This window comes from Culturomica sp. (assembly GCF_003524185.1).
GTDB classification, from domain to species: Bacteria; Bacteroidota; Bacteroidia; order Bacteroidales; family Marinifilaceae; genus Culturomica; species Culturomica massiliensis.
This window is the reverse complement of sequence record NZ_DOED01000039.1, coordinates 54,436-97,884: the sequence shown is the minus strand read 5'-3', so window position 1 is coordinate 97,884 and position 43,449 is coordinate 54,436. Positions and strand designations below refer to the sequence as shown.

Annotated in this window: 35 protein-coding genes; 22 read left to right on the top strand and 13 right to left on the bottom strand. The window is 42.9% G+C overall.

The features are described from left to right. Positions 1–332: 332 nt before the first annotated feature. From DD657_RS13570 to DD657_RS13540, 7 genes are all read left to right on the top strand, one after another. A complete protein-coding gene (locus DD657_RS13570; protein WP_287050407.1) occupies positions 333–908 on the top strand; it encodes an ORF6N domain-containing protein in 576 nt (191 codons plus the stop codon). 908 nt (positions 909–1,816) lie between these two features. Continuing rightward, entirely contained in the window at positions 1,817–2,029 is a 213-nt protein-coding gene (locus tag DD657_RS13565; protein ID WP_068691050.1) for a hypothetical protein, read from the top strand. A gap of 176 nt (positions 2,030–2,205) precedes the next feature. Further along, entirely contained in the window at positions 2,206–2,676 is a 471-nt protein-coding gene (gene rnhA, locus DD657_RS13560; protein WP_021989284.1) for a ribonuclease HI, read from the top strand. Between the two features lie 132 nt (positions 2,677–2,808). Continuing rightward, a complete protein-coding gene (locus DD657_RS13555) occupies positions 2,809–3,777 on the top strand; it encodes an NAD-dependent epimerase/dehydratase family protein (RefSeq protein WP_021989283.1) in 969 nt (322 codons plus the stop codon). 360 nt (positions 3,778–4,137) lie between these two features. Beyond that, positions 4,138–6,363: a ribonuclease R gene (rnr, locus tag DD657_RS13550; protein ID WP_287050403.1), complete on the top strand. Its 2,226-nt coding sequence runs from the start codon at positions 4,138–4,140 to the stop codon at positions 6,361–6,363. Between the two features lie 23 nt (positions 6,364–6,386). Then, positions 6,387–7,853: a carbon starvation CstA family protein gene (locus tag DD657_RS13545; RefSeq protein ID WP_287050401.1), complete on the top strand. Its 1,467-nt coding sequence runs from the start codon at positions 6,387–6,389 to the stop codon at positions 7,851–7,853. Positions 7,854–7,874: 21 nt separating this feature from the next. Further along, complete coding sequence (locus tag DD657_RS13540; protein ID WP_021989280.1) at positions 7,875–9,119, top strand: M23 family metallopeptidase; 1,245 nt, start codon at positions 7,875–7,877, stop codon at positions 9,117–9,119. Here the strand turns inward: DD657_RS13540 and DD657_RS13535 are convergent, their stop codons facing one another. Then, positions 9,120–11,237, bottom strand: coding sequence for a DUF3352 domain-containing protein (locus tag DD657_RS13535; RefSeq protein ID WP_287050399.1), 2,118 nt, complete (start codon positions 11,235–11,237; stop codon positions 9,120–9,122). It abuts the gene before it with no gap. A gap of 339 nt (positions 11,238–11,576) precedes the next feature. On the opposite strand from DD657_RS13535, the gene DD657_RS13530 reads away from it, so the two are divergent. Continuing rightward, complete coding sequence (locus tag DD657_RS13530) at positions 11,577–12,122, top strand: chromate transporter (protein ID WP_287050397.1); 546 nt, start codon at positions 11,577–11,579, stop codon at positions 12,120–12,122. After that, a complete protein-coding gene (locus DD657_RS13525; protein ID WP_021989277.1) occupies positions 12,122–12,655 on the top strand; it encodes a chromate transporter in 534 nt (177 codons plus the stop codon). The genes DD657_RS13530 and DD657_RS13525 overlap by 1 nt, the downstream gene beginning before the upstream one ends. A 15-nt stretch (positions 12,656–12,670) precedes the next feature. Here the strand turns inward: DD657_RS13525 and DD657_RS13520 are convergent, their stop codons facing one another. Continuing rightward, positions 12,671–14,026 (bottom strand): DNA recombination protein RmuC, encoded by a 1,356-nt coding sequence (locus tag DD657_RS13520; protein WP_227461815.1) that lies wholly within the window; start codon positions 14,024–14,026, stop codon positions 12,671–12,673. Continuing rightward, on the bottom strand, positions 14,023–15,072 hold the full coding sequence (gene rlmN / locus DD657_RS13515) for a dual-specificity RNA methyltransferase RlmN (protein ID WP_287050393.1): 1,050 nt from the start codon (positions 15,070–15,072) through the stop codon (positions 14,023–14,025). Before rlmN ends, DD657_RS13520 begins: the two co-directional genes overlap by 4 nt. Positions 15,073–15,352: 280 nt before the next feature. Here rlmN and DD657_RS13510 point away from each other — a divergent pair, with 280 nt between their 5' ends. The 4 genes from DD657_RS13510 (at position 15,353) to DD657_RS13495 (ending at position 21,257) form a co-directional block, all read left to right on the top strand. Beyond that, positions 15,353–17,515, top strand: a complete 2,163-nt coding sequence (locus DD657_RS13510) for a S46 family peptidase (RefSeq protein WP_021989274.1) — start codon at positions 15,353–15,355, stop codon at positions 17,513–17,515. Between the two features lie 178 nt (positions 17,516–17,693). Beyond that, a complete protein-coding gene (locus tag DD657_RS13505; protein ID WP_021989273.1) occupies positions 17,694–18,713 on the top strand; it encodes a branched-chain amino acid aminotransferase in 1,020 nt (339 codons plus the stop codon). Positions 18,714–18,881: 168 nt separating this feature from the next. After that, positions 18,882–19,238 carry a BlaI/MecI/CopY family transcriptional regulator gene (locus DD657_RS13500; protein ID WP_021989272.1) on the top strand — a complete coding sequence of 119 codons (357 nt, stop codon included), beginning with the start codon at positions 18,882–18,884 and terminating at the stop codon, positions 19,236–19,238. A 180-nt stretch (positions 19,239–19,418) separates the two neighbouring features. Then, positions 19,419–21,257, top strand: coding sequence for a M56 family metallopeptidase (locus DD657_RS13495; RefSeq protein WP_287050389.1), 1,839 nt, complete (start codon positions 19,419–19,421; stop codon positions 21,255–21,257). Positions 21,258–21,442: 185 nt separating this feature from the next. Here the strand turns inward: DD657_RS13495 and DD657_RS13490 are convergent, their stop codons facing one another. The 4 genes from DD657_RS13490 to DD657_RS13475 form a co-directional block, all read right to left on the bottom strand. Continuing rightward, positions 21,443–22,096, bottom strand: a complete 654-nt coding sequence (locus DD657_RS13490) for a DUF6624 domain-containing protein (protein WP_287050386.1) — start codon at positions 22,094–22,096, stop codon at positions 21,443–21,445. A gap of 167 nt (positions 22,097–22,263) precedes the next feature. Next, positions 22,264–23,529 carry a DUF4252 domain-containing protein gene (locus tag DD657_RS13485; RefSeq protein ID WP_118773529.1) on the bottom strand — a complete coding sequence of 422 codons (1,266 nt, stop codon included), beginning with the start codon at positions 23,527–23,529 and terminating at the stop codon, positions 22,264–22,266. A 23-nt stretch (positions 23,530–23,552) separates the two neighbouring features. Then, entirely contained in the window at positions 23,553–23,984 is a 432-nt protein-coding gene (locus DD657_RS13480) for a hypothetical protein (RefSeq protein WP_287050382.1), read from the bottom strand. Between the two features lie 2 nt (positions 23,985–23,986). Continuing rightward, a complete protein-coding gene (locus DD657_RS13475; protein WP_021989267.1) occupies positions 23,987–24,499 on the bottom strand; it encodes a GFO_1088 family ECF-type sigma factor in 513 nt (170 codons plus the stop codon). 751 nt (positions 24,500–25,250) lie between these two features. Here DD657_RS13475 and DD657_RS13470 point away from each other — a divergent pair. Both DD657_RS13470 and DD657_RS13465 read left to right on the top strand, forming a co-directional pair. After that, entirely contained in the window at positions 25,251–26,183 is a 933-nt protein-coding gene (locus tag DD657_RS13470; RefSeq protein ID WP_227461818.1) for an alpha/beta hydrolase family protein, read from the top strand. A gap of 17 nt (positions 26,184–26,200) precedes the next feature. Further along, positions 26,201–26,404, top strand: a complete 204-nt coding sequence (locus tag DD657_RS13465; RefSeq protein ID WP_418500696.1) for a tetratricopeptide repeat protein — start codon at positions 26,201–26,203, stop codon at positions 26,402–26,404. A 105-nt stretch (positions 26,405–26,509) separates the two neighbouring features. On the opposite strand, the gene DD657_RS13460 is transcribed toward DD657_RS13465, so the two are convergent. Continuing rightward, positions 26,510–27,004: a CPBP family intramembrane glutamic endopeptidase gene (locus tag DD657_RS13460; RefSeq protein ID WP_287050376.1), complete on the bottom strand. Its 495-nt coding sequence runs from the start codon at positions 27,002–27,004 to the stop codon at positions 26,510–26,512. Between the two features lie 143 nt (positions 27,005–27,147). Continuing rightward, positions 27,148–27,696, bottom strand: a complete 549-nt coding sequence (locus tag DD657_RS13455) for a CPBP family intramembrane glutamic endopeptidase (RefSeq protein WP_082989263.1) — start codon at positions 27,694–27,696, stop codon at positions 27,148–27,150. Between the two features lie 1,214 nt (positions 27,697–28,910). Here DD657_RS13455 and DD657_RS13450 point away from each other — a divergent pair. Next, entirely contained in the window at positions 28,911–30,284 is a 1,374-nt protein-coding gene (locus tag DD657_RS13450) for a S41 family peptidase (RefSeq protein WP_287050373.1), read from the top strand. Between the two features lie 221 nt (positions 30,285–30,505). Here the strand turns inward: DD657_RS13450 and DD657_RS13445 are convergent, their stop codons facing one another. Further along, positions 30,506–33,652: an efflux RND transporter permease subunit gene (locus DD657_RS13445; RefSeq protein WP_287050370.1), complete on the bottom strand. Its 3,147-nt coding sequence runs from the start codon at positions 33,650–33,652 to the stop codon at positions 30,506–30,508. A gap of 158 nt (positions 33,653–33,810) precedes the next feature. After that, positions 33,811–34,920, bottom strand: a complete 1,110-nt coding sequence (locus DD657_RS13440) for an efflux RND transporter periplasmic adaptor subunit (RefSeq protein WP_287050369.1) — start codon at positions 34,918–34,920, stop codon at positions 33,811–33,813. A 184-nt stretch (positions 34,921–35,104) separates the two neighbouring features. On the opposite strand from DD657_RS13440, the gene DD657_RS13435 reads away from it, so the two are divergent. The 6 genes from DD657_RS13435 to DD657_RS13410 all read left to right on the top strand — a co-directional run bounded on the left by DD657_RS13435 (position 35,105) and on the right by DD657_RS13410 (position 39,730). Next, complete coding sequence (locus tag DD657_RS13435; protein ID WP_287050367.1) at positions 35,105–35,659, top strand: RNA polymerase sigma factor; 555 nt, start codon at positions 35,105–35,107, stop codon at positions 35,657–35,659. Positions 35,660–35,666: 7 nt separating this feature from the next. Then, a complete protein-coding gene (locus tag DD657_RS13430) occupies positions 35,667–36,092 on the top strand; it encodes a hypothetical protein (RefSeq protein WP_287050365.1) in 426 nt (141 codons plus the stop codon). Then, positions 36,082–37,158: a hypothetical protein gene (locus DD657_RS13425; protein WP_287050362.1), complete on the top strand. Its 1,077-nt coding sequence runs from the start codon at positions 36,082–36,084 to the stop codon at positions 37,156–37,158. The genes DD657_RS13430 and DD657_RS13425 overlap by 11 nt, the downstream gene beginning before the upstream one ends. 227 nt (positions 37,159–37,385) lie before the next feature. Further along, complete coding sequence (locus DD657_RS13420; protein WP_118774134.1) at positions 37,386–37,931, top strand: hypothetical protein; 546 nt, start codon at positions 37,386–37,388, stop codon at positions 37,929–37,931. A 41-nt stretch (positions 37,932–37,972) separates the two neighbouring features. Next, the gene (locus DD657_RS13415) at positions 37,973–38,974 is read left to right on the top strand and encodes a sensor histidine kinase (RefSeq protein WP_287050358.1); all 1,002 of its coding nucleotides are present in this window, start codon (positions 37,973–37,975) and stop codon (positions 38,972–38,974) included. A gap of 3 nt (positions 38,975–38,977) precedes the next feature. Continuing rightward, complete coding sequence (locus DD657_RS13410; RefSeq protein WP_068691019.1) at positions 38,978–39,730, top strand: LytR/AlgR family response regulator transcription factor; 753 nt, start codon at positions 38,978–38,980, stop codon at positions 39,728–39,730. Positions 39,731–39,894: 164 nt separating this feature from the next. On the opposite strand, the gene DD657_RS13405 is transcribed toward DD657_RS13410, so the two are convergent. Beyond that, complete coding sequence (locus DD657_RS13405; protein ID WP_021989252.1) at positions 39,895–41,244, bottom strand: efflux transporter outer membrane subunit; 1,350 nt, start codon at positions 41,242–41,244, stop codon at positions 39,895–39,897. A 397-nt stretch (positions 41,245–41,641) separates the two neighbouring features. Beyond that, positions 41,642–43,285: an ABC-F family ATP-binding cassette domain-containing protein gene (locus DD657_RS13400; RefSeq protein WP_021989251.1), complete on the bottom strand. Its 1,644-nt coding sequence runs from the start codon at positions 43,283–43,285 to the stop codon at positions 41,642–41,644. Positions 43,286–43,449 lie beyond the last annotated feature (164 nt).

Here is a 43,449-nt window from a genome sequence, read left to right as displayed (position 1 = left end):
TTTGCAAAGATGATGAAAAAGGGTATGCATACACACTTTTTGAAACACTATCTAAGCATAGGAATAGTATCAATTTAAGATGGGCAAAAGAAACGGCTCAGCTGACCCGTTTTGTCTGACAACACAAGGACGGGCGGGAGTATTGATTCTCCCAATGGGAGTACGGAACCGTTGTACATAAAGCGTGAAATATTTCAGATGCTCCGATCGACAGATGCTCGCAACACCTTCCACCCGCGGAACAGAATCCACATTCCACGCCCTGTAATTTTTGTAAATATACTGAATTTCAGTTAAATTTATCATATACAATCTGAATATACCTGAAAATTATGGATCAGTTACAGAGGATACAAAGCAAAATATATGAGATCAGAGGACAAAGGGTGATGCTGGACCGCGATCTGGCAGAAATGTATGGAGTAGAAACGCGGACTTTGAATCAGGCTGTGAAGCGTAATATTGAACGTTTCCCCGAAGATTTTATGTTTCAGCTTACGAAGGAGGAATGTTTAAGATCACAAATTGTGATCTTAAATGCAGAGCAGGGAAAGCATTTGAAATATATGCCCTATGCTTTTTCTGAAATGGGGGTGGCAATGCTCAGTAGCGTGCTTCGTTCAAGTACCGCAATACAGGTAAACATTAATATTATGCGTGCATTTGTTGCTGTCCGTCAGTTAATAGCCAATCCTCCGACGGATAAAAGCTCGCTGCTTCAAAGGGAAGTAAAGGAGTTGAAAGAATATATTGAAGAAATGTTTGCTGATCAGAACGATATTAACGAGGATACCCGGACACAACTTGAATTGATTAACCGGACACTTGCAGAATTGCAGGTGCAAAAGAAACTGTCCTCAACTCCCCGCAGGCCCATTGGGTTTATCAGGCCAGAAGAAAATGATTGATTGATCTGCTTTGGTTTTAATACACAGAAAAGATCAGCTATAAATAATTCAGAATATCATGTAGTCAGGGAAAGGCAGGAACCGGCGAAGCCAGGGAAGCAGAACTTGAAAAAGTAATCTGATATAACGCCATTCATAAACTGATTTATTCTATTGGGAAAATATGAAGTCTGAATTTTGAAATATTTTTTGCTTGTACATAAGAAATGTTCCAGGATCATGTATACCCCTGAAATAAATCATGTAGAATCTGAAGGCAGGATTATTTCTGTTTGTCCTCGAAAATTAACAAGCGTTTAGCATTTCTTTATTACCGATAATCGGCCGACTTTTTGGACTGTTCACGGATCATGCAGTTGGAGGGGGATGAGGAAAAGAAAAAGTTTTGAGGGGAAAAATAATTCATGAAATAGAAACGATTGAAAAATTGAAATGTTTGACGCATGATGAGACAGTTTTGCATACATTAGATCCGATGATTAAAAGAGCGGTGCAATTTGTTGCGGATGAAACTCATTCAGTGGTAATTTATCAATTTTTTGTGATATAATACACATGCTTATTGATGTGTATTGTTTAATCTTATACGAGTAAAAAGCGGGTGTCTGTATGATATTTTGTCGATGTATTATTTGAAGTCAAATATTTATGCTTTGAATTGATTTGGCAAATGTATTTGTATTTAATGCTGTTGTGTTTTATGTAAGATTTAACTGTGAATATGAAAAGCCCGTTAAAAAGACGGGAAAGAAAACCTTATAATGTTCAAAGAACCTGAATTATTTTGATACTGTTTCCTAAGTGTATATGAACCTTTTTTTCTATTTCTTGTAAAAGTCCGGTTCTAACTTTTTCCATTTCTCTGCGTACTATTTTTACGATAATGCTTTGTTTTAATGGTAAATACTATGAGCACGAAGAAAAAAACACAAAAGGTAAAGCCGGAGATGACAGATGCCGAGAGAATCCGGGAAGACGAGAGGTTACGCGAAGCGTATGAAGATACTTTGGGGGAGATATTGGAAAACGACGACGAAGATGCCAGGGATAACCTGGCCGATTATATGGATGAACTGAAAGAGGAATCGGAAAATGTCGGACGCCCTCCACAAACAGATTGATGTTACGATAAAAAACAGTAAACAAACGGTTTCGTTGGGCTATTTTCTTTACAGGGGAATAGCCTGTTTTTACTTTCAGCTATCCTGTCGCCTGGAATTGGAACTTATTAAAAGAAAATTTAATTTTGAAGGCTTGATGCGGAGGGTACAATATTATATAGTGGTGTGACAAATTTATGGGAAATCAGATAACGATATATACGGATGGCGCTGCCAGTGGAAATCCGGGGCCGGGAGGATTCGGCGTGGTATTGATGGCCGGACCTTACCGGAAAGAATTGATGGGTGGGTTTCGGCTGACGACAAACAACCGGATGGAATTGCTGGCTGTCATCGTCGGGCTGGAGGCTTTGAAAAACGAGGGTGAGGAGGTAACGATTTATTCCGATTCCCGTTATGTGGTAGATGCCGTTGAAAAAGGATGGGTATTCGGTTGGGAAAAAAAAGCATTCAACGGAAAGAAAAATCCCGATTTGTGGAAACGCTTCCTGTTAATTTACCGGAAACATAAGGTTCGTTTTGTTTGGGTGAAAGGACATGCCGATAATCCGGAGAACGAACGCTGCGACCAATTGGCTGTTTCTGCGTATAAACGTACTGATTTACAGATAGATTATTTTTATGAAGCTGAGAATAAGAATACCTGATAAATTTTTACTTAAATGCTAAAAAATATTTCATTTTTTAGCTTTGTAAAAAATTTTAATTATTACATTTGTAACGATTTCGACGGAGGTAGGTGCTGTTGAATTAAGAACAATTTAAAATTAAATTCTGCAATGAAAAAGATATTAATAGTCGGTGCAGGAGGACAGATCGGATCCGAACTGGTTCCTCATTTGAGATCTCTTTATGGGAATAATAATGTCGTGGCTGCTGATATCAGCGCTGAAAAATGTAAGGCACTGGCTGAGGCCGGACCGTTTGAGGAATTGAATGCCCTTGACGGGGAAAAATATACCGCTATTGTAAAGAAATACGGTATTGATACGATTTTTAACATGGTTGCTTTATTGTCGGCTACCGGAGAAAAAAATCCGAAATTGGCATGGGACATTAATATCGGAGCATTGACCAATTCATTGTACATTGCAAAGGATAATAATTGTGCCGTATTTACACCGAGCTCTATCGGTGCTTTCGGTAAGGATACGCCGAAAGATAAGACACCGCAGGACACGTTGCAGCGCTCCAATACGACGATTTACGGAGTATGTAAAGTGACCGGAGAATTGTTGAGCGATTACTATTACAACCGTTTCGGTGTGGATGCCCGGAGCGTACGTTTCCCGGGATTGATTTCCTATGTGACGCTGCCCGGTGGCGGTACAACCGATTATGCAGTAGAGATATATTATGATGCAATCCGTAAGGGTTCGTTTACCTGCAATGTAAAGGCTGGCACATATATGGACATGATGTATATGCCGGATGCTTTGCGGGCTGTCGTTGAGTTGATGGAAGCTGACCCGGCCAAATTGAAGCACCGGAACAGCTTTAACATTGCTGCGATGAGTTTCGAGCCGGAACAGATCGCTGCGGAAATTCGCAAACATATTCCGGATTTCAAAATGGATTATCAGGTAGATCCCGTAAAACAGGCAATTGCCGACAGTTGGCCGAACAGCATGGACGATTCATGTGCTCATGAAGAATGGGGATGGAAAGCTGAATACAACTTGCAGAATATGACGACGGATATGCTTGTTAAGGTAAAAGAAAAATTCGATGCAGGATTGATAAAATAAGACAAGTTACTTTTATAAGTAATTGTTCGAAATCAAGTATATAGTTCAGTGCTTTAAGTGTCTGTACACAAAGAGACTGCAAAACTATTGAATAAGTCAACAGACTTATATGAAAACCGTTTGGAAATTTTCCGGACGGTTTTTTTATGGCTTTAGGAATACTTCGGTGAAAAAAGGAAGATGTTCCGGGAGAGAATGGATTTTTTTCTTTTTTTGAGTACACTCTGTTTTTTAATCATTAAATTTAGGGCATCGAAATCCGAGAGTACGATCGGTTGTTGAGTCTGACCCTTTAGGAAATGCCGTATGTGCCATAGCCTGCTGACTTCCAGCCTTTGTCTTTCGGCAAAATTTATGAATATGTCGAAAAATAAGAAAAAGGGAGAAGCGATCATTGCTAAGCCCGAATTGAGGAAGAGATTGGGAGAATTGTTTGAACAACATCCCGGCTCATGCTATAATTACAAGCAGGTGGCAAAACACTTGGAAGTGAAGAATATGGAAACGAAGCGGTTGATCGTAGAAGTGTTGGAGGAGATGCGCGATGCCGGAGAGTTGTTGGAGGAAACACCGGGGAAATACAGGAGTAAAGCGATAGGTTCCTATGTCACCGGGATTGTTGATCTCACGGCGAAGGGTGCCGCCTATATCCTTTCGGAAGAGGGCAAAGACGACATATTTGTCGCATTTCCGAATTTACGCCATGCGCTGAATGGAGATAAGGTAAAAGTATGGGTATATGCCCGCAGGCGTAACAGCCGTCCGGAGGGAGAAGTGGTGGAGATTCTGGAGCGGAAACGGACGACGTTTGTCGGTATTATTCAGCGTTCGAAAAACTATGCTTTTCTGATGCCCAGCGGTAAGCAATTACCTTACGATGTCTTTGTACCGTTGGCTCAGTTGCATGGAGCCAAAGACGGGGATAAAGTGGTGGTGGAAATTACCGAATGGCCGGAAGCCCAGAAGAATCCTGTCGGAACGGTTATACAAGTATTGGGAAAACCGGGGGATAACGATACGGAAATGAATGCTATTATGGCGGAATATGAGTTACCGGTGGCCTTCCCGACAAAAGTGCTCAAAGCTTCCGAACGTATTCCGATGGAACTGCCGGCTGATGAAGTCGCCCGGCGTAAGGATTTCCGGAAAGCAGTGACCTTTACGATCGACCCGAAGGATGCAAAGGACTTCGACGACGCTTTGTCGGTCAGAAAAATCAAGAACGGGCTTTATGAAATCGGGGTGCATATTGCTGATGTCAGTTATTATGTAGCTCCGGATACGGCTTTGGACAAGGAAGCTTATAACCGTGCGACCTCTGTGTATCTCGTCGACCGTACGGTTCCGATGTTGCCGGAGAAATTGTCGAATGGCGTATGTTCGTTGCGTCCGGATGAAGAAAAACTCTGTTTTTCCGCCGTTTTCAAGATGAATGATAATGCCGAAGTGTTGGAGCAATGGTTCGGACGTACGGTAATCAAATCGAATCGCCGCTATACCTATGAAGAGGCGCAGGCAATCATCGAAGGGAATGCAGGCGACTATAAGGAAGAAATACTGCTGTTGAATGATCTGGCACAGAAATTACGGGCAGAACGGTTTAAAAACGGAGCTCTCGATTTTGATCATGTTGAAGTGAAATTCGATCTGGACGAAAAAGGAAAACCTTTAGGGGTGTATTTTAAAGAGTCCAAAGAAGCCAATAAGCTGATCGAGGAATTTATGCTGCTGGCCAATAAAAAGGTTGCGGAGAAGGTCGGAAAAATAAAAGGGAATCAGAAGGAAAAGACATTTGTATATCGTATTCACGATAAGCCTTTCGATGAGAAGCTGGAAGAATTTAATAAATTTATCGGCCGTTTCGGTTATGGATTGAAACTGGGAAGCCGGAAAGCGTTGACCTCTTCAATCAATGGCCTGATGCAGAAAGTGAAGGGACGTCCCGAACAGAATATGATTGAAACTCTGGCTGTACGTACCATGGCAAAAGCGGTTTACTCGACCATGAATATCGGACATTACGGTCTGGCTTTTGAGTATTACACCCATTTTACGTCGCCTATCCGCCGCTATCCGGATGTAATGGTGCATCGTTTGTTGCAACGTTATCTGGACGGAGGACGTTCGGCCAACCGGGACCGTTACGAAGAATGGTGCAAACATTCGTCGGAAATGGAGCAGTTGGCGGCAAATGCCGAACGGGCTTCCATAAAGTATAAGCAGGTTGAATACATGTCGGATAAAATCGGTCAGGATTTTATCGGTACGATTTCAGGAGTTACCCAATGGGGATTTTATGTGGAATTGGACGATTCGAAGTGTGAAGGTCTGGTGTCCATAACCGAACTGGAAGACGATTATTATGAATTCGACGAGAAAAATTATTGCATTGTCGGAAGGCATCACGGGAAGCGTTATCAGTTAGGAGATAAAGTGAAGGTAAGGGTAGCAAAGGCGAATCTGGTTGCCCGGCAGTTGGATTTTGTTTTGGCTGAGGTGGTGAAAAAACAGGAACGTCAGATGCGGGAAGAAAAGTGGGAAAAGAGAGAAAAAAGAGGGAAAAAGAAAAATAAAGGAAGAAAATAGTTGAATTGAAAATAGATTAAGTTGTGGTTTCTTTTAGTGTCTGTTTGCTGATATTGATTGTCGGCTATTTTGTGTATGGAAAATATGTAGAGCGGATGTTCGGACCTGATGCAAAGCGGCAGACTCCGGCTGTGACCAAAGCTGACGGAGTGGATTATATCCCGTTGCCGACCTGGAAGATTTTTATGATTCAGTTCTTGAATATTGCTGGTTTGGGACCTATTTTCGGTGCGATTATGGGAGCGAAATTCGGGACGGCGTCCTATTTGTGGATCGTTCTGGGCAGTGTTTTAGCTGGAGCCGTGCATGATTATTTTTCAGGGATGTTGTCTATGCGTCACGGAGGAGAGAGTTTGCCCGAGATAATCGGACGTTACCTGGGAATAACGACAAAGCAGGTGATGCGGGTGTTTACGGTGGTGTTGATGATACTGGTAGGAGCTGTTTTTGTGGCCGGGCCGGCCGGACTTTTGGCGAAACTGACACCCGATTCTTTGGACACGACATTCTGGATTATTGTTGTATTCCTTTATTATATTTTGGCTACACTTCTGCCGATAGATAAGATTATCGGTAAGATTTATCCGGTTTTTGCCATAGCTTTGTTGTTTATGGCCGTCGGTATTTTGGTCATGTTGTATGTCTATCATCCGGCTTTGCCCGAACTGTGGGACGGCGTCCAGAATACACATCCCAACGCTGCGGCTTTGCCGGTATTTCCGATTATGTTCGTGAGTATAGCCTGTGGTGCGATTTCGGGCTTTCATGCAACCCAATCGCCGATGATGGCCCGTTGTCTGAAAAATGAGACGTATGGCCGGCCGGTGTTTTACGGTGCGATGATTACAGAAGGTATTGTGGCTTTGATCTGGGCGGCAGCAGCAACCTATTTTTATCATGAAAACGGTATGGGGGAAAATAATGCCTCCGTCATTGTTGATGCGATTACGAAAAACTGGCTGGGGACCGTAGGCGGCGTTCTGGCGATTTTAGGCGTGATTGCAGCACCGATAACCTCGGGAGATACGGCTTTTCGTTCCGCCCGTTTGATTGTGGCGGATTTTATGCATATGGAACAGAAAAGTATCCGCCGGCGTTTGTATATTTGTATTCCCATGTTTTTGGCAGCGATTGCCCTGTTATTGTATAGCATGGAGGATGCCGCGGGCTTCGATATGATCTGGCGGTATTTTGCCTGGTCCAATCAGACACTTTCCGTGTTTACATTATGGGCCATAACGGTTTTTTTGGTCGTATCCGGAAAAAATTACTGGATTACACTCATTCCGGCATTGTTCATGACATGCGTATGTTCTACCTACCTTTGCATTGCGCCTGAAGGTTTCGGACTTCCGCATGCGCTGTCTTATTATGCGGGGCTGGGATGTGTTGTTGTTGCCATCATTTGGTTTGTAGCCTGGAAAACCAAGGAGAACAGAGGCAAGCGATGGTCGGAAAATCGTTTTTGGGATAACAAAACAGATAGCTGAATAGATAAATTTAATCGTAATATGACGAAAAAAAAGCAGATTATTTTTTCTTCTCTTTTGGGGATTATTTTATTGTTGGTGATTTTTATGCCGAAACGCTGGACACCTGTCGAATCGTTGGATGAGGTTGATATCGTCGATTCGTTGGAGGTGCAGAAGATCGTCTATAAATATGGTATTCCGTTGAATGATTATGAGGTGGATTACGGCGTTGTAAAACGCAATCAGAGTTTATCGGTTATTTTGGAGACACATGGATTGACGGGCCGTCAGGTGCATCAGCTTGCTCAAAACTCGAAGGGCGTGTTCGATGTCAGAAAAATCCGTGGCGGTCAGTCGTATGCTTTCTTTTCGACAAAAGACAGTATTCCCGAACCGGTTTATTTTGTGTATGAGGCCGATCCCCGTTCCTATGTCGTTTTCGATTTACGGGAAAACGGTAAAGTTACCATCGGGAAATATCCCGTAGAATGGGTTCCCAAATCTGTTAAAGGAAAAGTCGAATCGTCTTTGTGGAATGCCATGGTGAGTTGTAATGCAGACCCCTTATTGGCCGTCGAGCTATCCCGGATATTCGGCTGGACAATCGATTTTTTCGGCCTGCAAAAAGAAGATGAATTCCGGGTGCTCTACAAGCAGGAGAGTGTGGAAGGACAGGAGTTGTCTAATTTCAGTATTGTGGGTGCGGTATTCGTTCATGCCGACAGTGCGTATTATGCGATCCCTTTTTTGCAGGATGGGGAAGTGCTCTTTTTCAATGAGCACGGTAAAAGTCTGGAAGGGGCATTCCTCAAGGCTCCGCTCGATTTTTTCCGGATATCTTCCCGTTTCTCCAATAGCCGCTACCATCCGGTGTTGAAAATCTACCGGGCTCATCATGGGGTCGATTATGCCGCTCCGGTGGGCACTCCGGTGTATGCAATCGGTGCGGGAACGGTGATAGCCAAAGGCTATCAGGCTAAAGGAGGGGGAAACTATCTGAAAATCAAACACAATGGGACGTATGTGACGTGTTATATGCATTTGTCCCGTTTTGAAAAAGGAATCAAAGTCGGTTCGAAAGTGGCTCAAAAAGAAGTTATCGGTTATGTCGGTAGTACAGGATTGGCAACCGGACCGCATCTGGATTTCCGGGTGTATGAAAATGGGAAACCGATCAATCCGTTGACCATTAAATCACAGCCCAAGAGTCCGGTAAAACCGGAAAATCTCGCCCGTTTTACTATTTTGAAGGATACGATTATCGGACAGTTGAGACAACTTTAATCAGAATTTGACTTTTTTGTCGTTTTCTCCGGTCACTTTATAGTAGTGCCAGGTGCCGCTGCGGAGTCCTTTCTTATATTTGCCTTCACAAAGGAGGTGGCCCGTTGTATAATAGAAATGGGCTGTCCCATGACGTTTGCCCCGCCGGTACTCCAGTTCCGTGCGTAAAATGCCGTCCGGAAAATATTCCCGGTAGGTTTTGATATTCCCGCGGTCGTATTCGATCTCGGCTTTAAGTTTGTCGTTGTCGTAAAACAAGCGGGCTAACCCGTTGGCTTTCCCGTTGTCAAACGGAACCTGGCCTGCAAGTCGGTTGTTGCGGTTGTAAATGTTCCAGAAACCTTCCGGAGCACCGTCTTTCAGGCGTCCTTTCATAATGAATTTTTCCGACTCCCAGGTGTAATCCGTAAGGGTGCTGATGAGAATACTGTCGGGAATGGCCGGAAGGTAACGACCGGACTCAATTTCGTCTGCCAATTGCTCGAAATTTTCGTTGATTTCTTTGATTTCGTAATCTTCGGGAGCGTTGAGATTATAACGGGCAACGATACGGGTTTTAAACAATCCTTCGTCTTGAGTCAGTTCCATACCGAATTGTTCAAAGCTTAAAGCTGCGTTTCGGTTGGAATTTAGTTCTTTGCGCGATTTTTCGGGTATGGATAAATAGAGATAGCGATAGAGATTCGGCATATTGACGTACAACTGGATATTGGAATCGTTATCCAATTGTGTATTTAAGACATTGTATTTCTCACTGTTAGCTAAAGTTTGTCCGAGAATGTATTTTTTTATTGTCGTCGTCAGGGCTGCGGGGGAATTACTGAATAAAACATAATCTCCGATTATGGTATAATAAGGTTTTTCCAGCCTGTCGAACAGTCCTCCGGCGAATAAGCGGAAGAATCCTTTCAGGCTAAGGTAATTGATGATGTATCCGTTGTAATTGATGTTTCTGAATTTAACCGGAGTGCGGAGCCGGATCTGTTCGGAAAGGTAATTCAGCTGGTCTTGGGCGTAGTCGATGTCTTTACTGTGAATGGCCAGAATAACGGTTTGCATCGGTTGTTCGCCGGCACACTCCGGTTTGATTAAGGCAATTTCATTGCCGATCCAGGAGGTGAAAATATCGAGTACGTCGATTTTTAAAAATTTGTTGAGTTTTTGCAGGGAAGCATCATACGTGTTCCATTGACCGGGATTTTGGGTACGATAATTGTCGGTCAGTGCTTTTTTTAAATCGGCAAAAGAACTGTAGCAAAAGGAAAGATAAGAGGCTGTATTGTCCCCGGCGATTTCCTTGATATGAGAGGTTCCTCCTCCGATGCTCTTTATCGCGTTTAAAATAGGAGAATATGCGGTGTCCGGTAAACTGCATCCTGTAAAAACGATCTCTTCGTTTTTCAGATTTACAGATAAAAAAGTGCTGTCGAGAAAAGCTGTTTCGTTTTTATCCGTCAGTGCGGAAATATCGCTTCCCAGCCAATGTCCTAATTCCCGGTGGTTAAGATAAAGGGTGATGTCGTTTTTATAGTTTTCTGTTTTCTGCTTTTTGCGGTCTTCACAGGTTTTCACCGATTCTTTTACCAATTCCTCGGAAAGTGATCCGATAAGCAAATTATCCTGAAAAGTATAATAAAATATATAGTTCTCATATAGTAAACGGTTGATACGATTGGGTTGTTTACTGATTCTTAAACCGTAGTCCTTTATCAGCGCCGGAAGAAAGTCTTCGAACGTTTTGATAACATTCAGCTTTTGCAGATCGCATACGTAGAGAAAATCGTATTTTCCGCTTGGGAGACGGTGGCAGGAAAGGGCGAACGGACGATCCGTGACCAGCGAGCGTAAAGTGGGGTATACGCCGGCCAGGGAGTCGGCAAGCTCGATGTTGCGGTGGTATTCCTGAAAATAGGGATAGTCTTTCAGGGATTGCCAGATGGTATTGGGTTTTAATTTATTATAAACATTATTGAAAGACGGAGTCCGGACAATAAACAATGCATTGGCAGGAATAGCCATATTGATGGAATAGCGGCGTGCATCGCGGAAAATGGCAAACCATACGAGAACTGCGATTAGTACCACACTGGCGGATAAGATGATCAGACGCTTTTTCATAATTTAGAAATTTGGCCGCAAGACACATTTAATTGCAGATCGTAAATTTACGATTTTAGATTGAACCCACAATCCGGTTGTTAAAGTATTATAGATTATATTCACAATCTCTCTCTGCAAAAAAGAGGAATCGAAAATCATAAATCGATGCACATATAAATTGTAAATTTTAAATTGCTTGACAAAGGGATTCGTTGCCGGATTTATTTAATCTAAAATTTAAAATCGTAAATCTACAATTAAAATATACCTTTGTGTCGGATTCGGATGAATCATCGCCGGCCTCGGTAACGTACAATAAGGGGCAGGTTTTATTTGTCAATTCGTAATTGGACGATTATGAATTTGTATTTCCGTTTATTTTGGGCTTTTTTCAAGATCGGGGCATTCACTTTCGGTGGAGGGTATGCCATGATTCCGCTGATCCAGCGGGAAGTGGTCGACCGGAAAAAATGGCTGGAAGAGGATGAATTTATCGATATGCTGGCGATAGCCCAATCGGTACCCGGACCTATTTCTCTGAATACGGCTGTTTTTGTCGGTAATAAAATGCGGGGAATAAAGGGAAGTCTGATTTCAGGTTTGGGGATTATTCTCCCTTCTTTTATTGTTATTTTGCTCATCGCTCTGGTATTTACCGAATTCAAGGACAACCCCGGAGTGGAGCGGGTATTCAAGGGAATCCGCCCGGCTGTTGTGGCATTGATTGCTGCCCCGTTGTGGAATATGGGTAAAAAAGCGGGTATTACCTGGAGAAACTTGTGGATTCCGGTTGCCGCGGCTTTGCTGATCTGGCTGGCTGGAATATCCCCGGTATATATCGTTATGGTGGCGATAGCCGGCGGTATCGGCTGGTATATGTTGCAATTGAAAAAGAGAAAGTAATGGATGAATGGAGTTTGTATCTGAGCTTGTTCTGGGCCTTTTTCAAAATCGGGCTTTTCGGTTTCGGAGGTGGTTATGCCATGATTTCTTTGATCCAGCACGAGGTTGTTGAAGTTCACCACTGGATCAGTGTTTCCGACTTTACGGATATAGTGGCTATTTCGCAGACAACACCGGGACCTATCGCTTTTAATACGGCCACTTATATCGGTTATACGGCTACGGGAAGTGTATGGGGGTCTGCCGTATGTACCCTTGCGGTAAGCCTGCCTTCGATCATATTGATGACACTGGTATGCCGTTTCTTCTTTATGTTCCGGGATAATGCTTATGTAGCAGCTATATTGGGAGCATTAAAACCGACAGTGATCGGCCTGATTGCTGCGGCAGCCCTGTTGCTGATGAACGGGCGTAATTTTGAGGATTATAAAAGCTGGTTGATTTTTGGCATAGTTTTTCTGGCTTCCCTGAAAAAAGTCGATCCCATACTATTGATTATATTGGCGGGAGTAGCAGGCTATTTCCTATATTAGAACCTGTGTCCGGAATCAGTTTTCTTCTTCCGGAAGGTCCTCTTGTCCGATGGGTATCAGCAATTCGCTTTCGCTTTGCGGAAGTGCTTCTACATTGCGCAAATGCCGTTGTATAGCCCGTGTCCGTTTGCCCATCACTTCTTCGATCTGGTTATTGGCCGTTTGTATATTTTTCTGGGCTTTTTCGAGCATGCCTCCGAACTTTTCGAATTCGGTTTTAACGGCACCCAACACCTTCCAGACTTCACTGCTCCGTTTTTGGATGGCCAACGTACGGAATCCCATTTGCAGACTGTTGAGAATGGCAGCCAGGGTGGTCGGACCGGTTACAATCACTTTGTAATCGCGTTGAAGCTGCTCTAACAGGCTGGCCCGGCGGACCACTTCGCCGTAAATAGACTCGAACGGTAAAAACATGATTCCGAAATCTGTTGTATAAGGCGGGTCCAGGTATTTGTCATGGATGTCCTTCGCCATCGCTTTTATGGTTTGCTCGATGTTTCGGGAAGCCGCGTCCAGTTCTGACGTATCTCCTGAATCGTAAGCATTTTGAAGCTGCTCGTATGCATCTTTGGGAAATTTGGCGTCGATGGGAAGGTACACACAATTACCGCTATCGTCTTTACCCGGCAACTTAATGGCAAATTCGACAAGCGTATCCGATCCCTTTCTGGTTTTTACATTGGCTTCGTATTGTTCCGGTGCCAGAATCTGCTCCAGCAACATTTCCAACTGGACTTCCCCGATACAACCGCGCATTTTGACATTTCCCAGTACTTTTTTCAGCCCCCCGACATCCTGGGCCAGCGATTGCATCTCACCCAAGCCTTTCTGTACATGTTCGAGTTGCTTGCTTACCATTTCAAACGATTGGCCGATACGTTCGTTCAGTGTTTTCTGAAGTTTTTCGTCTACAGTCGACCGCATTTCATCCAGGCGTTTTTCCGTGGATTGCAGCAGTTCGCTTTGTTTTTTACTCAACTCTCCGAATTTTTCCCGTTGGAGCTCATTGAAACTTTGTATGTTTTCAGTAAATATTTTCCGGAATTCCTGGAAAGACGAATCAAGAGTCCGCCGGACAGTTTCCAGTGATTGAAAATTTTGTTCGGCAATATGCTTTAAGCTTTCAGCATTTTCCGTTCGGAAAGCTCCTAACGATTTCGCAAGCTCTTCGCGGTTCTCGCGGGCTGTTTTGGAATGGTTTTCCAATAAATAGCGGCACTCTTCCCGTATGATTTTTTCCAGCCGGCCGATGTCTTCCCGCAAAGAAGACAATTCGGCTGTCGCATGATCGTTCTTTTTACGCAAGAGTAATGCGATGATAAAAACATTCAGCAACAGGAGTATTGCGGATAAGATATACATAATCATTTCTTTTTATTGGCTTTATTGGCTAACTGTCCGCAGGCGGCATCGATGTCTTTTCCTTTGCTGCGCCGGATATTGACGATCATATTACAGGACTCGAGAAAACGGATAAAACTGTCCCGTTGTTTCTCAGGGCTGTGGCGAAACGGGGAGTTTTCTACGGCATTGTATTCGATAATGTTGATTTTTACGGGAAATTGACGGCAATAAGCTGCTAAAACCTTCGCATCCTCCAATGAATCGTTTATTCCTGCCAGTAACAGATATTCGAATGTGGGGCGGATGCCTGTTTTGCCTGTAAAATATTTCAGGCTTTCTGCCAGTTCTGCCAGGGAGTGAGCCCGGTTTACCGGCATAAGCTTACTCCGGATCTCTTCACGGGCGGAATGTAAGGAAACGGCCAGATTAAAACGTACGTCATCGTCTGCCAGTTGCCGGATTTTGTCCGGAATACCGGCTGTGGAAACGGTAATGCGGGAAGGCGACATGGCCAGGCCGTCTTCCGCTGTAATCCGGTCGATAGCCCGGAGTACATTGTCGTAATTCATCAAAGGTTCGCCCATGCCCATAAAGACGATATTCGATAACTGCGATTCCCGTTTCTCCGCTTCTTCCCGGGCAGCAACGACCTGATCGAATATTTCTCCCGGAGTAAGATTCCGCTTGAAGCCTAAAGTACCTGTCGCACAAAAACTGCATCCTAATTGGCAGCCTGCCTGAGAGGATACACAAACCGTATAGCGGTCGTTGCCGGGAATCAGTACGCTTTCCACATAATTCCCGTCATGCAGGCGCCAGGCTGTTTTGGTCGTACCGTCTGTTGCCGATTGAATGCGGTCGGCCGTAAGAGAATCGAATATGTATTGCCCGGCAAGCAACTCCCGTGTGCTTTTAGGCAAATTGGTCATTTCATCGAAACTATGTACTCCTTTCTGCCAGATCCATTGCCGGATTTGTTTGGCGCGGAAGGCTTTTTCTCCTTTTGAAGTCAGGAATTGAGCAATCTCCTCCGTCGTGATTTCCCTGATGTTTTGTTTTTCTGCTGTCATTTTGTTTTCTGAATGCAAAGTCAGGCTTATTTGAGCTACGCCGGAATGCATTTATCGGATACAAAAATAAGATAATTTTCAGTTTCCGGAATTTAAATAAGTAAAGTTCTCCGATTGATTTTATAGATTTGTAACTTTATGCTACTGTAATTATTCTTCGTTTATTATCTCTTGAAAAACGTTAGGAATAATTCTTTTTCAAACGATTTAATTATATATTTGCAGTTATATAAGTGCTAAAGTTACAAATTAATATTAAAAAACAGGAAAAAAGAGAAATATGAAAAGATTACTGATTGTTATTTTGACGTTGCTTACGGTTTCAATGGTTCGGGCTGATGAGGGGATGTGGTTGTTGTCGTTGTTAAAACAGCAGAACATTGAAAAAATGCAGCAAATGGGCTTCAAATTAAGCGCCGAAGATATTTATTCTGTAAACAAGCCCGGGATTAAAGATGCAATCGTCGGATTGGGAAATATCGGCCGGCCGTTCCGTCATTTTTGTTCCGGAGAAATCGTATCGGACCAGGGTCTGATGATTACCAACCATCATTGCGGTTTTGGTGCGATTCAGGCACATTCATCGGTAGAACACGACTATTTATCCGATGGTTTCTGGGCTTATAAAATGGAAGACGAATTGACCAATCCGGGTATAACCGCTTCTATCCTGGAAAGAATGGAAGACGTAACCGACCGGGTAAATGCCGTATTAAACGACAATATGAGCGCAATGGAAAGAGACGTTGCCCTCGATAGCATCTACAAAGTGATCGTGAAAGAAGCTACCGACAGTACCGATTTGAGCGGTCAGGTAATTTCTATGTTTGAAGGAAATCAGTTTTTCCTCTTTTTGTATACCATTTACAAAGACGTTCGTTTAGTGGGTGCTCCTCCCCAGAGCATGGGTAAATTCGGCGGAGATACCGATAACTGGATGTGGCCGCGCCACACCTGTGATTTTTCCATGTTCCGTATCTATACCGGTCCGGACGGTCGTCCCGCGGAATATTCGAAAGATAATGTTCCTTTGAAACCGAAACACCATTTGCCGATATCCCTGAAAGGCGTTCAGGATGGTGATTTTGCAATGATTATGGGTTTCCCGGGATCGACAGACCGCTTTGCTACCAGCTATAGCTTGCAAAATACGATAGATGCCACCAATGCCATTCGTTATAAAGTGCGTACGGAAGCTTTACGCATCATGAAAGAAGAGATGGATAAGAGTCCGAAAACGCGTATCCAGTATGCTTCAAAACATGCCAGCAGTGCCAATTACTGGAAATATTCTTACGAACAGAACAAAGCGCTGGAGCAATTGAATACGATGGGAAATAAAAAGGAGATAGAGGCGGAATTTACAGCTTGGGTAAATGCCGATCCTGCCCGTAAGGCTCAATACGGTAATGTATTGCCCGAGTTGGAGAAAAACTTTAAGGATATCCGGAGTTATGCCGAGGCTCAGACTTATTTATTCGAAGCACTGGGAGGACCGGAAGCCCATAAGACAGCTTATGCTTTTGCCGGACAACTTGAGAAATTGTGTGATAAGGAAACTACTGCGGAAGAAAAAGCAGAAATCCGGAAATCCCTGAAAGAAAGTGCACAGGAGTTTTTTAAGGATTATAATGCCGAACTGGATGCCCGCTTATTTGCTGCATTGTTTAAAATGTACGATGAAAATGTGGACCCCGATCTGAAACCGGAGATTATCGAAATGATCAATAAGAAATACAAAGGAAATTATGAAGAATTTGCCCGGGACATGCTTCACACCTCCGTATTTATGAATGAGAAAGCTTTGGATGCATTCATCGATAAGCCGAATTGTAAAAAATTGAAAAAAGATTTGGCTTATCAGGCCGGCACCTCTTACATCGGAATGTGGATCAAACTTTCGGCCTACATGAACGATATGAAGGAAAGCATCGCTAAAAACAACCGTTTGTTTGTGAGGGGGCTGATGCAGATGGAACCGGACAAAGTTATGGCTCCGAATGCAAATTCAACGCTTCGTCTGACTTATGGAAAGGTAAAAAGTTACAAACCGCGGGATGCCGTGTTCTATGACTATTATACGACCCTGACCGGCGTGATGGAAAAGGAAGGCCCGAAAGGAGGCGAATTCGAAGTACCGGACAGATTGAAGGAACTTTATAAGGCAAAAGATTTCGGTCAGTACGGCGAAGGCAATGTCGTAACCTGTTTTATTACAGACAATGATATTACCGGAGGTAATTCGGGTTCACCCGTAATCAATGCGAACGGCGAACTGATCGGAGCGGCTTTCGACGGTAACTCGGAAGCGATGTCCGGAGATATCGATTTTGAGGAAAACCTGCAACGGTGTATCAATGTAGATATGCGCTATGTGCTTTTCGTAATCGATAAATATGCCGGTGCGAAAAACCTGATCGATGAAATGACATTGGTAAAATAAAAAGGCAAGCCGATTATTTTAATAATACATAGATAAATTGTAAATTTTAGATTGACGATTTGGGATTCATAAATCCGACGACGACCCCCTTTGTTCAGACAATTTAAAATTTACAATCTAAAATTTACAATTTACAATTAATATTGGTTTTACTGGTTAGAATTTAAATATTACAACAATGAAAAACATGAATTGGAAAGATTTGTCTTTCGGTTATTCTAAGACAGATTATAATGTACGCTGTTATTATAAAGACGGCAAATGGAGCGCTCCGGAAATAAGCGATTCGGAGATGTTGAGTATACACATGGCTTCAACTTGTCTCCACTATGGACAGGAAGCTTTTGAAGGTATGAAAGCTTTCCGAGGCAAAGACGGTAAAATCCGTTTGTTCCGTTGTGAAGAGAATGCAAAACGGATGCAGAATTCTGCAGATTATGTGATGATGCAGGCTCCTTCTGTCGAATTGTTTACAGAAGCAGTAGTCAAAGCGATCAAGGCAAATGAAGAGTTTGTTCCGCCTTATGAATCAGGTGCCAGCCTGTACATTCGTCCGCTTTTGATCGGTGTAGGCCCGCAAATGGGGGTTGCTCCGGCTAAAGAATATATGTTTGTGGTGTTTGTTGCTCCGGTAGGACCCTATTTTAAAGAAGGTTTCAAACCGACGAAAGTGATGTTGGAACGGAAATACGACCGTGCAGCTCCCAATGGAACGGGGCATATCAAAGTAGGAGGAAATTACGCAGCCGGAATGCGCTCAGGTGTTGTGGCCCATGAAAAAGGCTATTCAACGGCTATATTCCTCGATTCGAAAGAAAAGAAATACATCGACGAATGTGGTCCGGCTAACTTCTTCGGTATAAAGAACGGTTTGTATATTACTCCGTATTCCCATACGATTTTACCTTCCATTACCAATGCCAGCCTGATGGTGTTGGCCGAAGATATGGGATTGAAAGTAGAACGCCGTCATATTCCGGTAGAAGAGTTGGAAACTTTTGAAGAAGCAGGAGCATGTGGAACCGCTGCTGTCATCAGTCCGATCAGCCAGATCGATGATCTGGAAAACAATAAGAGCATCCGTTTCGGAAAACCGGATGTAGCCGGAGAATGGAGTACAAAATTGTACCACCGTTTGCGTGCCATCCAATACGGAGACGAACCGGATAAATTCGGTTGGATTACTGTCGTTGAATAATTTTCACTGATCTTAATATCGGTATTGCCTGGGAATTCCTGAACCGGAATTTTCAGGCAATTTTTTTCAGGGTATTTTTTGAGAAAAATAAAAAATTTCCGCTTGACAGTTGTTTTATTACGAAATATTCGTAGATTTGCGATATAATCGTAAACAAAAATCAGGATGATGGAAAAATTGACATTTCAGGAAGAAGAACTTATGCTGATTATCTGGCAAGTAAAAGAAGGAGTAATTAAGGATTTCCTGATGCAGATGGAAGAACCGCGTCCGCCCTATACGACAGTGGCTTCCATCGTGAAGAATTTGGAAAAGAAAGGATATGTGGAAAGTAAGCGTTACGGCAATACTTATGCCTATCGGCCTTTGATCGAAGAAAATGAATATAAGACGAAATTTATGTCGGGAGTCGTGCGCAACTATTTTGCCAATTCATATAAGGAGCTGGTTGCATTTTTTGCGAAGAAACAAAAGATTTCGACTGAAGAGCTGAAAGAGATTATAGATTTAATAGAGAAGGAATAGGATATCCCGGACCGGGACAGGAGTGTAAAAAGATCGGTTTGGAACGATCTGAAATGACATTCATAGAAATTGTAAATTTTAGATTGCTTGGCAAAAGGATCCGATGGCGGATTTATTTAATCTGAAATCTACAATCGGGAATGTTGGTTAAGGTCCGGAATTTAAAATGAAGAAGGCATTATGGATAATTTGTATGTCTATATTTTGAAAGTGAATATCGCATTGTTGGTATTTTGGTTATTTTGCCGTTTGGTCTTCGGGAAAGACACTTTTCTTGGGATAAAACGGGCTTGTTTGTTAACGGTCCTGGGATTATCCTTTGTTTACCCTCTTATCGATATTGCAAGTTGGATAAAAGAAGAACAGCAGGTTGTGCTGGTTCGTTATGCAATGGATATTCAGCACATCGCTTTTTCCGTATTACCGCAGGAGCAGGCTGTTGTACTGACGTGGGAACGGATATTGTGGGGAATATATCTGGCAGGGGCCTTGTTTTTATGCGTACGGATGTTGGTGCAATTATGGTATATCTGGCGTTTTATCCGATTGGGGAAACGTTTGGATTGTCTGGGAACAACCGTTGTTTCTCCCGGTAGCGGAATTGCTCCTTTTTCTTTTTGCCATTGGATTTTTATGCATCCGGACGATTATACGCTTCGGGAGATGCAGGAAATTCTGGCTCATGAAAAAGCACATGTCGCCCAAAAACATTCCCTGGATATGCTGTTGAGTGAGTTTGTATGCATTGTTTTTTGGTTTAATCCGGCGGTGTGGTTGTTAAGGCATGAGATTCGCCAGAATCTGGAATTTCTGGCGGATCAGGATGTCATGGAGGCGGGATATAACCGGAAAAATTATCAATATCATTTACTGCGTTTATCGCATCAATCGGCTGCAGCACAAATCGTAAATAATTTCAATGTTTCACAGTTAAAAAAACGGATTATCATGATGAATAAAAGAAAAACATCGCGGGCGGGACTTTTAAAATATGCTCTGTTGGTGCCTGTCACCGGACTGTTGGTTATGTCCAGTAATGTACAGGCTTTAGCACGTTTGCTTCCGGAAAAGGCAGTTGCCCGGGAAGTGATCGCCCGGCAACCGCAAACAGATAAGAAAATTCAGGTGAAAGGCACAGTTTTAAATGAAAGTAAGACTCCGGTAACAGGTGCTATTGTTTTGGTAAAGGGAACCAGCTACGGAACGACTACTGACAAGAAAGGTAATTTTACTTTGGAATTGAATAAGGGAGAGACAATCGTTGTGAGTTATGTCGGGAGAAGAACTATAGAAGTCAAGGCCGACAATTTTGTGGATGACGGTAAAGAGGCTGATCTGGTCATTGAATTGCAACCGGAAGCTAAAGTCCTGGACCGGGTGGAAGTTGTTGCTTATACTGCAAAGAAAAAGACAAAGATAAAAAATGAAGTGATGGAGGTTGTGGAAAGTACACCTCAATTTCCGGGCGGAGATGTAGCCCTTAAAGCTTTTCTGCTCGAAAATGTAAAATACCCGCAGGAGGCCCAGCAAAAAGGTATCACCGGAGAAGTGATGGTCGGTTTCAGAGTGAATGAGCAAGGGAAAATTATCGACCCCCAGGTAGTGACAGGCGTTGATCCGTTATTGGACAAGGAAGCATTACGGGTAGTGAAAATGATGCCCGCTTGGACTCCTGCCCGGCAAAGAGGGAAAGCCGTTCCTTATGATTTTATGATTCCGGTTAATTTCTCTTTAAGCGGAAAAGTCGATGAGATCATCGTGACGGGTAGTTTTACAGTTAGGTCTGATAGGGGAGAGCCAATCCTGAAAATGATGTCTGCCGGAAGCCAGCCGCTTTATGTGATAGACGATGTTATTCAGCCGGAATCCGTAAAAGATATATCCCAAATAGCCGATCCGAATAATATTCAGACAATCACAGTACTGAAGGATGAATCGGCTATAAAAATATATGGAGAGAAAGGAAAAAACGGTGTAATTATTATTACTACAAAAAAGAAGGATGAACAAAAAAAATAATTTTGGAAAAGAATATTTAGGCTGAATATTTATAGAGTCCTGAAGGGGCTTGGATTTTGCCCGGGTTTACTTTGTATACCCGGGCAAATTTGTATGTTTATCCGGTTCTGTTTGTGTCTGGAAACTGTTTGCCGGGAATCGTAAAAGAAAATCCGGCGATTAAAACCGGATTTGTATGCATGTACTTATAAGCCTGTCTTTTTTTTCTGGATTTCGTCGATTGTCAGTTCTTTGTCCCAGATGACATGCATGCCTCGTTGCTTGAACACTTCCAGGTACTGTTCGATCGGGGGTAGGTTTATCGCCTTCCGTAACGAGTCTAGCCGGGAAGGATTTTCTACCGGCCACAGATAGAACACCTGATCTCCGGTCTGTTTATCTGTATAACTGACAGTTTGAGTGCCGTAAATTTGTTTTTTTCCTGTGTGCATTAAGATGCGGTCGTATAATGTCATACACGAACTTTTGTCCAGATTGCCTTTCTTTACCTGTTGCTCGATCAGGGGAAAATACTTTTGTTGATCTGTAATATTTCCATGATCGACAACTAAAAAGATAGCTTGATTGGCTAATGGTGACAGGTTGTCGGGCCATCCTTGTTCATCCAGAAGTTTATAGATCACGGCTTGATTTTCTTGATCGGTATTGTGCATTGTCTGTACGAATTTAAGTACACTGTCCTGTGGAAGCTTGCCTGTGAATACGGTTTCGAAATTGGCTCTGACACGCTGGTCTTTCCGGTATATCTCACACAATAGGGAATCCACAGAACGATAATCTTGTGCTATAGCGGCAAATACCGTGCAGATAATTATGGCTGTTGAGAGGAGTTTTTTCATTTTTAGGACTTTTGAGTAAGTGAATCTGGCAGATTTAAAATTGCTTAATAATGGAATTCGTCGTCGGATTTATTTAATCTGAAATCGTAAATCTACAATTTTAAACCTGCTGTTTTATACGATGTCGAAGGTGTTGTCCGAAACGGGGTAAACTCGTTTCCCTTTTTTTATTTTGTCGTAATAAACACTTCGGCACTTTTATAGTATCCGGTTTCTTTTTCTGCTTGGGTAATGGGGCGGATTTGGCGGATATTGGCGATATCGACACCGGAAAAATCCGCTGCTGCCGCTCCGTTGAGCCATAGCAAAGGCTTGTCGGATTTGGCAAGATTGTATTTGAAATCCTGATTATCGTATTTGAAACGTAGTGTATTGTCTTTTAGTGAAATGAAATCACCTAATCTGCTGTCGGATGTGACGATAAGGTAAGATTTGCGGCTGTCTTTTTTATCGTTGACCAGATTCACGTATTTGATTTGTTCGGGCATGGTGATCTCTTCTCCTTCAAATTTGATGCCGTCGACAATATAAATGATATCCAGATTTTTCGTGTTGATTTTGATTTTGGTTTTACCGTTATCTTCTGTAATCTGTATGGAACTGCCCATTGTACTGATCGTATTTCCAAAATCTCCGATATTACTGCCCAATTGGTCGAAAAAGCTGCCCATTGTGCTGAATCCCGAACCTATGGTATTGAAAATAGAATCCATAGTTCCAAGCCTGTTAAAAAAAGTCGAATCATCCCCCGAAAAGTTGAAGTTGAAATTTGTTCCCATATTGAAATTCCGTCGCATTTCTTCTGCCTTTTTTCTCATGATTTCTGCTTGCTTTCTCATTTCTTCCGCCTGCTTTTTAACCTCTTCAGAGGACATCGTGTTGTAATTGAACGATTGCAGATAAGATGTGTATTTTTCATTGTTCGGATTCAGGGCCGACAAGGAGTTGAGCCCTTTGATATTTAAAGCCCGGGAAAGCAAAGCGATATTTTCTGCCTGGATATTACCCCGTAGTTCAATGATTTCCAGATTGTTTTTCGTTTCCTGATTGATGACAACCAGATCCGATAATTTATCTTCCGCATTCTTGGAATAAATAAATTGTTTGCTGTCGTTGGTGGTGGCACTTTTTACCAGAGTATACCCCTTCTTTTTCAGTTCGTCGGTAAATTTGCCGGTAATACCGTCGGCTGTCCATGTTGTATTGCGTACCAGATCAAACGAAAGAATGTTGACTTCGTTCAAATCTTTTAATAACTTTTCTGCTGCCGGCGAGAGATTTTTCTTTTTATACAGGCCGTACAAATTTTTATCCAGGTGAGTAATGGTTACACCGTCTTTTCCTTCATAAGCCGACATGAGCTTATGAACCTGGGCATGGCTGAAAAAGGGAAGAAGCATGCCTGCAACGAGAATAAATAATACTTTTTTCATGGCAATTCTTATTTAATTGTTTGTTATTCGATGGCAATGATCAGTTTATGATCTTCGTACAATACTTTTTCATTTGGGCGATCCTCTTCCAATATATTACCGATGGTGCGTAAAGCATTTTCGAAACGCTCACGCTTTATATTGTCCGTAACTTGCAGATCGGATGGAAGTGCCGGCCTAAACGAACCTTTGACAAAAATAATCAGTACCAGCATAGCGGCGATGCTTCCGGCTGTCAGATATAATTGCCGGAAGTGTTTTTGCCGTCGCTTCCGTATGCCTTGCCGTATGCCGGCATATAAACCTTCGGGCAGGCTCTCCTGAACCGGACCGGTGGATAAGGCCGGTTCTTCCGTCAGATGGCCCCGGCGAAACTCTTCTTTGAGGTATCTTTCTTCTGCGAGGGTCGTCTCTCCCCGGTAATATCGTTTTAATATATCCTGTATATTATCCATAATCATTCGTATTTCGAAATACTGTATTGTTTTACCAGAATCTCTTTGATTTTGGTGCGGGCCCTGGATAACAGCACCCGTATATTGTTCAGGCCGAGGCCGGTGATTTCTGCAATCTCATTGTATTCCATCTCTTCGATCTCCCGGAGAATGACAACCTCCCGCTGGTTGTCCGGAAGGGTATCGATGATCTGCTTTACCAATGCCGCCGTTTCTTTATCTTCCAGTGACCGGAGCAGGTCGTGATCGTAACCGCTGTTTTTGTACATCTGTTCTTCATCATATAACGGTTTTTGTTTTTTAAGAATGTCGAGGCATAAATTGCGTGTGATTTTCAAAGCCCATGCTTTGGGATTTTGCACCTTGCGTAACTCCTGGCGCATCTCCCACAGTTTATACATCACATCCTGGGTAATATCCGCAGCTCCGGACCGGTCGCCCGTCAGATGTACCGCAAAAGTAAAAATGTCGTGTGTCAGCGGTAAAATCGATGTATTGAACTCTTTCTCCGTCATCGTATACAAGACGATTATACAACAAATATATTACACGAAAAGGGACGGAAATTTACACAAATAGGAACAAAAAACTTCTTTTCCGGATATATATATGAAAACAGGAGGATAATGCATTGATATTCATGCTTTTTTTCTGACGGTTTTTATTTACACATGAAAATAATGACAATGCGGATAGCTGAGATATGAATCCAAAATCCGGACAGATTCTTACCGGATGCGGATATTTCTGTGAGTAAGGAAATCAGGTGACAGAGTCATGCAGAAAAATCGTGATGTTTTTATTTGGCCGACTTATTGATTAAAAAAGTTGAAAAATACGTGAAAATATTTATATTTGTTGTAAATCTGATAGATCGGTCGGCAATACAAGGCTAAAGGAAAAGAACCGGTCGTACAGCTTTGAAAATTTGCCGGGTATGGACGGAAAGTTTTACGGATTACCGTGGATATCCCGGAAGCAAGGATAATAAAATGTGTATTTTATAATAAGTAATCGTTCGTAATTAGGTATACATTTTAGGAATGTCGATCATCTGAAATCGGGCAGATTACGAAAATATTAAATAAGTCGAGGGACTTCATTTGAATTATGCAGATGAAATATTATGGTTTTTTGTTTATTGTAAGTTTATTATGGACCGGACATCTTACCGTGTTGGCTCAAGCCGGTGAGGTAGATGTGGCGAAGCAGTTGCGGACATTGAATGCCGATCATACCGGATTTTCACGTTCTTTTGAAGAAGTAATGAAGAAAGTGGATGATGTCCTGTGGTATAACAAGGTGGGGGACGTGGCCTATGTCGATAAAGTATATCTGTGTGGTCCGCCTAAGGCCAATCCGTCCAATCCCACAGCTATGGGTGTGAATAACCCGTTGAAGTTCTGGGCGTATGTATTTGTTCCGAAAAGTATTGATCCGGACAAAAAATATCCTTTGATCGTTTTTGCCCATAGCGGAGTACATGCGGATTTTTCGACCTATTATGCCCATATTGTCCGGGAATTAGTGGCCCAGGAGTATATTGTAGTGGCGGCCGAATACCGGGGAAGTACCGGGTATGGTGCCGGGACGTATAAAAACATCGATTACGGTGGTCTGGAAAATCAGGATGTTTACGAGAGCGGACAATATATGGTTGAAAATTATAGTTTCGTGGATAAAAACCGGATTGGGATTATAGGCTGGAGTCACGGAGGAATGATTACGCTGATGAATCTGATGACCTATCCCGGTGTGTATAAATGTGGGTTTGCGGGAGTACCTGTTTGCGATGTTATCATGCGGATGGGATATGCCGAAGATGGTTACCGGGAAATGTTCAGGCGGGACATCGGGAAAAGCGCCAGGGGTGATATTGCAGAATACAAAAGGCGTTCTCCGGTGTGGCATGCCGACAAGCTGAAAGACCCGGTATTGATCTATACGAATACGAATGACGACGATGTGAATGTTATCGAAGTAGAACATATGATCAGGGCCCTGAAAGCAGAAGGAAAGCAATTTGATTACAAGATATTTCAGGATATGCCCGGCGGGCATTCTTTTGACCGGATCGACATCAGAACCGCGACCGAAATCCGCTACGATATATACAAATATCTGGCAAAACACCTGAAACCCTCTAAACCGTTTAAATCCCATAAGGAATTGAGAATAGCCGCCTATCGTTTCAATTAAACGGAGATTGGATATAGCTGGGTAAAAGCATTTGTTTTTATAAGAATTACTATCCTTCTGCTGCGAACTTATACGATAGCTTGGGTGAACTGTACGAACGCCGGCAACAACTGAAAGCGGCTCGCCGCTGCTACCGTCAGGCATTGAAAATCGCCCGGAAAGACAAAGATATGATACTCATGCTCCCGGCATACGAAGCACATTTGAAGGGTGTAAAATAAACGCAAAGAATTATTTGATTTTTTCCTGTTGATTCATAAAAAGTATACTTGTATAATTGACCATTGCTGATAAAACATGTCCGAATAAATGAATCTCCGCTAGCCTTACAATATTTCAAATATCAATAGCATAAATAAAGCAAAAGCGTTGAGAGTAGAATGAGCCAAGGTCATAGACCAATACGGTTTATTGTTATATTCCGACCTTAAAATATATGTGTACATCAGAATGCTTCCTATAAAAAAGGTGCTGATTATATAAAGCAGGCTGAAATTATGTATCAGACTGAAACATACAGATGAAATTAAGACGATAGTTATATTGTTAAAATGCAACCATTTTTTTAATTGATAAATAAGTGTCTGAAATAATGCCGTTTCAACAATAGGTGCTAAAATCAAAGCCGATATTAATATCGTAACGGTTAAGGTCGGTTGTTCGGGATTTATTAGTTCTTCTCTAAACTGAATATCCTCTAATTGAAACATTTTGAAGGGCAAGTAAACAATGGCTTTTGTTAGATTAACCGCAACCAACACGATAAGACAAAATTGAATCATGTTCGCTTTGCCTATGATTTTTTTTAAACGATTATACATTGTGCAATAGATTTACTTTTAAAACGTGTCGAATGCAAAAGGAACAAAACCGGCATATCGAAATGCTCACTGCTGTTAAAAAATCAAAGTACGATCGGATAAGAAAACGTCATGTCGTATTGCTTTATCCCGATGATCATTATTTACAATATTTCAAATACCAATAGCATAAGTAAAGCAAGAACGTTGATAGTAGAATGAGCTAAGGTTATAGACCAATACGGTTTATTGCGATATTTTGCCCTTAAAATATAGGTGTACATCAGAATACTTCCCGTAAAAAAGGTGCTGATCATATAAAACAGGCTGTAGTCATGCATCAGACCGAAGCATACAGCTGAAATCAGTACAATAGTGATATCGTTAAAATTCAACCATTTCGTAAATTTAAAAATAAGTGTCTGATACAATGCCGTTTCGATAATAGGTGCAAATACTAAAATATCTAACAACAGATCGACGGTTAAAACGGGTTTTTCCAGATTTATTAATGGTTCATTAAACTGTATATCATTTATTCGGAGTATTTTAAAAGGTAAATGAACAATGGCTTTTGTCAGATTAACCGCAATCAACACGATAAGGCAAAATTGAATCATGTTCGCTTTGCCTATGATTTCCTTTAAACGATGAATATTATACATTGGATTATAAAGTGGAAGGTTGTTTGAGCTTTTTAACGATAAATACATATATCCCCGTATTTAGAACAAGAGTCCCCATAATGACAGCTAAATGTAAATAATTACCTCCGGTGGCAAAATCTACAACTTCAATTAACGTTGCGATCGACGTACAGATATACAGCAAGCTGATTTTATGGCCTATGCGACTTAATGCGAGTAACATATAACAAAATCCGTACATCGGTATCCGGTATACCGTTTCGCAGGTATGCTGATTTAGGATTATTCTTAATAGAAGTGCGATTAGCAATAGGAGAATTAAAAAAGTGATGTACTTATATTTTTTCATTGTATTAATTATTATCGGGGTTCATTCAATTGCTGGATTTATCGTATGACAATTGAAATCGTGCCCTATGAGTACCTGATCCTTCATATTTCGTTTTAATTGCATCACCGGACTACCCGGTGGTAATTTTTCCAATTCGTCCGATAATACCTGTAAAGGCGAATGAACAACACAGGGAAAAATTCAAATCGGTTATCGGTAATTTTGCGGCGCTACCTTTAACAAAAGCAGGGGTAACACTTGCTGAACGTTAAATTTTGGGTTACTCTGCCAGGCCTTAAACCTTACTGCCAAAGGTGTGTTTACCTGAATCTGTCTGTCAAAAATTTATCCGACGATCTTACGATCGTTTATTGCCACGCAAATACTTCGATGTTAGCTTCAACAGGTTTAAAATCGGTTTGTATGATTGCTTCCCGGTGAGCTGCTTTGATTTAACAAAAAGGTTTATCGGTTGGGCGTTTCCGGTTTATCGTTATCCTTAAACATAAAAATCGAATCCTATTTTAAGACGTACCACAAAGGCTGTCCAACCGACCTGACATACAGACGGAGGCAAGATATATAAAAAAATGTAAAGAGACAAATACAATAAACAAAAATATTCGTTACATATATTGAATATCGGTAAAATATTCTATTTATTAGTAATAAAATGGAATACTATTTTCTCAATTTTATATATTTGTAAACAAATATCAAAGGATATGAGATAAGTAATTCGTTGATAAACGACAATAAATCGTTTTAATACGTATTCTTAAACTCACTGATTTTATAAATATTGTGGTGAAAAACAGAGCTTTATTCATATTTAGACTGTAACGATATAAAGCAATGCTCTATGTATAATTTAGATGAAACGACACTTTTTTGATATTGATCATGAATAATTGATATTACAAAACCGGATTTAATTTTTATTTGAAATATGTTAAAATCAATAGGGTTATCGTGTATTTTATTGGGGGTATTTAATTGGGGTATGGGGCAGGATTTCCGGGGGTATGATCTTGTTGAGGCTTATCCGGAGGTGTTGGTGAATCCTTATTCCCGGCTGTTTTCCCCGGATTCTGTAATAACAGCTTTTCCAAAAGATGTAATACATCCTCATCTTTTTGAGAGTTTGTCGATATCGGAAAGGGATTCTATCCGAAGGATAGTGATTTCCAGAATGAAGAAAGACACGCTTAATTTAACGGAATCATTATATGCTTTTAAACCTTATTTTGATCGGTTGAAATTTGAAGATCCTCATTTCCGTCCGTTAATCCCTTGGTTTATCACGAAAAACAATAGAGCGAATTCTGATAAAATACCGATATTGCCTTGGGATATTATTAATATAAACGATACCATTATCATTGATCATTCATATGATGAAAAATTCCATAAAGGAGATCGTATTTTAGAGATTAATAATACGCCTGTTGAGGAATTTATAAAGTACACGTATACGAACCGTTATTCTCCGTTTATTGTTTATCAGGCTTATTATCACTATGCTTATAGTCCCGGCTATACGGTTAAAACTCAACGTCAGAATCAAATACTGAATATTCATACGGAAGGAATAACTTACGATCATTATTTAAAAAATAAAATCTCTGAAAATCAAAAGAAAATATGGGCAGACTATAAAACCGGATATTTCAGTATTCCGGCTTTCAGGTATAATAAAAGTATCATTAAAGACCTGCATTCTTTTATTAAGCGTTTGAAAAAAATAGGCTATCCGAACCTGATCATTGATATACGAAAAAATGGGGGAGGCAGTGGAAGCGATTTCGATGAGTTAATGTCGTTGCTCGTTAATAAGGACACGGTCGTTTATTTAAAAAATGTCAGATTACGGGTGTCTCCAAATACCATTAAAGATTATGATTTTCTTACGGAAGACAGGATGGGGCAATTGATTAATTTGCCTGAACGGTATTTTGTTAAATCATTTCCTTTGAATAAAGAGAAATACCAGAATATGAATATTTACGTATTAATAAGCGAAGATACGGGATCACAGGCCGCAACATTTGCCAATATTTTGCAATATAACGGTTCTGCAAAATTGGCCGGTGTTCCGCTTTTGCACAATGCTTTGAAATACGGGGAAATAACTCATCTGCCGTGGAGCAGTAATCCTTACGCCACAGTAAGTATCTCAACAATAGAACTCGATGAATACACCCGCAATCCGGACGGTCAGGTATATCCGGATATAGAGATTCCTTTCGTTGCCTCGGAATATATGAAAGGCGGCGATCCTGTCCTGGAAAAACTATTGGAACATATCGAAAGTACACGGTGAAATAAGAACCGTATATTTTATCGTATAAATCGATATTTATAATTAGTTATACATCTCAAAGATTTAATAAGTTGTAATCCGAATGATTATAAAAATATTAAATAAGTCGGTAGATTTGTAATATAAGTCAGAACCGAACAGCCCCCCGGAAGTTTGAAAAACCGGAGGGGCTGTTTATTAGGTGTGATCGTGGGGCTGATCTTGCGACCGGCTGCCTGGGGTCAGATCACAGAATTGGTGTCCGGCGGCGTTTTTTTGTTGCGGGTGAATTTTTCCTGTAGTTCCTGCATAAGTTTGTAGAAATTGGGGATAAACAGGGTACCGACGAGGGCGGTCATAAGCATGCCGGCGAAAACGGCGATACCGAGGGAGATGCGGCTGGCGGCTCCGGCTCCGGAGGAGATAACCAACGGGAAGGTACCGAGGATAAAGGCAAAGGAGGTCATCAGTATCGGGCGCAGGCGGACACGGCCCCCTTCCAGTGCGGCTTCGTTGATGGATTTGCCGGCGGCGTGGTAATCGCGGGCAAATTCGACGATGAGGATGGCGTTCTTGGCCGTCAGGGCGATAAGGAGGACGATACCGATCTGTGTGTATACACTGATAGGCAGGTTCATCACCATCACCCCGATAACGACGCCCAGCAGGGCGATAGGGAGTCCCATGATGACAGCGGCCGGATTCGTCCAGCTTTCATATTGGGCAGCCAGAATAAGATAGGCGACGAGAATTGCGAGAATAAATATCAGGCTCGTGCTCGAACTGGAATTTTCTTCCTGATAGGCCATGGACGTCCATTCGTAACCGAATGAGGAGCCGGCCTTCTCTTTGATCAGATTACCCATAATTTCCAGTGCCTCTCCCGAACTGTAACCGGAAGCGGCAGAGCCCGAGATAAGAGCCGAAGTATAGGTGTTGTAACGGGTCAGGTTTTCTGCCCCGACGCGGCTTTCTACCGTAGTAAAGGCCGAAAGGGGAATCATATCGCCCTGGGCGTTTCTGACATTCAGCCGGCGGATATCCCCGATCAGGGCCCGGCTGTCGGGAGCGCCTTCGACCTTCACCTGGTAAGTGCGGCCGAATTTTACGAAATTATTGACATAAGAAGAGCCGAGGAACACCGTCAGCGTGTTGAAAACATTGCTGATCGGGATTTGCATCATTTCTATTTTGTTCCGGTCGATATTGAGGTAATACAAGGGAACATCGGCACTGAACATCGATTCCACAGAAGCCAGGCCGGGGGTTTGTGCGGCGGCTACCATGAGCTCATCCGTCATTTTTTGGAGTTCCTGCGGACCGTAATTATTGATATCCTGGAGCATCACTTCAAACCCGCTGCTTTCCCCTAATCCGGGGATGGAAGGCGGCAGCACGGCGAAAGTCAGGGCCTCCGGTATCTCGAAATGGGCGAGCATATTGAATTTGTCGACAATAGCCTGGGCACTCATGCCGGGGGCTTTACGTTCGTCCCAGTTTTTCAGCATGACGAAAACGGTGGCTGCATTGGAGGCATTGGCACCGCTCATGACTGAAAAGCCGTTGATCGTGATATAGGTTTCTACACCGTCGATGCGGTTGATGATGGCGGCGGCTTTTTCAAGGGCTGTCTGGGTCTGTGAAGAAGAAGCGGCATCCGTAAGCTGCATAAAAGCCAGGAAATAACCCTGGTCTTCTTCCGGCAGGAAAGTACGCGGCCATTTCAGGAATCCCCAGAAAGCAAAGAAAGAAATAACGAAAAATACGATGAGGGTAAGTATGGATTTACGCATAAAGCCCCGGATGACCCAGGTGTAACCGTTGGTTGTTTTTTCAAAAAAACGGTTGAAAGCTTTGAACAGGAAAAACCGGGTCGGTTGTTTCGGCTTGAGAAAAAGAGCGCACAGTGCAGGACTCAGGGTAAGGGCGTTAAAGCCGCTGATAACCGTCGATATGGCAATCGTCAGGGCAAATTGCTTGTAAAGTTGCCCCGTGATGCCTCCGATAAAAGCTGTGGGTATAAATACGGCCAGCAATACAAGCACGATGCCGATAACAGCGCCCGACACTTCTTTCATGGCCTGGTTGACGGCTTCCTTGACGGTATTGTATTTCCCGGTTTCGATCAGGCGGTAGCTGTTTTCAACGATGATAATGGCGTCGTCTACCACCAGTCCGATGGCCAGTACCAATCCGAATAGGGTCAGCGTATTGATGGAAAACCCGAATAGTTTCATAAATGTGAAAGTACCGACCAGAGATACGGGGATCGCAATGAGTGGAATCAGCATCGCCCGCCAGTTTTGCAGGAAAAGCAGGATCACCAGCAGTACGAGTATGAAAGCCGTGATAAGCGTACTGTAAATACCGGCGATGGAAGTCCGGATAAACTCGGTTGTATCGAGGGTGACGTTATAATCGATACCCTGCGGGAAATAAGTAGCCAGATGGTTCATTTCCGTTTTTACCCGCTCGGAAACATCGAGGGCGTTTGCTCCGGGAAGCTGATAGATGGCCAGTGCAGCTACAGAACCGCCTTTTAATTGGGCGGTAGTACTGTATGTTTCGCGGCCGATCTCAATATCGGCAATGTCCCGCATACGAAGGTATTTCCCGTCGGGAAAGGCTTTGATGATGATATTACCGAACTCTTCTTCATTGACGAGCAAACCCTGGGTTTCCAGTGTATATTGGTAGGCTTCTTTGTGTTGCAGCGGTTCGGCGCCGACACTTCCGGCCGCTACCTGTATATTCTGGCTCTGTATGGCCGCAAGGACATCGTCGGCTGTGATTCCGCGGATGGCCAGCAGATCGGGATCGAGCCAGATGCGCATACTGTAATTCCCCATACCGAAAAGACTGACATTACCCACACCTTTAACCCGTTCCAACTGGTTGACGATATTCAGATCGGCATAATTCGACAGGTAAAGGGCGTCGTAATCGGGAGAGCTGGTGGTCAGGGAGATAAACATGACGACATTGGTCGATTCTTTGGTCGTCGTCACCCCGATCTTGGTAACTTCCTGCGGTAAGGTCGGTAAAGCGATATTAACGCGGTTTTCAACCAGGACGGTGGCCATATCGAGGTCCGTACCGACTTCGAAAGTAATGGTCAGTTGATAAGAGCCGGTGCTGGAAGATGAGGACGACATGTAAAGCATTCCTTCGACGCCGTTGACTTGTTGTTCAATGGGAGTGCCGATCATATTGGCAATCGTCGTTGCATTGGCTCCCGGATAAGAAGCGCGTACGACAACGGTCGGCGGGGTAATGGAAGGATATTGCTCGACAGGCAGGCTGTTCAGGGAAACAAGGCCTGCAATGACGATCAGTATCGACAATACGGTGGCAAATATCGGGCGGTTGATAAAGAAAGTGCTTATCATGATCTGGTTATTGAATTTGAATCGTGTAAATTGAAAAATCGTAAGTTAATCCGTAATCGGGGGCAACGTGCATATAGATTTTAAATGGCCGGTTTTAGATTAAATGATCCTGATAATAAACCGGTTGGACAAACAATTTAAAACCTGTAATTAAAACATCATTTATTTTTAGGTTTGATCTGCATGCCGGGGCGTACGCTCATAAGGGCATCCACAATATAACGGTCGCCGGGACGTATACCGCTGACAATTTCGCGCATCCCGTCCGGTTCGAGCACACCGACGGTGACGGGTTTAAGCTCGACCCGGTTGTCCGTTCCCAGGATATAAACAAACCTTCCTGTTTGGTTTGTGCCGATGGAGGTTTCCGGGATAAGCAAAGCATTGCTTACGTAGCGGTAGGGGACATGTATCTTGACGTACATGCCGCTCAGCAGTTGTTGTTCCGGATTATCTATAATGGCCCGGACGCCGACTGTCCCTGTTTGCAGGTCGACATTCGGCGAAGTATAGTCGAGCTGGCCTTTCCATTGGTGTTGCGGATTGGCGGCATCACTGACGGTCAGAAACCGGAGCGAATCGTTCGTCGCTTGCTTTGTGCCGGTTGCCGGCAGATTGAGGTATTCCGGGTAGGCCATATTGAAATAAGCGTACATTTGCCGGTCCTTATACATCGTGGCGAGGGTTGTGGGACTGACCGAACCGGCAACAAAATTGGCACGGTCTACCAGATTCCGGGTTACCTTCCCGTCGAAAGGAGCCTTGATATAGCAGTAATTGAGATTGATACGGGCTGTATTGAGCTGAGCCTTGGCATTTTGCAAATCGGCGAGGGCCGAGTTATAAGAAGATTCCGATTGCAGGTAATCGATCTCGCTGACCGCTTTGGTACGTACGGCCTCCTTCATCTTTTCAAACGAGGCCTTGGCATATGCCAATTGGGACTCGGCGGTATTCACCCCTGCTAAGGCTGCATTCACCTGATCCTCGTAGGGTTTGGGTTCAATGATGAAAAGGGTTTGCCCCGCTTTGACTTCCTGGCCGGGAGTGTAACCGACTCTTTCGAGAAAACCGGAGACCCGGGCTACAAGGTTTACAGTTTGCTCCGCTTCGAGATAGGCCGGATATTCGTAGCTGTACACAACATTACGGGTTTGGGGAGTATTTACCGGGATTTCCGGTAACGGCATTTGTTCCCGTCCTTCTTTTTTAGTGTGACATCCTGCCGCCAGACAGAAAAAAATTGCGATTAAGATATAGGCTTTCATCATATAAGTTTTTGCCCTCATATACGTCATCCGGCTTTAGAATGTTCAGTTATGAATCATACCCCGGGACTGAAATGATCCGGATGTGGCGGGTGCTTTTCTGTGATTATTTTATAAAATCTGTCTTTTTTTTCGACTTATCGCCGATTCGGACGTTACATTTGTGAATCATTGATAATAAAACATGAATCAGGAGCGCGAACAACAGTTAATCAGGCAAAGCGTGGGGAACGACACAGCGGCTTTCGGCCGGTTGGTTACCGAATATCAATATTATGTCTTCAGGCTTGCTTTCCGCCTGCTCTGTAATACTGAAGAAGCCCGGGATGCAACACAGGAAGTGTTTATCCGGGCCTGGACGCATCTGGCGCAATTTAAGCCGCAGGTGAAGTTTACGACCTGGTTGTATAAGATAACGGTAAATTTGTGTTACGATCAAATGCGGCAGCAGCGACGGCAATCCGGTTTGATAGCTGCGGGACAACAGGAAAAGGCGATGGAAGTTCCGGTAGAAGAAGATACCGGACAAAATTTGGAAAATCAGGAACTGATAACTCGTATCACCCGGCTGACCGGGGAACTGACACCCAAGCAAAAACTGGTGTTTACACTTTGGGATCTGGAAGGAATAGATCCGGAAGAAATTAAATTAATCACCGGGATGAGCAGTGCAAAAATTAAAAGTAATTTATATCTGGCCAGAAAATATATTCGTCAACGAATCAGTAAAATCTTATAAAAAGCAAATGGAAAATACAGATAAACAATACGATCGGACGATCGGAAAAATCAGGGAGATGCAACCTGTCCTGGAACACCCGGAAAAACTCTCCCGGCAGATTATGGAGCATATCGCTACCCGTTTGCCGGAGCATGCGGCAGCCGGCAGCCGGTTCGGCATCATCCGTATGCTGTCCGGAGTGGCGGCAGCCATGGTGATCGGTTTATTCGTTTATGAATTAACGAAACCCTTTCCGGTTCTTCGTGAGGCTGCGTATGCCGGTATAACCGGACAGCTGGACCGCTTTATCGATCCTGCTTCCCCGATACCGGAAAAGATAAAGCAATATGCCGCTTTCCGGCAGGCGCAGGAAGCCAGAAAACAACAGCGGGAAGAATTTTATTTCAGCTCCCGGATGTCAAACTTAAAAAAACAAAGCCATGAAAAATAGTATCTTTATAATCAATCTGTTTTTAGTTTTTTTATTATGCTCTTGTGACAAACATTACGAAATGCTGACCCGGATAAACCCGGACGGTTCCTGTTTCCGGCAGTTCCGGTTAACGACGAAAGACTCTGCCTTCTTAGCGGGAGACACGGCCCGCAATCCCTTCCCCGTCCGCCTGGATGACGGTTGGCAGGTCTCGGTGTATGATTCGGTAAGCGGCGGATTACAGCCTTGGCCATTGCAGCATTTAAAGAGTCCTGCAGCTGCTTCGGCAGTTGTGGCCACCTGTCACTATGCTTCGGTTGAAGAAATGAACCGTAACTTTCGGTTTGACCACAGTTCATGGAAAAACATAAAACCGGAAATCACATGGAATAAATCTTTCAGGTGGTTTTATACCTACTATACTTTTTCAGAGAAATATACCCGTTATCCGTCGCAGGATCTGCCTGTCCCTTTAGGAGAATACCTGACACCCGAAGAGCAGATACTCTGGTTTCAGGGGGATCCTGCTGCCTGTCAGGGGATGAATGGTTATGAGATGTATGAATACCTGGAACAGATACAGGAAAAAGCTGAAACCTGGGGAAAGAAATCTTTGTTTGTCATGCAGTATTCGGTGATTCAGGATTTCCTGGCCTCCAGGCCTGACAATCTCTGGAGCGGCCGTTTGTCCCAGGCCCGGGATTCTATTTTTATCCTCAATAAGGATAAATCTGATTTTTGGTCGGATAATTTGGCTCCTTTCCTGGATCAGTATTTCCGGACCGGTTATTTTTCGGAAGAATACCGGAAAAATCAGCGGGTACTCGATTCCCTTTCTGATGCTGAATCGGCCGTACTCGAATTGTTCGAACCCCATATCAAATACGAATTGGTCATGCCGGGTAAAGTTGTTTCAACCAATGCGCCGCATTGTGAAAACGACAAATTGACCTGGCAACTGAATGCCTATCGCTTTCTGCCGGCCGATTATATCCTGACAGCCGAATCCCGCCGGTTAAATCTCTGGGCAGTAATATTGACCCTGCTCTTGTTAGGCGGTATAACTTATATATTTCGCCGTTAAATGCTGGCATCATAAGGAGGAGCGTCGGTACACGCTCCTCCTTCATAATCCAAAATAGGTTGTTCTTATACAATTGGGAGGTGTGAAATAACAACTTGGTTATCTGAAACGACAACTCTGCAATTATTATTTGTCCGTGTGTTCTTCATACTTTTATTTTACTTCAGAAATCCGTCCGACTGCAGGTCGGATTGGTAAATTGAGGTATAACATTAAAAATGAAAGACATGAAAAAAGTAACGGCTTTGCAGATGAATTTTATTTGGAGGGTATGTGCGGCACATTTTATCGCTTATTTTACAGCAGGTATATTGGCACTGTTTTTCCTGGATTATAAAACACATTTTTCCTCGGAATATTTATCATCAATGATGAAGCCGGTGGAGTCTCCTTGGGTTATGCTAGGGCCTTCATTTCAATTATTCAGAGGCATAATAATTGCGTTGGTGTTATTGCCGGTGCGTGGCTTTATCTTTGAAAAAAAGGGTTTTATAAAATTAGCCTGGTTGGTTTTAGGATTTTCTTTTATTTCTACAATCGGACCTGCCCCCGGCTCTTTTGACGGATATATTTATACGCTACTGCCGGTATCTTACCATTTGGGTGCTATTCCCGAAGCCTTGTTATACACTGTTCTTTTCTCGGGAATTATATCGCTTTGGTATAAATTTGAACGGAAATATATTACGATTATTTCCGCTATATTTATATCGCTGATTTTATTTATGAGTATTGGGGGCTTTTTGGCATCAGGTAAGGCTATAGGAGTGTAATATAAAACGTGTTTATGTCCGGAAAATACAGAAAAATAAAGATGATTATAGCAGTACTACTGTTTAGTATCATTTATACATGGTTTATAAAACGAGGCGAAGGAACTGATATTTTCGATACATCTGTCATCGTAATTACGGTATCCAATATATTTACCGTTTTATTCATCGTAAGTCTGTTTTTTAAAATACAGGCCGATAATATAAAGAAGCCGGTCAGCGAATTAAAAAAGAAACTGATTCCTTCATTTGTATTTTTTGTGTTGTCGGCAGTTGTTGTTTCTTTGTTTATTTTCAGTTTAAGTGATTATGTATTGTTTCTGCTTAAGGGATGGGATACCCGTAATTTTGTGGAAAATTTACTCTATAAGGATATTCCGGGGACATTCTCGTCTCTTTTTATCGGAATCTTTGTGGCATCGGTTATATTTTTCTACGAGATATGGCGTCAGTCCATTAACCGGGAACAGAAATTGAGGGAGGAGAATTTAAGATTCAGATATGGAAATTTAAAAGCTCAGGTCAATCCCCATTTCTTGTTTAACAGTTTGAATACACTTTCTGAAATGGTGTATGAAGATGCCCGGAAAACAGATATTTGTATTCAGAAATTAGCTTCTGTTTATCGTTATATACTTGAAAATGAAAATGTAGATTGGGTACCTCTGGATGTGGAAATTGAGTTCGTAAAAAATTATTTTGGTTTACGAAAAGAGCGTGACGGGGAGAAGATAACGTTGGAGATCAGGATAGAAAATCCGGGGAAATTTAAAATAATCCCCATATCCTTGCAGATATTGGTTGAAAATGCGTTAAAGCACAACATCGCTTCGCAAGCCCGGCCTTTGGAAATAAGTATTTATCGGGAAGGGAGGTATATTGTAGTTGCCAATACAATGAATAGCAAAACTGTATTGTGTCGTCCTTCGGGTATAGGATTAGCAAATCTTCGGGAAAGGATAAAATTGGTCATGGGTAAAGAAATCGTCATTAATCAGGAAAATAGTCGTTTCATTGTCAAACTGCCTCTTGAAAATAATTGAATTATGAAAGTATTGATTGTAGAAGATGAGCAGCCCGCTGTGCGGAAACTGGTTCGCTTATTGGAAGAAGTCGATCCGGCAATTGTGATTATCGGTGTCCTCTCGTCTGTTGAGCAGGTTGTAAATTGGTTTTCGGTTAATACGCCTCCCGATTTGGTATTTATGGATATACAACTGGAAGATGGTATTTCTTTTGAGGTATTTGACCTGCTTGAAATAAAAATTCCGGTAATATTTACAACGGCCTATGACGAATATGCCTTGAAAGCATTTAAGGTCAACAGTGTGGATTATCTCCTTAAGCCGGTAGGATTGGAAGAATTAAAAAAAGCGGTTGACAAATTTAATACGATCCATCGGTTGAATATGGGATATACGCGGCTTGAAGCAATAATTAAAGAATTGTATCCGGTACGTAAAGAACGTTTTATGGTAAAAATAGGGGAACATTACAGGTCAGTTCCTGTATCTGCAATCAGATGTTTTTATATAGCGGAGCGTTCCACTTTTATTTTTGATGACACCGGTAAAAATCATCCTGTAGATTATTCACTGGACAAAATCGGGCAGCTTGTCGATCCCGGTTTGTTTTTCAGGGTAAACAGAAACTTTATTATTGCTTATAATTCAATCGGGGATATCATAAATTATTCTTCCAACCGTTTAAAAATAATACTTTACGGATGGGATAAAAAAGAGAATATATTGGTTAGCCGGGAGCGGGTCGCTTTATTTAAAGCGTGGATAGACAGATGATATTCCGGAAGCATTCCCCTTATGCGGCTTTGTCCTGTCGTTTTCCGGGTTTTGCATGATTCATTGATAACGTGAGGCTGCTGTGTCGAATTTTAGATTTTAGATTGTTGATTATGTCCACAATTCTCCCCTGCCCGAAAGAGAATCGTAAATCGTCAATTGCTTTAGTTTTCCCAACCGCCTCCCAGGGCCTTATACAGTTGGATCAGATAAAGCAAGGTAGTGGCTTGGGCACCGACCAGGGTATTCTGGTAATTCAGTACATCCTTTTGTGAATCGAGCACGTTTTGGTAGTCGGATAGGCCTTGCTTATAGAGAGTGAGGGCCAGGTTCAGGGTTTCCTGTGCCTGTTCATAGGCCTGGCGGTCGGCCGACAATTGCTCCTGGGCTTTGGCATAGGAATAAAGGGCGTCGTCCACTTCCTGCAAAGCGGTGAGCAGGGTGTTGTTATAATCATTGATACCTTGTTCTAGCTGCAATTGGGCAATGCGGGTCGTTTCGTTCAGTTGCCGTCCGCTGAAAAAAGTCCATTTCATACTGGGACTGATTTGCCAGTCCATATTCTCTCTGCGGAAAAATTGCTTGAACTTATCCGAACCGTATCCGAAACTTCCGGTGACATAAAATTTGGGGAACCAATCGGCCCGGCTGGCACCGACGGCTGCCGAAAGTGCGTCCATCGTATTCTCGGCCGCTTTTACGTCCGGACGGCGGCGGATAAGATTGGCCGGAATGCCCGTGATCAGGATGTTTTGGTTATCCGGAAGGGGGGCTATGGCCCGGAGTGCCTGTCGTAAACTGTCGTTATATTCTCCGGTAAGGATACAAATGGTGTTGATCTGATTCGTAATCGTCGATTCGATTGCCGGGATCAGGGAGGCTGTTTGCAAATAAAGGCTTTTGGCCTGGGAAAAATCGAGTTGTGAGGTCAGTCCGGTTTTAAAGCGGGTTTCGGTCAGATCGAGAATCTCTTTTTGGGATTCTAGGTTCTGGCGGGCCACCTGCCATTTGGCCTGATAATTGCGTAAATTGATATACGACGAGGCAAGCTGGGCTGTAAGAGATACCAGGGCGGCACGGTAATTTTCTTTCGAGGCATAGTAATATTCTTTTTGCGACTTTACATTTTTGCGTATACTCCCGAAAACATCGATTTCCCAGTTCATTTCAAGCTGGGCCTGGCCGGTGTAATTCCGTTCATTGATGTGCTCTATGCCGAGGCTGTTTTTTTCGGGGCTATAGGATGCTGTGGCGCTTAATTCCGGAAACCAGGCGCTCTGTTGTACCCGGGTTCGTTTTTTGGCAATATCGATATTGCGCAGCGTATTTTGCAGATTGTAATTGTTGCGGGTGGCTTTCCGGATCAGGCTGTCGAGGGTCGGGTCGCTGAAAAGACGCCACCAGCCGTCTTCTGTCGGCAATTGCTGTTCTAAATTCAGCGTCGTGTAGTGCTGTGCTTTTGCGGGGATCAGCAAACCCATATAAATCAGGCAGAAGAAAAATGTGTTTCTCATGGTATAAGTGCTTCATTAGTATTTGTTCGCTACATCGCTACATCGTAACTATAATTATTTGAGCAGATTACAGAGCCCGAACGTAAAGCTGAATAAGTCAGCGTACTTGTTTTGTTCTTTTCTGTAAATCCGGACAAGATCCTTGTGTGAAAACTATACGGAAACCGGGCTGAAAAGTTTATGGATAAACCGGTTTATAACAAGCGGCCGGGATCGTATTTCCGCTATCGGAATACAGCCCCGGCCGTTATAAATAAAATCGTGAAGAGGTCCTGGTTTGTCGGATAAAGGAACCGGTTTCACGGATATTCTTTTCAGAAATCTGTTGTTTGCTTCTGGAAAAAGTAATTGAAAATCAAAAATATACAGCTACCGCTGAAATAAATAATTTTATAACCTATTTGGATTGCCGTTCGATCTCCCGTAAATTTTCCATTTTTTTCTTCCGGAGGAAGCCGTTGATATCTTCCAGGTGTTCGGTTACTTTCCGGTTGCCGAATTCATATACCTTTGTCACCAGGCCGTTGAGAAAATCGCGGTCGTGTGAGACGACAATCACCGTGCCGTCGAAGTCCAGCAAGGCATTTTTCAGTATATCCTTGGTTTTCAGATCGAGGTGGTTGGTAGGCTCGTCGAGGATCAGCAAATTCACCGGCTGCAACAGCAATTTGATCATAGCCAGCCGGGTACGCTCTCCTCCCGACAACACTTTTACTTTTTTGTCGATATCATCCCCGCTGAACATAAAAGCCCCCAGTAAATTTTTGGTATTGCTTTTCAATTCCAGAGGGGTCACGTCGTCAACCGTCTGAAAAACAGTAAGGTCTTCATCCATCAGCGAAGCTGCATTTTGGGCAAAATATCCGATCTGGGCATTGTGGCCGAGTGTCAGTTTGCCTGTGTAATCGGTGATTTCTCCCATAATACATTTCACCAAAGTGGATTTTCCTTCTCCGTTACGTCCCACAAAAGCTACTTTTTCCCCCCGTTGTATCGTAAAGCCGGCGTGATTGAACACCTCATAATCGCCGTAATGCTTCGACAAATCTTCTGCAATCACCGGATAGCTGCCCGAACGGGGGGAAGGAGGAAATTTCAGGCGTAAAGCCGACGTATCCTCTTCGTCTACTTCCAGGATTTCCAGTTTTTCGAGCATCTTCACCCGCGATTGTACTTGCAGGGTTTTGGAATACGTGCCTTTAAACCGTTCGATAAATTCTTTGGTTTCGGCAATCATTTTCTGTTGTTCGTCGTAGGCTTTTTGCTGTTGTGCCCGGCGGTCTTTACGCAGTTCCAGGTATTTGGAGTAATTTACTTTATAATCGTAAATCCTTCCCATCGTCACCTCTATTGTGCGGGTCGTGATATTATCAATAAATGTCTTGTCGTGAGAGATCACAACAACAGCTTTCCCGTTGTTTATCAGGAAATCTTCCAGCCATTGGATCGAATCGATATCCAGGTGATTAGTGGGCTCGTCAAGCAGCAGGACATCCGGATTTTTCAGCAACATTTTGGCCAGTTCGATACGCATGCGCCAACCGCCGCTGAAATCACGGGTTTGCTTATGCAGGTCTTCACGTTTAAAGCCCAGGCCCAGCAATGTCTTTTCTACGTCCGCTTCAAAATGGGTGAGGTCGATACTGTAGAATTTTTCACTGAGGGCCGAAACCTCTTCGATCAGTTTGTAGTATTCCGGCGAATCGTAATCTGTCCTTTCCGTCAATTGGCGGTTCAGGTCCTCGATTCTTTTTTCCATTTCAAACAGGTGGGAAAAAGCCTGGGAGGCTTCTTCATACACTGTCCGTCCGTCTTCCGTCATCAGGTGTTGCGGCAGGTAGGCGATTACAGTGTCTTTGGGGGCAGTCACATTCCCGCGGGTAGGCTTCCGGGCCCCTGCCAGAATTTTCAGTAAGGTCGATTTTCCTGCTCCGTTCTTGCCCATAAGGGCGATACGGTCTTTCTCGTTAATCTGAAATGAAATATCTTTAAAAAGGGCTCTGTCCCCGAATTCTACTGTAAGTCCGTCTACTGAAATCATAATGTAAAATCTAAAATCAAAAGTCCGGCAAAGATAGGAAAAAAGAAACAGGCTGCAATACGAACATGGACAGACCCCTGTTTTGTACTCATTCCCATTGGGATAGGAACGCCGGAGAATTGTTTTTCAGTGTCGTCCTGGCTGGTTAAAACGTTCGTTTTTAT

What these genes read in the sequence shown, in the direction of transcription:
- DD657_RS13410 (WP_068691019.1), top strand. Translation starts at nt 38,978, where the DNA reads ATGAAAGTATTGATTGTAGAAGATGAGCAGCCCGCTGTGCGGAAACTG.
- DD657_RS13520 (WP_227461815.1), bottom strand. Translation starts at nt 14,026, where the DNA reads ATGATTATGTATATCTTATCCGCAATACTCCTGTTGCTGAATGTTTTT.
- DD657_RS13540 (WP_021989280.1), top strand. Translation starts at nt 7,875, where the DNA reads ATGACGAAAAAAAAGCAGATTATTTTTTCTTCTCTTTTGGGGATTATT.
- DD657_RS13445 (WP_287050370.1), bottom strand. Translation starts at nt 33,652, where the DNA reads ATGATAAGCACTTTCTTTATCAACCGCCCGATATTTGCCACCGTATTG.
- DD657_RS13530 (WP_287050397.1), top strand. Translation starts at nt 11,577, where the DNA reads ATGAATTTGTATTTCCGTTTATTTTGGGCTTTTTTCAAGATCGGGGCA.
- DD657_RS13455 (WP_082989263.1), bottom strand. Translation starts at nt 27,696, where the DNA reads ATGTATTTATCGTTAAAAAGCTCAAACAACCTTCCACTTTATAATCCA.
- DD657_RS13555 (WP_021989283.1), top strand. Translation starts at nt 2,809, where the DNA reads ATGAAAAAGATATTAATAGTCGGTGCAGGAGGACAGATCGGATCCGAA.
- DD657_RS13500 (WP_021989272.1), top strand. Translation starts at nt 18,882, where the DNA reads ATGGAAAAATTGACATTTCAGGAAGAAGAACTTATGCTGATTATCTGG.
- DD657_RS13440 (WP_287050369.1), bottom strand. Translation starts at nt 34,920, where the DNA reads ATGAAAGCCTATATCTTAATCGCAATTTTTTTCTGTCTGGCGGCAGGA.
- DD657_RS13480 (WP_287050382.1), bottom strand. Translation starts at nt 23,984, where the DNA reads ATGGATAATATACAGGATATATTAAAACGATATTACCGGGGAGAGACG.
- DD657_RS13535 (WP_287050399.1), bottom strand. Translation starts at nt 11,237, where the DNA reads ATGAAAAAGCGTCTGATCATCTTATCCGCCAGTGTGGTACTAATCGCA.
- DD657_RS13420 (WP_118774134.1), top strand. Translation starts at nt 37,386, where the DNA reads ATGAAAAAAGTAACGGCTTTGCAGATGAATTTTATTTGGAGGGTATGT.
- DD657_RS13525 (WP_021989277.1), top strand. Translation starts at nt 12,122, where the DNA reads ATGGATGAATGGAGTTTGTATCTGAGCTTGTTCTGGGCCTTTTTCAAA.
- DD657_RS13415 (WP_287050358.1), top strand. Translation starts at nt 37,973, where the DNA reads ATGATTATAGCAGTACTACTGTTTAGTATCATTTATACATGGTTTATA.
- DD657_RS13565 (WP_068691050.1), top strand. Translation starts at nt 1,817, where the DNA reads ATGAGCACGAAGAAAAAAACACAAAAGGTAAAGCCGGAGATGACAGAT.
- DD657_RS13485 (WP_118773529.1), bottom strand. Translation starts at nt 23,529, where the DNA reads ATGAAAAAAGTATTATTTATTCTCGTTGCAGGCATGCTTCTTCCCTTT.
- DD657_RS13450 (WP_287050373.1), top strand. Translation starts at nt 28,911, where the DNA reads ATGTTAAAATCAATAGGGTTATCGTGTATTTTATTGGGGGTATTTAAT.
- DD657_RS13460 (WP_287050376.1), bottom strand. Translation starts at nt 27,004, where the DNA reads ATGTATAATCGTTTAAAAAAAATCATAGGCAAAGCGAACATGATTCAA.
- rlmN (WP_287050393.1), bottom strand. Translation starts at nt 15,072, where the DNA reads ATGACAGCAGAAAAACAAAACATCAGGGAAATCACGACGGAGGAGATT.
- DD657_RS13435 (WP_287050367.1), top strand. Translation starts at nt 35,105, where the DNA reads ATGAATCAGGAGCGCGAACAACAGTTAATCAGGCAAAGCGTGGGGAAC.
- DD657_RS13470 (WP_227461818.1), top strand. Translation starts at nt 25,251, where the DNA reads ATGAAGAAAGTGGATGATGTCCTGTGGTATAACAAGGTGGGGGACGTG.
- DD657_RS13425 (WP_287050362.1), top strand. Translation starts at nt 36,082, where the DNA reads ATGAAAAATAGTATCTTTATAATCAATCTGTTTTTAGTTTTTTTATTA.
- DD657_RS13490 (WP_287050386.1), bottom strand. Translation starts at nt 22,096, where the DNA reads ATGAAAAAACTCCTCTCAACAGCCATAATTATCTGCACGGTATTTGCC.
- DD657_RS13570 (WP_287050407.1), top strand. Translation starts at nt 333, where the DNA reads ATGGATCAGTTACAGAGGATACAAAGCAAAATATATGAGATCAGAGGA.
- DD657_RS13495 (WP_287050389.1), top strand. Translation starts at nt 19,419, where the DNA reads ATGGATAATTTGTATGTCTATATTTTGAAAGTGAATATCGCATTGTTG.
- rnr (WP_287050403.1), top strand. Translation starts at nt 4,138, where the DNA reads ATGTCGAAAAATAAGAAAAAGGGAGAAGCGATCATTGCTAAGCCCGAA.
- DD657_RS13510 (WP_021989274.1), top strand. Translation starts at nt 15,353, where the DNA reads ATGAAAAGATTACTGATTGTTATTTTGACGTTGCTTACGGTTTCAATG.
- DD657_RS13430 (WP_287050365.1), top strand. Translation starts at nt 35,667, where the DNA reads ATGGAAAATACAGATAAACAATACGATCGGACGATCGGAAAAATCAGG.
- DD657_RS13475 (WP_021989267.1), bottom strand. Translation starts at nt 24,499, where the DNA reads ATGACGGAGAAAGAGTTCAATACATCGATTTTACCGCTGACACACGAC.
- DD657_RS13405 (WP_021989252.1), bottom strand. Translation starts at nt 41,244, where the DNA reads ATGAGAAACACATTTTTCTTCTGCCTGATTTATATGGGTTTGCTGATC.
- rnhA (WP_021989284.1), top strand. Translation starts at nt 2,206, where the DNA reads ATGGGAAATCAGATAACGATATATACGGATGGCGCTGCCAGTGGAAAT.
- DD657_RS13400 (WP_021989251.1), bottom strand. Translation starts at nt 43,285, where the DNA reads ATGATTTCAGTAGACGGACTTACAGTAGAATTCGGGGACAGAGCCCTT.
- DD657_RS13505 (WP_021989273.1), top strand. Translation starts at nt 17,694, where the DNA reads ATGAAAAACATGAATTGGAAAGATTTGTCTTTCGGTTATTCTAAGACA.